The organism is Paraburkholderia sp. 31.1 (genome assembly GCF_014397645.1).
Classification (GTDB): Bacteria; Pseudomonadota; Gammaproteobacteria; order Burkholderiales; family Burkholderiaceae; genus Paraburkholderia; species Paraburkholderia tuberum.
In genome coordinates this window covers 1-56507 of the sequence record NZ_VZQN01000011.1, presented here as the reverse complement: position 1 = coordinate 56507, position 56507 = coordinate 1, and the positions used below count along the sequence as shown (strand labels likewise).

50 protein-coding genes and 5 pseudogenes (1 of these 55 running past the window's edge) are annotated in these 56507 nt (G+C 63.9%); 21 read left to right on the top strand and 34 right to left on the bottom strand.

Annotated elements, in window-relative coordinates; genetic code table 11:
- The 3 genes in view from F6X37_RS10405 to F6X37_RS10395 are tightly spaced (at most 10 nt apart) and all read right to left on the bottom strand, a layout consistent with a single transcriptional unit that may run on beyond the window.
- A protein-coding gene (locus F6X37_RS10405; protein WP_090807091.1) for an OmpA family protein crosses the window boundary here: on the bottom strand, window positions 1-513 show its 5' portion. It extends 141 nt beyond the left edge of the window; 513 of the gene's 654 nt are visible here — the first part of the coding sequence; it begins with the start codon at window positions 511-513; its stop codon lies beyond the left edge, outside the window.
- The gene (locus tag F6X37_RS10400; protein ID WP_187611202.1) at window positions 510-2867 is read right to left on the bottom strand and encodes a DUF802 domain-containing protein; all 2358 of its coding nucleotides are present in this window, start codon (window positions 2865-2867) and stop codon (window positions 510-512) included. Before F6X37_RS10400 ends, F6X37_RS10405 begins: the two co-directional genes overlap by 4 nt.
- Window positions 2868-2877: 10 nt before the next feature.
- A complete protein-coding gene (locus F6X37_RS10395; protein WP_187611201.1) occupies window positions 2878-3780 on the bottom strand; it encodes a DUF3348 domain-containing protein in 903 nt (300 codons plus the stop codon).
- A gap of 252 nt (window positions 3781-4032) precedes the next feature.
- On the opposite strand from F6X37_RS10395, the gene F6X37_RS10390 reads away from it, so the two are divergent.
- Window positions 4033-5265, top strand: coding sequence for an NAD(P)/FAD-dependent oxidoreductase (locus tag F6X37_RS10390; protein ID WP_187611200.1), 1233 nt, complete (start codon window positions 4033-4035; stop codon window positions 5263-5265).
- Window positions 5266-5442: 177 nt separating this feature from the next.
- On the opposite strand, the gene mctP is transcribed toward F6X37_RS10390, so the two are convergent.
- Complete coding sequence (mctP, locus tag F6X37_RS10385; protein ID WP_187611199.1) at window positions 5443-6924, bottom strand: monocarboxylate uptake permease MctP; 1482 nt, start codon at window positions 6922-6924, stop codon at window positions 5443-5445.
- Window positions 6921-7118: a DUF3311 domain-containing protein gene (locus F6X37_RS10380; RefSeq protein ID WP_090807102.1), complete on the bottom strand. Its 198-nt coding sequence runs from the start codon at window positions 7116-7118 to the stop codon at window positions 6921-6923. Before F6X37_RS10380 ends, mctP begins: the two co-directional genes overlap by 4 nt.
- 240 nt (window positions 7119-7358) lie before the next feature.
- On the opposite strand from F6X37_RS10380, the gene F6X37_RS10375 reads away from it, so the two are divergent.
- From F6X37_RS10375 to F6X37_RS10360, 4 genes are all read left to right on the top strand, one after another.
- Complete coding sequence (locus F6X37_RS10375; protein ID WP_187611198.1) at window positions 7359-8774, top strand: cache domain-containing protein; 1416 nt, start codon at window positions 7359-7361, stop codon at window positions 8772-8774.
- Window positions 8771-9424: a response regulator gene (locus F6X37_RS10370; protein WP_184046652.1), complete on the top strand. Its 654-nt coding sequence runs from the start codon at window positions 8771-8773 to the stop codon at window positions 9422-9424. Before F6X37_RS10375 ends, F6X37_RS10370 begins: the two co-directional genes overlap by 4 nt.
- A 50-nt stretch (window positions 9425-9474) precedes the next feature.
- Complete coding sequence (locus F6X37_RS10365; protein WP_187611197.1) at window positions 9475-10017, top strand: hypothetical protein; 543 nt, start codon at window positions 9475-9477, stop codon at window positions 10015-10017.
- A gap of 81 nt (window positions 10018-10098) precedes the next feature.
- Window positions 10099-10404, top strand: a complete 306-nt coding sequence (locus F6X37_RS10360; protein WP_262419852.1) for a hypothetical protein — start codon at window positions 10099-10101, stop codon at window positions 10402-10404.
- A 33-nt stretch (window positions 10405-10437) separates the two neighbouring features.
- Here the strand turns inward: F6X37_RS10360 and cls are convergent, their stop codons facing one another.
- From cls to F6X37_RS10340, 4 genes are all read right to left on the bottom strand, one after another.
- Window positions 10438-11712, bottom strand: a complete 1275-nt coding sequence (cls, locus tag F6X37_RS10355) for a cardiolipin synthase (RefSeq protein WP_187611196.1) — start codon at window positions 11710-11712, stop codon at window positions 10438-10440.
- Between the two features lie 151 nt (window positions 11713-11863).
- Complete coding sequence (locus F6X37_RS10350) at window positions 11864-12370, bottom strand: hypothetical protein (protein ID WP_187611195.1); 507 nt, start codon at window positions 12368-12370, stop codon at window positions 11864-11866.
- A 22-nt stretch (window positions 12371-12392) separates the two neighbouring features.
- A complete protein-coding gene (locus F6X37_RS10345; protein ID WP_187611194.1) occupies window positions 12393-13226 on the bottom strand; it encodes an H-NS family nucleoid-associated regulatory protein in 834 nt (277 codons plus the stop codon).
- Between the two features lie 211 nt (window positions 13227-13437).
- Window positions 13438-13776: a hypothetical protein gene (locus tag F6X37_RS10340; RefSeq protein ID WP_187611310.1), complete on the bottom strand. Its 339-nt coding sequence runs from the start codon at window positions 13774-13776 to the stop codon at window positions 13438-13440.
- Window positions 13777-14188: 412 nt separating this feature from the next.
- Between F6X37_RS10340 and F6X37_RS10335 the strand changes: the two genes are divergently transcribed.
- Window positions 14189-14440, top strand: coding sequence for a hypothetical protein (locus F6X37_RS10335; protein WP_187611193.1), 252 nt, complete (start codon window positions 14189-14191; stop codon window positions 14438-14440).
- A 53-nt stretch (window positions 14441-14493) separates the two neighbouring features.
- On the opposite strand, the gene F6X37_RS10330 is transcribed toward F6X37_RS10335, so the two are convergent.
- The 3 genes from F6X37_RS10330 to F6X37_RS10320 form a co-directional block, all read right to left on the bottom strand.
- Entirely contained in the window at window positions 14494-15567 is a 1074-nt protein-coding gene (locus F6X37_RS10330; RefSeq protein WP_187611192.1) for a DUF6765 family protein, read from the bottom strand.
- A 276-nt stretch (window positions 15568-15843) separates the two neighbouring features.
- Window positions 15844-16305: a DUF488 family protein gene (locus F6X37_RS10325; RefSeq protein WP_184025218.1), complete on the bottom strand. Its 462-nt coding sequence runs from the start codon at window positions 16303-16305 to the stop codon at window positions 15844-15846.
- A gap of 103 nt (window positions 16306-16408) precedes the next feature.
- Window positions 16409-16759: an FKBP-type peptidyl-prolyl cis-trans isomerase gene (locus F6X37_RS10320; protein WP_373685682.1), complete on the bottom strand. Its 351-nt coding sequence runs from the start codon at window positions 16757-16759 to the stop codon at window positions 16409-16411.
- Between the two features lie 251 nt (window positions 16760-17010).
- Here F6X37_RS10320 and F6X37_RS10315 point away from each other — a divergent pair.
- The 6 genes and pseudogenes from F6X37_RS10315 to F6X37_RS10290 form a co-directional block, all read left to right on the top strand.
- Window positions 17011-18890, top strand: a pseudogene (locus tag F6X37_RS10315) (DEAD/DEAH box helicase).
- Window positions 18887-19549, top strand: a complete 663-nt coding sequence (pdeM, locus tag F6X37_RS10310; RefSeq protein ID WP_187611191.1) for a ligase-associated DNA damage response endonuclease PdeM — start codon at window positions 18887-18889, stop codon at window positions 19547-19549. The pseudogene F6X37_RS10315 and the gene pdeM overlap by 4 nt, the downstream one beginning before the upstream one ends.
- 219 nt (window positions 19550-19768) lie before the next feature.
- The gene (locus F6X37_RS10305) at window positions 19769-21865 is read left to right on the top strand and encodes a hypothetical protein (protein ID WP_187611190.1); all 2097 of its coding nucleotides are present in this window, start codon (window positions 19769-19771) and stop codon (window positions 21863-21865) included.
- An 895-nt stretch (window positions 21866-22760) separates the two neighbouring features.
- On the top strand, window positions 22761-24149 hold the full coding sequence (locus F6X37_RS10300; protein WP_187611189.1) for an FAD-binding oxidoreductase: 1389 nt from the start codon (window positions 22761-22763) through the stop codon (window positions 24147-24149).
- A 265-nt stretch (window positions 24150-24414) separates the two neighbouring features.
- A complete protein-coding gene (locus F6X37_RS10295) occupies window positions 24415-25005 on the top strand; it encodes a YSC84-related protein (protein ID WP_187611188.1) in 591 nt (196 codons plus the stop codon).
- Window positions 25006-25154: 149 nt separating this feature from the next.
- Window positions 25155-25430 (top strand): annotated as a pseudogene (locus F6X37_RS10290) (STAS domain-containing protein); the annotation flags it as partial.
- A gap of 68 nt (window positions 25431-25498) precedes the next feature.
- On the opposite strand, the gene F6X37_RS10285 reads toward F6X37_RS10290, so the two are convergent.
- The gene (locus F6X37_RS10285) at window positions 25499-27058 is read right to left on the bottom strand and encodes a methyl-accepting chemotaxis protein (RefSeq protein WP_187611187.1); all 1560 of its coding nucleotides are present in this window, start codon (window positions 27056-27058) and stop codon (window positions 25499-25501) included.
- Window positions 27059-27168: 110 nt separating this feature from the next.
- Entirely contained in the window at window positions 27169-27723 is a 555-nt protein-coding gene (locus F6X37_RS10280) for a YbaK/EbsC family protein (RefSeq protein WP_187611309.1), read from the bottom strand.
- A 193-nt stretch (window positions 27724-27916) separates the two neighbouring features.
- Here F6X37_RS10280 and F6X37_RS10275 point away from each other — a divergent pair, with 193 nt between their 5' ends.
- Window positions 27917-29185, top strand: coding sequence for a YihY/virulence factor BrkB family protein (locus F6X37_RS10275; RefSeq protein WP_090807133.1), 1269 nt, complete (start codon window positions 27917-27919; stop codon window positions 29183-29185).
- Between the two features lie 432 nt (window positions 29186-29617).
- Window positions 29618-30802, top strand: coding sequence for a porin (locus F6X37_RS10270; RefSeq protein WP_187611186.1), 1185 nt, complete (start codon window positions 29618-29620; stop codon window positions 30800-30802).
- A gap of 154 nt (window positions 30803-30956) precedes the next feature.
- Here F6X37_RS10270 and F6X37_RS10265 read toward each other — a convergent pair whose 3' ends face one another.
- The 6 genes from F6X37_RS10265 to F6X37_RS10240 form a co-directional block, all read right to left on the bottom strand.
- Window positions 30957-31829, bottom strand: a complete 873-nt coding sequence (locus tag F6X37_RS10265; protein WP_187611185.1) for a proteasome-type protease — start codon at window positions 31827-31829, stop codon at window positions 30957-30959.
- Window positions 31830-32001: 172 nt separating this feature from the next.
- The gene (locus tag F6X37_RS10260; protein WP_090807138.1) at window positions 32002-32802 is read right to left on the bottom strand and encodes a transglutaminase domain-containing protein; all 801 of its coding nucleotides are present in this window, start codon (window positions 32800-32802) and stop codon (window positions 32002-32004) included.
- 12 nt (window positions 32803-32814) lie between these two features.
- A complete protein-coding gene (locus tag F6X37_RS10255) occupies window positions 32815-33765 on the bottom strand; it encodes an alpha-E domain-containing protein (RefSeq protein WP_090807140.1) in 951 nt (316 codons plus the stop codon).
- A gap of 158 nt (window positions 33766-33923) precedes the next feature.
- Window positions 33924-35333, bottom strand: coding sequence for a circularly permuted type 2 ATP-grasp protein (locus F6X37_RS10250; RefSeq protein WP_090807142.1), 1410 nt, complete (start codon window positions 35331-35333; stop codon window positions 33924-33926).
- A gap of 413 nt (window positions 35334-35746) precedes the next feature.
- Window positions 35747-36199 carry an HU family DNA-binding protein gene (locus F6X37_RS10245; RefSeq protein ID WP_090807144.1) on the bottom strand — a complete coding sequence of 151 codons (453 nt, stop codon included), beginning with the start codon at window positions 36197-36199 and terminating at the stop codon, window positions 35747-35749.
- A 376-nt stretch (window positions 36200-36575) separates the two neighbouring features.
- On the bottom strand, window positions 36576-38063 hold the full coding sequence (locus F6X37_RS10240; RefSeq protein WP_187611184.1) for a PLP-dependent aminotransferase family protein: 1488 nt from the start codon (window positions 38061-38063) through the stop codon (window positions 36576-36578).
- A gap of 85 nt (window positions 38064-38148) precedes the next feature.
- Between F6X37_RS10240 and F6X37_RS10235 the strand changes: the two are divergent.
- Window positions 38149-38337: pseudogene (locus F6X37_RS10235) on the top strand (carboxymuconolactone decarboxylase family protein); the annotation flags it as partial.
- A 24-nt stretch (window positions 38338-38361) separates the two neighbouring features.
- On the opposite strand, the gene F6X37_RS10230 reads toward F6X37_RS10235, so the two are convergent.
- The 7 genes from F6X37_RS10230 to F6X37_RS10200 all read right to left on the bottom strand — a co-directional run bounded on the left by F6X37_RS10230 (window position 38362) and on the right by F6X37_RS10200 (window position 44947).
- Window positions 38362-38661 carry a hypothetical protein gene (locus F6X37_RS10230; protein ID WP_090807148.1) on the bottom strand — a complete coding sequence of 100 codons (300 nt, stop codon included), beginning with the start codon at window positions 38659-38661 and terminating at the stop codon, window positions 38362-38364.
- Between the two features lie 88 nt (window positions 38662-38749).
- Window positions 38750-39685 (bottom strand): 2-dehydropantoate 2-reductase, encoded by a 936-nt coding sequence (gene panE, locus F6X37_RS10225; RefSeq protein WP_187611183.1) that lies wholly within the window; start codon window positions 39683-39685, stop codon window positions 38750-38752.
- Window positions 39686-39826: 141 nt separating this feature from the next.
- Window positions 39827-41248: an efflux transporter outer membrane subunit gene (locus tag F6X37_RS10220; RefSeq protein ID WP_187611182.1), complete on the bottom strand. Its 1422-nt coding sequence runs from the start codon at window positions 41246-41248 to the stop codon at window positions 39827-39829.
- A 9-nt stretch (window positions 41249-41257) separates the two neighbouring features.
- A complete protein-coding gene (locus tag F6X37_RS10215; protein ID WP_187611181.1) occupies window positions 41258-42829 on the bottom strand; it encodes a DHA2 family efflux MFS transporter permease subunit in 1572 nt (523 codons plus the stop codon).
- A gap of 7 nt (window positions 42830-42836) precedes the next feature.
- Window positions 42837-43937, bottom strand: coding sequence for an HlyD family secretion protein (locus tag F6X37_RS10210; protein ID WP_187611180.1), 1101 nt, complete (start codon window positions 43935-43937; stop codon window positions 42837-42839).
- 81 nt (window positions 43938-44018) lie between these two features.
- On the bottom strand, window positions 44019-44441 hold the full coding sequence (locus F6X37_RS10205; RefSeq protein ID WP_184025155.1) for a MarR family winged helix-turn-helix transcriptional regulator: 423 nt from the start codon (window positions 44439-44441) through the stop codon (window positions 44019-44021).
- 83 nt (window positions 44442-44524) lie between these two features.
- Window positions 44525-44947 (bottom strand): MarR family winged helix-turn-helix transcriptional regulator, encoded by a 423-nt coding sequence (locus F6X37_RS10200; protein ID WP_187611179.1) that lies wholly within the window; start codon window positions 44945-44947, stop codon window positions 44525-44527.
- A 417-nt stretch (window positions 44948-45364) separates the two neighbouring features.
- Here F6X37_RS10200 and F6X37_RS10195 point away from each other — a divergent pair, with 417 nt between their 5' ends.
- The 4 genes from F6X37_RS10195 to F6X37_RS10180 are packed head-to-tail and all read left to right on the top strand — an operon-like array spanning window position 45365 to window position 49489.
- Window positions 45365-47710, top strand: a complete 2346-nt coding sequence (locus F6X37_RS10195; protein WP_184063506.1) for a TonB-dependent receptor — start codon at window positions 45365-45367, stop codon at window positions 47708-47710.
- A gap of 21 nt (window positions 47711-47731) precedes the next feature.
- Complete coding sequence (locus F6X37_RS10190; RefSeq protein WP_090807159.1) at window positions 47732-48355, top strand: MotA/TolQ/ExbB proton channel family protein; 624 nt, start codon at window positions 47732-47734, stop codon at window positions 48353-48355.
- Window positions 48355-48753 (top strand): ExbD/TolR family protein, encoded by a 399-nt coding sequence (locus tag F6X37_RS10185; RefSeq protein ID WP_184007118.1) that lies wholly within the window; start codon window positions 48355-48357, stop codon window positions 48751-48753. Before F6X37_RS10190 ends, F6X37_RS10185 begins: the two co-directional genes overlap by 1 nt.
- On the top strand, window positions 48746-49489 hold the full coding sequence (locus F6X37_RS10180; protein ID WP_316251952.1) for a TonB family protein: 744 nt from the start codon (window positions 48746-48748) through the stop codon (window positions 49487-49489). The genes F6X37_RS10185 and F6X37_RS10180 overlap by 8 nt, the downstream gene beginning before the upstream one ends.
- A gap of 7 nt (window positions 49490-49496) precedes the next feature.
- Here F6X37_RS10180 and F6X37_RS10175 read toward each other — a convergent pair.
- A pseudogene (locus F6X37_RS10175) lies at window positions 49497-50909 on the bottom strand (tannase/feruloyl esterase family alpha/beta hydrolase); the annotation flags it as partial.
- Here F6X37_RS10175 and F6X37_RS10170 point away from each other — a divergent pair.
- On the top strand, window positions 50910-51200 hold the full coding sequence (locus tag F6X37_RS10170) for a hypothetical protein (protein ID WP_184025141.1): 291 nt from the start codon (window positions 50910-50912) through the stop codon (window positions 51198-51200). It begins immediately after the preceding pseudogene.
- Window positions 51201-51258: 58 nt separating this feature from the next.
- Here the strand turns inward: F6X37_RS10170 and F6X37_RS10165 are convergent, their stop codons facing one another.
- Both F6X37_RS10165 and F6X37_RS10160 read right to left on the bottom strand, forming a co-directional pair.
- The gene (locus tag F6X37_RS10165) at window positions 51259-52071 is read right to left on the bottom strand and encodes a DUF4377 domain-containing protein (RefSeq protein WP_316251951.1); all 813 of its coding nucleotides are present in this window, start codon (window positions 52069-52071) and stop codon (window positions 51259-51261) included.
- Between the two features lie 273 nt (window positions 52072-52344).
- A complete protein-coding gene (locus tag F6X37_RS10160) occupies window positions 52345-52878 on the bottom strand; it encodes a hypothetical protein (RefSeq protein WP_187611178.1) in 534 nt (177 codons plus the stop codon).
- Window positions 52879-52966: 88 nt separating this feature from the next.
- Between F6X37_RS10160 and F6X37_RS10155 the strand changes: the two genes are divergently transcribed.
- Complete coding sequence (locus F6X37_RS10155) at window positions 52967-53899, top strand: LysR family transcriptional regulator (RefSeq protein ID WP_187611177.1); 933 nt, start codon at window positions 52967-52969, stop codon at window positions 53897-53899.
- Window positions 53900-53929: 30 nt separating this feature from the next.
- Here the strand turns inward: F6X37_RS10155 and F6X37_RS10150 are convergent.
- The 4 genes and pseudogenes from F6X37_RS10150 to F6X37_RS10135 form a co-directional block, all read right to left on the bottom strand.
- A pseudogene (locus tag F6X37_RS10150) lies at window positions 53930-54007 on the bottom strand (transposase); the annotation flags it as partial.
- Between the two features lie 148 nt (window positions 54008-54155).
- The gene (locus tag F6X37_RS10145) at window positions 54156-54623 is read right to left on the bottom strand and encodes a universal stress protein (RefSeq protein WP_018423522.1); all 468 of its coding nucleotides are present in this window, start codon (window positions 54621-54623) and stop codon (window positions 54156-54158) included.
- Between the two features lie 181 nt (window positions 54624-54804).
- Complete coding sequence (locus tag F6X37_RS10140; RefSeq protein ID WP_090807171.1) at window positions 54805-54990, bottom strand: hypothetical protein; 186 nt, start codon at window positions 54988-54990, stop codon at window positions 54805-54807.
- 676 nt (window positions 54991-55666) lie between these two features.
- The gene (locus F6X37_RS10135; protein WP_262419850.1) at window positions 55667-55894 is read right to left on the bottom strand and encodes a hypothetical protein; all 228 of its coding nucleotides are present in this window, start codon (window positions 55892-55894) and stop codon (window positions 55667-55669) included.
- Between the last annotated feature and the right edge of the window lie 613 nt (window positions 55895-56507).

Genomic DNA, 56507 nt, shown 5'->3' with positions numbered 1-56507 from the left:
CGACGACGCCGACACGCCCTCGTCGATCAGCGTGCGCGTGACCGTCAACGCGCGCTGCGCCGACAGCTCCCAGTTATCGGCGAAGCGTCGATTGCCTTCGCGCAGGCGTTGATCGTCGGTGAAGCCGCTGACCATCAGAATCTGATCGCTCGCGCGCAGATATGCGGACAGCGGCCCGGCGAGACTCTTCAGCAGCGCGCGACCCTCAGGCTGCAGCTGGGCGGAGTTCAGCGCGAACAGCACGTTGCCGCTAATGCCGATGCGCCCATTGACGAGCGTCACGCGCCCCGCCGCGAGCGGTCCCGCGAGTGCCTGTTCGAGCGTCTTGCGGCGCTGCGTTTCAGCCTGGCGCTGCTTGACCTCCTGCTCGAGCTTGCTCGACAGTTCGAGCTGCACGCCGATCACGCTGACCAGAATCAGCACGAACGCGCCGACCAGCACCGACATCAGATCGCCGAACGCGGCCCAGATCGGCGCGGAGGTTTCCACGCCGCCGTCGATGTCCTCGCTCATACCGCGTCGGCTCCAGCGGTCGCGCGCTGCGCGGCCAGCAACTGCAGGTCTTCGACGATCTGCTTCTGCGACATCACGCTGAGGTCGACCACGTCACGCGCCTGCGCGACGTAGTAGGCGAGCTGTTCGTCGCTGCGCGCGAGCGATTTGTCGAGCGCTGCTTCGATGCGTTCGAGATGTGCGACGAGCTTGTCGTTCGCTTCGCCGAAGGTGTGCACGGCCGCGCCGAATGCTTCGCCGAGGCTCGCGACTTCGACCGCGCTGCCGGTGACCTGCGCGGCGACCGTGCCGAGCTTGCCGGTCTCGTGCTCGAGGTGTTCGGTGAAGCGATTGCCGACGCGTTCGAGCAGACCCGCCGACGTCGAGACCAAGGCATCGACGGCCGTGCGTTGCTCGGTCGACGCGTGGGTGACTGCGTCGAGCAGCGTCTCCAGCGTGGCGAGCAGACGACTGCGCTCTTCGAGCATCGCGGTGTCGCGGACCATGCTGTCGGAGAGCTTCTGGCGCAGCTCCGCGACGACTTCGGCAGCGGCCTTCGGCGCTTCGGACGCCGCTTGCACGAGGCGCCCGATTTCGGCGATCGTCGCGCTGGCATGCGTTTGCGTCTGCGCGGAGATATCGCGTGCGGTTTGCGCGAGTGCGTCGCAGATTTGCTGCTGACGGGTCGCGGTTTGCGAACCCGTTTGCTGCCATTGTTCGTCGAGCTTTGCGGTCATCGCGGCGAGCGCTTCGGTCCATGCCGCGAAGCGCTGTTCGTCGCGCGCGGCGAGTTCGGCTTGCAGGTTTGTCGCCGCCTTCGGTGCTTCAGCCGCGGCTTGAACCAGTCGATCGATTTCGGCGATCGTCGCGCTGGCATGCGTTTGCGTCTGCATGGAGATATCGCGTGCCGTTTGCGCAAGCGCGTCGCAGATCTGCTGCTGATGGCTGGCGGCTTGCGCACCCCTCTGCTGCCATTGTTCGCTGAGCTTCGCACCCATCGCGTCGAGCGCCTCGGCCCACGCGCCCAAACGCTGCTCGTCGCGCGCGCTCAGTTCGGTCTGCAAGTTCGCATGCGAGCTACCGACCGCGCTCAGCAACGCCGCGGCATGCTGCTCGAACGTCGCGGCGGCGCGCGCCAACGCCTGTTCGTTGTTGGCGGCGAGTTTGTCGCCCGCGCTTTGCTGCTGAGCCAACGCGTCGCCCCAGGCCTGCGACATGCCGCTCGCCGTCGCTTCGAGCCGCGCGGACACGCCGTCGAGCAGCGCGAGCGAGCGCTGTTCGAACGCTTCGGCAACGCGTTCGACCGAAGCGCGCTGTTGCGCAGCCAACTCGTCGCTCGCCTGCCGATGTCCGGCGAGCGCGCTGTGGCAAATTTCGGCGACGTTCGCGCTGGTCGCCGCGAAGCCGCTCGACATGCCGTCGAGCTGGCGCTGCACGGCCTGGGTGACCGCGTCGTGCAACGCGGCGGTTTCGCGCGAGAGGCCGGCCATCGTCGCTTCGACGACCGGCTGCAGGGCCTTGCCGGCGGCCTGCGCGCTGCCGGCCACGCTGTCCTTCAGCGACTGCTCGATCACACCGGCGAGCCGCAGATAGGCGGCTTCGGTGCGGCCGTAAAACGCGTCGAGGCTCGCGATCTGCCGCTCGTTCGACGCGGCGCTCTGCTGTTCGAGCGCGCTCATCATCGTCTGCAGACGTTCGACCAGCAGCGGCGTCGCTTCGGCCTGGCGTTGCAGCAGCCGGAAGCTTTCTTCGCGCTGATGGCTCTGCGAGTAGACGCGCAAAGTCGTCGCGATCTTCGCGTCGAGCTGTTGCGCCGCTTCGAGCCGCTCGCGGCGGGACAGCGCGGACAGCAGCCCGAGCATCGCGGACGTCGCGACACCCGCGATCGACGTGCCGAACGCGAAGCCCAGCCCCTTGACCGGCGCGGCCAGCGATGCGCGGATCGCCTGCAGGTCGCTAGCGCTCTCCAGCGCAAGGCCGGTGCCGCGCAGCGTCATCACCATGCCGAGCAGCGTGCCGAGCATGCCGAGCAGCACCAGCAGACCGACCAGATACGGCGTCAGCGCGGGTCCCGGCAACGCGACGCGCTCGCCTTCGACGCGCAGCCGCACGCTATTGCGCAGACTCGGATGGACAGCTTCGAGAAACGCGGCGAGGCTCGGCGGTGGTCCGGACAACGCGGCGAGCGCGCCTGTCAGCGTGGCGGTCGCCTGACCATAGCGGCGCAATTCGAGCGCGCCTAGCACGTAGAAGACGCCGATCAGCAGCGTGACGACGAACGCGAGCGGATTGGAAACGGCATAACCGACGGCGATCCAGCACGCCGCGGAGAGCCCCGCGAGAAATACAACGAGATCGATACGATATCTGGACATGGGGTCCCAGTTAGCAGGCGCGAAGAGCCGCGAGCAGCCCTTCGACCGGTTGAAAACGAACCTCCAGCTCGGCCAGCAAAACGCTCTGCATGTCCTTGCGGAAGACGTCGAGCCACGCCTCGGACGCGAGCGGCACGGCAGCGTTGCCGCCATCGGTCGACCTGGCGAGCCGCGTGGCTGCGGTGGTTGCTTTGACTTGAGCCAAGGCTGCTTCCGGCTGCATGGCTGCAGCGCCGGCTTCGACTTCGGCCGACTGCTGCCGCGTGGGATCGGCATCGGCGGCAACTTCGGCCGGTGCTTCCGCCTCCGCCAACCTCCGCTTCTCACCCTCGCGCAAGCGCTCGTAGTGCCCGCCGAGCAACCCGGGCACCGCGCCGAGCAAACTCCGCTCGCGCTCGCCGAGCGCACGCTCCATCACCGCATCGACGACCGCGAGCCGCGCGAGCGACGGCGCCTGCGTCGCCAGCAGCGCGCGCAGCCGGCCACGCAACGTGCCGATCGCCGTTTCCATCGACTGCTGAAGCGCGAGATAGCGCTGTCGGAACACCGTGTAGTCGGCCTGCGTGTCGACCGCCACGCGCGGCGCCGACATCCGGGCGGACGACGGCGACGGGCCGCGCCGCCGTGAGCCGGCGAGCACGCTATCGCTCGCGATTGCGCTCACCAGCGAGCGGCGCACGCGCGTGCACTCTTCCTCTTCCGCACGGCCGAACGCGCGCGCGCCACCAGCGACGGACGGCGGCTTGCCATCCAGCGCCGACGACAACGCGATCGCGTCGGTCCAGCCGAGCCACTGGCTCAGCCGATCCGCCAGCGATTGTCGCGATTCGGCGACGTCGGCCTCGGCGAGACGGGCCAGTAAGCGAACGAGCGCAGGCCCAGTGAGGGCGCTGCGCTGAGGGGCTTGCAACATACCACCGGACGCAAAAAAGTCAGCAGTTTACACGCAGACGCCAGCGAGTCCGAAGTCGCCCGCTCGATCGTGCGTCGAAAGACACGGTTTTGCCCGATCGAACCTGGCATTCGGGCGTTTTCCCGAGCGCGGCTTTTTTGCCAATAGCGAAGCGGACCTATCCCTGTATAAGATGAAAGCTGGCGCCTCGCTGCGCACGAACACGGCGGAGCGTCGACAACACACAGAACACACGCAAGGCGGACAGGGAGCATGAAATTCGATACCGTGGTGCTCGGCGCCGGCATTGTCGGGGTGTGCGTCGCCGTGCATCTGCAGAAACGCGGCCGCGCGGTTGCGCTGATCGACCGTAAGCAGGCGGGCAACGAGACCTCGTTCGGCAACGCCGGGCTGATCCAGCGCGAAGGCGTCTATCCGTACGCGTTTCCGCGCGGGCTCGGCACCCTGCTGCGCTACGCGCGCAACCAGTCGCCCGACGTGCGCTATCACGCCGACGCGATGCTGCAGGTTGCGCCGTTCCTGTGGCGCTACTGGCGCAACTCACATCCGGCGAAGCACGCGGAAATCGCGAAATCGTACGCGACGCTGATCGAGCATTGTGTCAGCGAACATCGCGCGCTTGCCGCGGACGCCGGTGCCAGCGCGCTGCTGCGGCCGATCGGCTGGATCAAGGTGTTTCGCCATGCCGCCGCGCGCGACGCCGAAACCACCCTCGCCGAACAGTGGCATCGCGAGTACGGCGTCGAGTTCGAAACGCTCGACGCGCCGCGCCTGCAACAGCTCGAACCCGATCTCGACAAGCGTCTGCAAGGCGGGCTGCGCTATCCGCAATCCGATTCGGTCAGCGATCCGAACGCGCTCGTCACCGCATACGCGCGGTACTTCGAAGCGCTCGGCGGACGGTTCTTCATCGGCGATGCCGATACGCTGCGTGAAGGCTGGCAGGTCGAGACGCGGGACGGGGCGATCACGGCCGAGTCGGCGGTGATCGCGCTCGGACCGTGGTCGGATCGCGCGAGCACGCGGCTCGGGTATCGGCTGCCGCTCGCGGTCAAGCGCGGCTATCACATGCACTACGCGCCGCGTCGGAGCGCGCGGCTCAACCATCCGATTCTCGACGTCGAACACGGCTATGTGCTCGCCCCGATGGCGCGCGGCATCCGTTTGACCACGGGCGCCGAAATCGCGCGCCCCGAGGCGGCCAAGACGCCGGTGCAACTCGACGCGGTCGAGCCGATCGCGCGCACGCTGTTTCCGCTCGGCGAACGTCTGGATGCCGAACCGTGGATGGGACGCCGCCCCTGCACGCCGGACATGATGCCGATCATCGGGCCCGCGACGAAACATCAGGGACTGTGGTTCGCGTTCGGCCATGCGCATCATGGTCTGACGCTCGGACCGGTGACGGGGCGGCTGATCGCCGAGATGATGACCGGCGAGCAGACGCTGGTCGATCCGCGGCCGTTTCGAGTCGAGCGGTTTTAGCCGGATGGTCTGAGGCCTGCTCGAAATCTCCGCCTTCATTGCGCAATTATCGTCATCTCACGCTAAAGCCAACCTCACGGCACGTCTCCGACCAAGCCAGCAGCCGTCGAAGCAATAAAAAAAACGCCGCGGGCCAACAGCCCCGCGGCGTTCTTCATCGAGCCGGACAACCGTCGATCAGGCCGTCACGGCAGCCCGTCGCGGCAACACTGCCGACACCGCGAAGCTCACGACGATATTCGCGACGAGCGCGATCAGGCCGATATACAGCGGATAGTTCTCGTGGCCGAAATGCAGGCCATACACCGGCTTGAGCCCTTGCGAAATCGCGAGGCCCGTGCCGAGCACGATACCGACGAGCCAGCCGACGAACAGACCCGGCGTGTTCAGACGGCGCGTGTACAGCGTGAACACGATGGCCGGGAAAATTTGCAGAATCCACACGCCGCCGAGCAGTTGCAGATCGATCGCATACTGCGTCGGCAGGAACACGATGAACAGCAGCGCCCCGAACTTGACGACCAGCGAAACGATCTTCGCATTGGCTGCCTCCGCCTCGGGCGAGATGTTCGGCGACACCAGCGGACGCCACAGATTACGCGTGAACAGATTCGCCGCGCCGATCGACATGATCGCGGCCGGCACCAGCGCGCTGATCGCAATCGCGGCAGCCGCGAAACCGACGAACCACGACGGGAACAGCGTGCCGAACAGGGTCGGCACCACGTCGCTTGCCGACTTCACGTTCACGCCAGCGGCGATCGCCATATAGCCGAGCAGCGCGATCAGGCCGAGCAGCACCGTGTACGCAGGCAGGAAGATCGCGTTCTTGCGCACCGTCTTTGCCGACGCCGACGACAGCACCGCCGTCATCGTATGCGGATACATGAACGCGGCGAGCGCCGAGCCGAGCGCGAGCGATGCGAACGCCGTGTACTGATTCGGCTTCAGCAGGATACCGGTCGCGCCGCCCTTCGCCTGGAAGTGCGCATCGGCCAGTGCGAACACGTGTCCATAGCCGCCGAGCTTCACCGGAATCAGCCATACCGCCGCGATCACGACGATATAGATCATGATGTCCTTGACGAACGCGATCATCGCCGGCGCGCGCAGGCCGCTTGCATACGTATAGAGCGCGAGGATCACGAACGCGACGATCAACGGCAATTCGCCGCTGACGCCCAGCCCCTTGATCACGACCTGCATGCCCACCAGCTGCAGCGCGATATACGGCATCGTCGCGACGATGCCGGTCAGCGCGATGGCCGCCGGGAACCACTTGCCGCCGTACTCGCCGTGCACGTAGTCGGCCGCGGTGATGTGGTTCTTCGCGTGCGCAACCTTCCACAGCTTCGGCATCACTGCGAACACGAACGGATAAACGATGATCGTGTACGGCAGCGCGAAGAAGCCATACGCGCCCACCGAATAAACGAGCGCGGGCACCGCGATCACCGTATAGGCGGTATAGAAATCGCCGCCGACGAGGAACCACGAAATGACCGTGCCGAACTGCCGTCCGCCGAGACCCCACTCGTGCAGTTGCGTCAGATCGCCGCGTTTCCAGCGCGCCGCGAAAAAGCCGATCACCGTGACGAGCACGAAGAACGCGATGAAGACCGTCATCGCAACCGGGTTCACAGGATTCAGATCGCTCATTTGAGACCTCGATACACGATGTAAATCAGCAGCGAGGTCAACGGCACCCACAGAAACTGATACCAGTAGAAGAACGGAAAGCCCGCGAGCGGCGGATGCGTGTCGTTATAGAACGGCAGCCACAGCAGCGCGATATAAGGGATCAGCAAAATGAGCCAGAGCCATGAACGGCCGGCCGAGGGGGAGGTCTCCACGAACGTCTCCTGAGTATTATCGACAGCGCGCGCGATGGCTCGTGGCCCGACGCGCAAATGCCCGGTTGCCTGAGGTCAGGCGGAAAACCCGGGAACGTCGCACACTCGAGCGCCAGGCCTCGCGCGGCGCGGTATGCGACGGGCATGTAGTATTCGCCTTCGCGCGCTTGCTTTCAAGCGCGCAACTACGTAAGCCGTCTACGTAATATTACGTAGCCCGTTGACTGGCTTTTTTCAACGATGAAACTCAAAGCAAAGATAGTGCTGCTCGCGATCGTGCCCTTTCTGGTGGCGATCGCCAGCATCGAGACGGGCGTGCGCCGCGAAGCGACCGCACTCGCCGAGCGGCAGCACGCGACCACCCAGGCCGCGTACATGGCGAGTAAGGAGATCGAGCTCAAGCACTACGTCGAACTCGCGACGACTGCGATCGCGCCGCTCTACGAGGCCGGCGGCGACAACGCACGCGACGACGCGCTGCTGCGCACGCGTGCGCTCGCGGTGCTCGAAAAGATGAATTTCGGCGAGGACGGCTACTTCTTCGTGTACGACCTGCACGGCCGCACGCTGATGCATCCGCGCGAGCCGGATCTGGTGGGTCGGGATCTGTGGTCGTTGCGCGATAGCCATGGCACGCCGACGATCCAGCAGCTACTCGCCGCAGCCGCGCGCGGCGGCGGCTATGTGCGCTATCTGTGGCATCGGCCGTCGACCGGCAAGGAGGAGTCGAAACTCGGCTACGTGGTGCCGCTCGAACGCTGGGGCTGGATGCTCGGCACCGGCATCTATCTCGACGACGTCGACACGACGCTCGCGCACATCGACGCCCAGGCCGCGGCCAATATCGATCGCACGATGAAGTGGATCGACGCGATCGCGGTGGCCGGCCTCGCGGTCATTGCGCTGTGCGCACTCGTGCTGAACGTGACCGAATATCGCAGTGCCGACGCGAAGCTGAAGCGGCTCGCGCAGCAGGTCGTCGAGTCGCAGGAAAACGAGCGAGCGCGCCTGTCGCGCGAATTGCACGACGGCATCAGCCAGATGATGGTGTCCGTGAAGCTGCTGCTCGAATCGGCGCTCGCGCGGCTCGAACGCGGCGACGCACGCGTGCCCGCCGCCGAGGCCGCCCTGTCCACCGGACTCACGCGGCTCGGCGATACGCTGCGCGAAGTCCGGCGCATTTCTCATGCGCTGCGTCCGTCCATGCTCGACGATCTCGGCGTCGCGGCCGCCCTCGAACAACTGACGCGCGAACTCGGCGAGGAGTCCGGCATCGCGATCGGCTTCACGCAGATCGCGCATACGCATGCCGCCACGTTGCCCGACACGGTCAATACCGTGCTGTTTCGCATCGCCCAGGAAGCGCTGACGAACATCGTGCGACATGCGCAGGCGTCGAGCGCGGCGCTTGCGCTCGAGGTTTCGCGCGATGCGGTCACGCTGACGATCTCCGACAACGGCCGCGGCTTCGACGTGACCGAAGCATTCGTCGGCGGACGTGAAGGTGTCGGCCTGCGCAACATGCGCGAACGGCTCGAAGCGCTCGGCGGCACGCTGTCGCTGAACTCGCAGCCGGGGCACACCGTCGTCGCCGCGCGCGTGCCGCTGCCCGCGACGCATGCAACGGTGCCGTCCCTGCAGGAACTCTCATCATGAACGACACGACCTCTCCTTCCATCGCGCGTCTGCTGCTCGTCGACGATCATCCGCTCGTGCGCGACGGTCTGCGCGCACGGCTCGAAGCAGTGCGCCACTTCGAAGTGGTCGGCGAAGCGGGCGACGCGCAGCAAGCGCTCGCGCTGGCCGAACGACAGGCGCCGCATCTGGCGCTGATGGATGTCGGCATGAAAAGCGGCATGAACGGCATTGCGTTGGCGGGCCTCTTTCACGAGCGCTTTCCGGCGATTCGTGTGCTGATGCTGTCGATGCACGACAACCTCGAATACGTGACGCAGGCGGTGCGCGCGGGCGCGAGCGGCTACGTTCTGAAGGATTCGCCGGCGCTCGAAATCATTCAGGCGATCGGCGCGGTACTCGACGGCAAGACGTTCTTCAGCGCGGAGATCGGTGCTCGACTGATCCAGGCTTCGGCAACGCAATCGCCGGTCGAACGCTTGACGCCGCGCGAGCGCGACATTCTCGATGCGCTTGCCGAGGGACTGTCGAGCAAGCAGATCGCGCAGCGCAACGATCTGTCGGTGCGAACCGTGGAGACGCATCGGCTGAATCTGAAGCGCAAGCTCGATATCGAAGGGCAGGCCGAGTTGATCAAGTTCGCGGTCGAGAACCGGCGCAACAAGCGTTGAGGTTCGCGGGCGCGCGATAATGAGCGGTCCACACCTGGAGCGACCACGGCATGAAGCGCGTGTTCGAACTGAGTCTTGCCGGTCTGATGATTTGCGTGGCCACGGCTCGCGTTGATGGCGAACCGGCGCGCGTCAATCGCGGCCACGATCCATTCCTGCAGATATCCAAAGCGATCGCCGATTGCCCAACTCCGCTTGGCCCATTCGAAACCGAAAAGGAATGGCTCGACGATAGCCATTACAGAATCGAACGCGGCAATAGCTGCTGGATCGAAGGCCGTTGCCGTTTGCCGAACGCGTATCTGTACGACGCGGAAATCGCCGAGAGCGTGCAACGGCGTCTCGCGAATCTGAACGTCGCGACGCACTGGCGCGAGCAATCGACGCTATGGCTCACGCTGCAACGCCGCTTTATCTACGTCGAAGGCTGCGTCGCGCCGGGCTTCGACAAGAAGACTTTCCTCACCGAACTCGCCCAAACGGCGGACGTCGAGCGCGTGATCGACAACACGATCACCGATCCTCACGCCGCGCAGTTGCCTTACCGTACCCAGGCGGACCCGGACAAGCCCGTGCGCGATCCGGGCAATTAGCGCGGTAGATGGCGATGTGTTTGCCTCTGCCGTCTACTGCCTGCTATATCGACAAACATCGATAGCATCGCAATTGGACGCGTGGCGCGCAGGCGGCCCGGCGAACGGCTGCGTGTCGGCCGACATGAAGCCGTGCTCGACGAAGCCGATTGCGCGGGGGCCGAGGCGCTGGCCGATACGCTGCTGTATCGCGCGGGCGACACCTTCAGCATCGTCGCGCAGGGCTTCGACTATCCGTCGCTCGCGCGCTGCCCTGCGCTGGCGGACGACGGGCGCTGCGCGATTCATCTGCAAGGCAAGCCGCTGACGTGCGAAGTGGTACCGCTCGACCCGCTCGTGCCGGACAGTCTGCAACATCTGGCGTATCTGAGCAGCGCCGTTCACTGATCCGTCGGCACTTCGTCTCGTTCGCACCGGCATTCAAAGCTGCGTGTCCAGTAGCCGCACGAATTTTTCGACGAGCTTCTCGGTGAACGAACGCCGCGTCCATGCTTCGAGCGTGACGCGTTTCGACTTCGCGATGTCGTCGTCGAACGCGGTGGTCTGCTGCGTGGCGAAATCGAGGTCGTAGATGTTCAGGTTCGCTTCGTCGTTCAGCTTGAACGAGCGGCTATCGAAGTTCGTCGAGCCGACCGACACCATGTACTCGTCGACTACCAGCAACTTGCAATGGAACATGGTCGGCTGGTACTCGTAGATCTCGACGCCCGCTTTCAGTAGATCGCCCCAACACGCACGCGACGCTTCGCGCACCGTGTGCGTGTCGATGCGTTTGCCCGGCGTGACGATCTGTACTTTCACGCCGCGTTTCGCGGCTTCGACGATCGCGTTGATGGTGAGCTTGTCGGGCACGAAGTACGCGCTCGCAAGCTGCAAACTGCGCGTGGCGGCGGTGACGGCCATCAGATACATCAACTGCATGTCGTCACTGCCGCCCGACGGCGAACTGCTGAACATATGCGCGAGACCCTGGCCCGCTCCTTTCGGCTCGGCATCGATGTGCGGAAAATACTCGGGACCGTGCAATACGCTGCTGGTCGCCTTGATCCAGTTGTCCATGAACACGGCCTGCATATGGCCGACCACTGGACCCGTCACGCGAAAATGCGTATCGCGCCAATGCTTTTCGTCCTGCGCATTGCCAGTCCACTCCGGCGCTATGCCGACCCCGCCGGTAAAACCGATCCGGCCGTCGATCACCAATAGTTTGCGGTGCGTACGGTCGTTCATGCGACCGAGTCCGGTCCAATGCGGCTTGTGATACCTGACCACTTCGGCGCCGGCCTCCCGCAGCAGTTGCAGATAGTGCCGATCCATTTTCGACGAACCGACCCAGTCGAGCAGTACATGCACGGCGACACCTTCGCGCGCCTTATCGGCCAGCGCACGCGCAATCTGTCCGCCGATCTCGCCAGACCAGTAAATGAACGTTTCAAATGTGATGGTTTCGCGCGCCGACCGAATGCCATCGAGCATCGACGGAAAGATCTGGTCGCCGTTGAGCAGCATCTCGAAGCGATTACCCGGCACCACGGGTGGACCGAGCAATAAACCCATCGAACGAAGGAATTGCGGATCTTCGCTCTTATAAAGCCGCTCGATTCTGTGTTCTATTTTCTTCTCGCCGCTCGACAGATTGGCGATCAGGAGAACGATCACGAGCGTGACGAATGCGGTAATAGAAATGGTCAGCATGCGTGGCCTCGATGGCAGGCGGCGGGTCACGGCATACGAGTCCCGCATCCGACGGGGGAATGCCGCACTCGTGCCTGGCTTTCACTATCAGCGCGTCATGCACGGCGCGTGCCCGGATCAGGACCGCGCCTTGCTTTCTGGTTCCAATGCTTTATCTGACCAATGCAAACGCCTCGCGGCTTGCGATTTCGCCCGCGCCGAATACGCCGATGACCGTATAGTCCGACGCCACGCATTCGAACGTCGATGCCTGAAACGTAATGACGAAATGCCGCCGCGCCGGTGCCTCGGGAGCAATGGCGACGGAGTCTGTCGCCACGGCGGCAATCTCGGCGCACAACGACGAATTGACGACTTCATGCACCCCGCAGCCGACGAGACCTTGGGCCGCGAGCGGATGAATGGCGAGATCGTCACCGCCCGGCGGCCCGAGACGGTGAAAGATGGCGTCGGCGAACAGCACCGCGCAAAAAGGATCGTCGTCGGGATCGAATGGCCCGAACCGTTCAAAGTCCGACTCCGCGATCGGATAAGTGAGGATCACGCGGCGATCGCTGGCGACGATGAATGGTTCGGCGGCATCGGCTGCCGGATGAGGAGCGGAGTCCAGCAGGAAGACCTGATCTTCCTGCCGGTGCGCATCGAACGTGCTAACCATCTACTTCACGACTCCACGGCTATTACGCGCTTGCTTGCGTCTCTGGCGTTTGGGGAGCCGCCGCGACGGGTGCGGCCGTACTCTTTGCAGCAGCCTTGCGCGCCGGTGCTTTTCTTGCCGCCTTCACAACGCTTTTGCGGCCGGCGGTCTTCTTCACCGCGGCTTTCCGGCTTGCCGGAGTTGCCTTTCTGGCTGCGGTCTTTTTCACGGCCGTCTTGCGCGTTGCTTTTTTCGCCGCGGTCTTCTTGCCTACCGCACTCGCGGTCGCTTTCGCCTGGCTGCTCTTTGCCGCCGTTTTCGCCGCTTTCGGAGCGGCAGCCATGCTCGCGCCATCGATCAGGAATTTGCTGCGGTCCTTGACGGCCGCGAGCCATGCCGGCGCCGGACCGCGGCCGCTCCAGGTCGCGCCGGTTTTCGGATTCAGGTACTTCGGCGGCTGGGCGCCTTTCGGCTGTCCTTTGCCGCCCTTCGCGGAGGGAGCAGCCGCGGGCTTGCTTGCGCTCGCAGCGTCGATCAGGAACGCCGTGCGGTCCTTCACGCCGGCGATCCAGCCAGGCGCGCGGCCGTGCCCCGTCCAGGTCGCGCCGGTTTTGTGGTCGCGATACTTCGCCGGGGTTGCCGACCTGGCGGCTTTGCTCGCGCCCGCAGGTCTTCCGCGACCCGCCGGATTGCCATTCAGACCTTGCGCGGCACGTCGTGCCTTCGCCTGTGCTTCGATATCGGCAGTCGTGAGACCGTGCTTGAGCATCAATTCGCGAATCTGGTCGACCGCGGCTTGTGCTTTTCTGGCAATGAGAACGTCAGCTTGCTCCTGGAGCTTCTTAAGCTTGGCTTGGATTTGCTCTAACGAAGGCATTTGATTGCTCCTTATGTGGTAATCGTCGAACTATGCCATGAATGACGGAAGAAAGGCAGTGTATTGACCTATCCCGAGCTTCAATACATCGATACGAGCACCGATGCGGCGTTCAAATAACGAAGCTTTCAGGTTTTTTACCGGGTCATCGAAGCTTTCTTCCTTTTCCTTCCCTCCTGATTCTTCTTTTTCATTTCGGTTCCACCACCACTCAGATAGGTGTAAAAACGACGACCTGGCGATCGGCAATGTACCTCACACTCCGTATGAAGCGGTAGTGTTGACCGTCCGCCGTTATCCGGTTCAGGCCCAGGCGGGTCAGTACCAGCATTTCATCTGCCTGGAAAGCGTCGACGACGCCGGAATCCGTTAAATCCTCCAATGCCCCGGATGGATTTCCGACATAAACGCTGCGCGCCTGCTTGCCGATCCGCATCACGACCACGCTTTTTCCCTCGTCGAGCGCCAATTCGAGAAAGCTCGCGAGCGTGCGCAACGACTCCGGCGTGCAAGTCCTGGTCTGATAGATCGCTGCATTCGGTGGCGTCATTTGTGTTTCCCCGTCATCCGCATCGGCGACAGAAAGGGGCGCCGCCGTGCTTTCTGGCATTAGTCGCTTCTACTATAGCCAGGCCTTTGGATATTCAAAGGAGAGTAGTCCACTTTTTATTTGAAAACGGACTTTTTTCGTGGCCCGCTATAGCGAACGGATTCAAGCATGCGCGAAACGCCACTGACGACGCGTGCAAAGACACGGCCCCGGCTCCGGTAACGTGCCGTTACGATCTTGCAGCACCTGTTGCTCCTGTACCGGCCAAGTCCATTTACACTTCGTCTCCGTGCCCAGCGGCGGACGTATGGCCAATAGAGAGTCCTTTGTCAGCCGCCATGCTCGCGGCGGCTATTGAAATGGACGCCGGGCCACCCTAATTCCGATCTACTCAAACACGATGGTACTTGCAATGAAAGCTGGTTTTATTCGGATCGCCCTCGGGACAATGGCAGTCTCGTTGGCAATGGCCGGCACCGCGAACGCCGCCGGTTGCCTGAAAGGAGCGGTAGTGGGCGGCGTCGCCGGGCACTACGCGGGACATCATGCGGTGGTCGGCGCGGTCGGCGGCTGTATCGTCGGACGGCATATGGCCAAAAAGCACGCCGAAGAACAGCAGGCGGCGGCTCAGGCTGCGCCGCATCAGCAAGCCCGAATGCAGTGACTGGAGAATACGGGCGCCGCCGCAAACGTTCGCACGCGCCCTGCTCCGATCACTTAGGCAATGCGCAATCCGCGCGCGGGCAAGATCTCCTGAGTGGTCACGAAACGGTGCTGTTTGACCGCGTCGTGAAAGAGCCGGTAGTCGCTCTTCTCGAAGGCGGTCGTCCACTCCGGTCTGTCCCCGGTGTCGTCATCGCACAACAAACCGGTGGCCTGGTACTTCCACGATCCTTGTCCTTTGGCGATATAGCCGGGCACGGGTTCTTTCAAACCTGGAATACGGCCTGCATTCACCCATTCGCAAACGGTTCTCAGACGCAGGTTGTCGTCGGGTTCGCGGTTCGTATCGAGCAGCCGGGTCAGTGCGTCTTTAACGTCGTCCGGCATGCCTGGATGGTTTTCGAAATCTTCGCGTCCGGCCAGATACGCTCGCACGACACGACAACTCATGTCCGCCGCCTGCACGAAATCCGGCAAATTATGTCGTGAGATGAAGTGATTGCGGCCGTCGATGTAATGCCAGCGCGCCCATGGCTGGTCGGGATAATGCAACGCGGCGCCATGGCCGACCGGCAACGCGATCGTCAGAACGTCCTCCTCGACATGCTCGATCAGATGCGCGACCGCTAGTTCGAGGCTCGCGAGCCAGCCTTTGCGCGTGCAATCCTGTGCCTCGAGAAGATGCACGCGATTCCACGGGCTTTCGATGCCCGCGAATCCCTGGTGCGCCCACGTATCGACATAGGTATGAAGCGTCACGCCGAGCCGGTGCAACGCGGTCTCCGAATCGCGCTGCCGGATCGCGCGCCGCACGACTTCGCGCGCAACTTCACTGTCGGGCCGGCAGACCGCCTTTTCCTCGAGACTTTCACCCTCGCCAGCCGGCAGAAAATGGAACGGCGTCCACACGAGCCGGTTCTGGTCGTTCTCGGTATTGGCGTAATCGAACAACTTGTGCGCGGTCGCGAATCGCTCGAATGTCTCGCCGCCTTTGAACCGCAGTATTCCGCTCGTCGTTGCGTCGTCGACATATTGGCAGGCATGCGCGATGGTTTGCGCATCGCCGGCCGTCATGCCGCCGACGCGCGCGGCAATGTAGACCACGCCGTAATGAAAGTCGATGTTCATGGCAAGCGCTCCTGGCGCGCATAATCACGGCCGGTTCGTGGCCGGCGATAGGGCGAGACGAATAGAGGGAGCTGCGCGTGAGTAGATAGTAGACGAGCGAGCGGCACACGCATTGAAAAAACATGCGTACTGGACGCGCTTTTCCACGTTTCGCGCCACGCAACCATTCGGGCTACTGAAGGAAACGCGGGCGCAGCCGGCGAGATGTAACCTGCCGGCACGGAAAGCCGCCGGCCAATGAGGCGGAAAAACGTAACCTGGCCCGATCGGCGCCGGTCAGGTCAAATGTGTAACGGAAAGACGACTATTCCAGTGCTGGTTCAGATATTCGAGCGCAAACATCCGGTGGCAATGATGTGGTAAATGTTCACTGCAAAGCAGGCAACCCGATTCGAATAGCGCGATATCCAGATTACTTTCCACGCGGCGGCGCGCGATGAGGTCGAAATATTCCTCCCGAAAGTTCTCCCAGCTCAATTGCTTGCCCTGGTAGCGTTTGAGCAGGTCCGGCTCGGGAGCCAGTTCCGGTATTTCCACGTACGCCGCATTGCACAACTGGTCGAGAAAGTAAGGCAGATCTTGTTTTTTCGCAAAACCCGCCAGTTGCGACGTGTTGTTGAGGCGAACGTCGAGCACCGTGCGCACATGGGCGTCCTTCAGCAAACTGAAGAATTTCTGGGCGCTCTTGCCGGTAAAACCAATGCTGGCCACCTGCACGCTACTTTTGTCACGTTTCATGGTGAATCCCCTGGCAGGCCATTCGGCGCCCATAAAAAAGCCTCGCTGCGATTGGCGCAGCGAGGCTCGGGTGTCAGTGCATCTTTAGCGCCGCTCGCGTGCTTTATTTGACGATGTCGACCAGTTCGACTTCAAAGGTCAGATCGGTATTCGGCGGAATCGGGCCGACGCCGCGATCGCCGTATGCGGTCGCCGCCGGGCACGTGAGTCGCGCCTTGCCGCCGACTTTCATCTTCTGCACGCCTTGCGTCCAGCACGGAATCACGCGATTGAGCGGGAACGTGGCCGGCCCGCCATGCTTGGCCGAGCTATCGAATTCGGTGCCGTTGGGCAGCGTGCCGCGATAGTTGACCTTTACCACGTCGGTCGCGGACGGTTGCGGGCCCGTGCCTTGCGTCAGATGTTCGACGATGACGCCGGACGGCAGCTTCTCCGTGGTCGGCGCGGCAGCCATCGCGGTCGAGGACAGAACGGCTGCGGCCAGCAAAGCAACGAGTGATTTCAAAGCGAATCTCCAGTGGGGTAGTCCGTTTGATTGTAACGGATCGGGTGTCGGCCGAGGCTCCCACATATTGCCCGATGCCGCGGGTCGTTGCGCGCCCATCAGGAACCTCACTGAACCGTCGCGCGAGCCCGCGGTCCACATGAACGTCCGGCGCGAGTCGCCGGCAAGCGAATCCGCCACACTTGTTGAGAGCGCTTTCGATGACCGAGCCGGCCCATTCCGACGACCCCGCTTGCGATCCCTGCGCAGCGCCAGCCCCCTCCGACGAGCGCGTTCGCGCGCCAAGGCCGCGCCGGATTCCACGCAGCCGCGCGCAACAGGCGCGGCTCGATGCGCGCGAACCCGCGTTCGAACCGCTACCGTTCCCCTCGTATTCACCTGACGACGCGCGCCGCCTGTTCGCCGACAAACTCGACGCATGGTTCGCCGCGCGTCGTTGGCGCACTGGCGATACCTCGGCCGCCGAACGCGAGCGGCAGAACCGGCGCATGCCCTCCGCACTCGTCACGACGCCCGAGAGTCTGACGTTGATCCTGACGCGCGCCGATGCGCGCGAAGTACTGGCTCGGGTTCGGCTCGTGATCGTCGACGAATGGCATGAATTGCTCGGCAACAAACGCGGCACGCAGACCCAACTCGCGCTCGCGCGCTTGATGCAGCGCGCGGGTCGCTCGGGACATGCGCCCGGTTTGCCGTCTCGCGTGACGATCGTGCCGACGCATGCGCTCGAATTGATCGAAGCGGCGGCCGCGCGTGAAGCCGTCGACAAGCAGCAGATCGAAAGCCGCGATACGCCGCAAAAGCCGTTCGACGTGCTGGTGCAGCACCTCGTCACCGTTGCGATCGGCGGTTGCTTCGACGCGCTCGAGCTGTACGATGAACTTCTGCATACCTATGCATAGCGTGATCTGACGCAGTAGGAGTTCGACTGGACGCTGGGTTTCGTCGAAGGCGGCGGCGCGACGCTGCGCGCATATTCCGACTACCATCGCGTCGCGCGCGATAGCGACGGTCTGTACCGCGTCCCGCGCAACGATCTCGCGCGCCGGCATCGCAACAACATCGGCACGATCGTCGCGAATGGCACGTTGAACGTTGCGTATCTGTCGGGCGGGCGCATTGGTGCAATCGAGGAATCGTTCATTTCGCGGCTCAAGCCCGGCGATGTATTCACGTTCGGCGGCCGCGCGCTCGAACTGATCCGCATTCAGGACAGGACATGACGGCGTGGGTGCGGCGCGCTAGCTCATCGCGTGGCGCAATGCCGCAATGGGCCGGCAGCCGCATGCCGCTATCGTCCTAGCTCGCCGACGCCACATTGACGATGCTCGCGCGCGCCGCCGACGGCATCTCCGACGAACCGGAATTGCGCGCGGTGCGGCCGCTGCTCGAATTGCAGCAGAAGTGGTCGGCGTTGCCCGAGCCGGGCGTACTCGTCGTCGAGCTGCTCAAATCGCGCGAGGGTCACCACTTCTTCTGCTATCCGTTCGCGGGGCGCACCGCGCATATCGGACTTGGCGCTCTGCTCGCGTGGCGAGTCGCGCGCGAGAAGCCCGGCACGTTTTCGATTTCGATCAACGACTACGGTTTCGAATTGCTGTGCGCGCAGGCTTTCGATTGGGCCGCGCAAATAGAGAATGGCCTGCTTTCACCTGACGAACTCGATCACGACATTCTTGCGAGCCTCAATTCGTCCGAACTCTCCTTGCGACGTTTTCGCGAGATTGCACGAGTGTCGGGACTCGTGTTTCAGGCGCATCCGGGACAGCAGAAAAGCGCGCGGCAATGGCAGGCATCGAGCGGGCTTTTCTACCAGATCTTTCGTCAGCACGATCGCGGCAATCTGCTGCTGGGCCAGGCCGATACCGAAGTACTGCTGCAGGAACTCGACGTGCGGCGCATTCGTATTGCGCTCGAACGAATGAACGCGAACCGCGTCGTGCTCACGCGGCCCAAGAAGCCGACCCCGTTCGCGTTTCCGTTGATCGTCGGACGCCTGCGCGAAAAAGTCAGCACCGAGAAGCTCGCCGATCGCGTCGAGCGAATGCTGGCCGAGCTCGAACGGGCGGCGCAACGATGAAGCCGACCTCGCTCGCGATCGACGTCGGCGGACGACCTCTCGTGCTGTCAAGCTTGCGCGCGTGTTTCGATCCGGCGCTGCGCGAGCTTTTTATCGCCGATGCGCATTTCGGTAAGGATGCGGTGTTTCGCGCGCGCGGCATTCCAGTGCCGACTGGTTCGACCGCGGAGAATCTGCTGCGGATCGATCGTCTGATCACCGAGTTCGAGCCGGCGACGCTGGTGTTTCTCGGCGATCTGCTGCATGCGCGCGAGTCGCTGTCGACGCTCACGCTCGATGCGTTGGATGCGTGGCGCGCGCGGCATGCGTCGAGGCGCGTGGTGCTCGTCGAGGGCAATCACGATCGGCATGCCGGTGCGTTGCCGCTTACGTTGGATGTCGAGTCCGTGCGCGAGCCGTGGCATATCGGGGCCTGGGCGCTGTGCCGTCACCCGCATGCGGTCGATCACGCGTATGTGCTCGCGGGGCATGTGCATCCGGTCTTTCGGATCGCGACGCGGACCGATTCAGCGCGCGTGCCGTGCTTTCGCTTTGGGATCGATCGGGGGATGCTGCCGGCATTCGGTAGTTTTACCGGAGGCGCACGTGAGACGGGGCGCGTTCTGGGGGAGAGGGTTTTTCTGGTGGTACAGCAAAGAGTGATCGAGTTGAGGAGTTGAGTGGACGGCGGGGGCCGTCCACTTTGTTGCCTGCTTGGTTTTTTGTTTGCGGATTGGTTTGCCGGTTCGCTGGCTGGGTTTTTTGCTGGCTCTTTCGCTGCAAACTCCCCGCGGCGCGCGAGCGCGGTCGGTGTGGAGGCCGGGCGGCGCCGGCCTCCACCCTCGGGAGCCCCGCAAGCTTCGCGGGACTCCTGCCACTGGTTAGTGGTTGCCGCCGCCGTGGCCACCATTGCCGGAGCCACCGCCGCCGTAGCCGCCACCGTGGCCGCCGCTGCCTTGACCGCCGCCGTTGCCGCCGTTGCCGCCGTTGCCGCCGTTGCCGCCACGGCCACCGTGGCCTCCGTTGCCGGAGCCGCCGTTGCCCTGGCCGCCACCGCCTTCACCGCCATGGCCACCGTTGCCGGAACCGCCGTTGCCCTGGCCACCGCCTTCACCACCATGGCCGCCGTGGCCGTAGCCGCCGTTGCCCTGGCCGCCACCGCCTTCACCGCCATGGCCACCGTTGCCGGAACCGCCGTTGCCCTGGCCGCCGCCTTCACCACCATGGCCGCCGTGTCCGGAGCCGCCGTTGCCTTGGCCGCCACCGCCTTCACCGCCATGGCCGCCGTTGCCGGAACCGCCGTTGCCCTGGCCGCCACCGCCTTCACCGCCATGGCCGCCGTTTCCGGAACCACCGTTACCCTGGCCGCCGCCTTCACCACCATGGCCCCCGTGGCCGTAGCCGCCGTTGCCCTGGCCGCCACCGCCTTCACCGCCATGGCCACCGTTGCCGGAACCGCCTTTGCCTTCGCCACCGCTGCTGCCGTGGCCGCCGTCACCATGACCGCCGTTACCGTGACCGCCGTCACCGTGGCCGCCGGCACCGTGACCGCCGTCACCATGACCGCCGTCACCATGACCGCTGGCGCCGTGGCCGCCATCGCCGCGGCCGCCGTCACCGTGACCGCCGTCACCGTGGCCGCCGTCACCGTGACCGCTGGCGCCGTGGCCGCCATCGCCGCGGCCGCCGTCACCGTGGCCACGACCGCCATCACCATCACCACCTTGGCCATGGCCATGACCGCCATCGCCGTCACCATCACCACCGTGGCCATGACCGTGACCGCCATCGCCGTCACCGTCACCGCCTTGGCCATGGCCGTGGCCATGGCCGCCGTCACCATCACCATCACCGCCGTGGCCATGTCCATGGCCGCCATCGCCGTCACCATCACCGCCGTGGCCATGACCATGGCCGCCATCGCCGTCACCATCGCCGCCGTGCCCATGACCATGGCCGCCATCGCCGTCACCATCGCCGCCGTGGCCATGTCCATGGCCGCCATCGCCGTCACCGTCACCGCCGTGGCCATGACCATGGCCGCCATCGCCGTCACCATCACCGCCGTGGCCATGACCATGGCCGCCATCGCCGTCACCATCGCCGCCGTGGCCATGACCATGGCCGCCATCGCCGTCACCATCACCGCCGTGCCCATGACCATGGCCGCCATCGCCGTCACCATCACCGCCGTGGCCATGACCATGGCCGCCATCGCCATCACCATCACCACCGTGGCCATGTCCATGGCCGCCATCGCCGTCACCATCGCCGCCGTGCCCATGCCCATGCCCATGACCATGCCCATGACCATGACCATGCCCATGCCCATGACCACCATCCCCACCACCGTCCCCGCCGTTATCACCGCCTCCGGTACCGCCGCCATCGCCGCCCGTGCCGCCATTCCCCGAGCCATTCCCGCCACCACCGCTACCCGCGCCGCCGTTACCGTTGTCGCCGGCACCGCCATTGCCGTTGTTGCCGCCGGTATTTCCCGGGCCCACCCCGCCCGGGCCGGAATTAGCCGAGCTATTCCCGCCACCGCTTCCCGCGCCCGTGCCCGTGCCCGTCGAGGACGTCCCGTTGCCCGCCGGCGAGCCGGTGGGCGATGTCGGGCCGAGCCCCGCCGCCGCGACGCCGAAGGCGCCCGCCCCGAGCTGCCCGAATCCCTGCGACGTGCAGCCCGGCCCGCCGCCCGACGGACATCCGCCGTGCACGCTAGCCTCGGCGAGCACCATCACTGCGGGATTCGTTGCCGGCGCGGCGGTGCTCCCCGAATTCGTCTGCGCACCCGCCATCGCCGCATAAAGACTGACCGCGACCGCCAAAGCCGCCCGTCGCGTTCCCAATATCCACGCGTCCCCGCTTTGCTTCTTCATTTCACTCTCCGAATTATTCCACCAAAAAGACCGGTCCAATTAACGAGTGAATCTCCGCTCGTCAACAAAACGAAAAGTCAAAGCCTTTGCGCAGCTTCGCTTTATGCGAATTAAAAATGCGTTCGCACTAAACACTTCTCTCACGGAAAATCCCCGGTCCGATTTGGCGTGCTTCGAGAGAATCGGCTGGCCATGCGCACACGTGATCGTGAGAGCCGCACAGCGAGGCTTGATGGACGTTGAAGTTATTCGCAGCGCAATCGCTCGACCGTGCGCTAGACCACGCAATGCGATATTGCCGATACGGCCCGTCAGGCGGCGTTAAACGACGATCCGCCCGCCAAATCCGCTACTCCACATTCTTCAGACAGGAAGTTAAAAAATCTCGCGCTCAATGCAATCTGATCAGAAAAACGAAAATTAGCCTTTGGTTTTATCGGACAAATACTGACCATTTACACATCATTGGTTTTATTCATGTGGCCATTCGCACATAAAAATAGAAATAGGAAAAACCCAATGAGAGCAACCCAATAGACAACGCAATGAAAATCACCGAAACGCGCGTGCGAAACATTACGCGTCGTCGGGCAATGCGCGTGCGTCGCGAAAATCGCTGTCGCGATGTGCGCTACCTCGCACAGTCGTCGAACGTGTGCCTCGGTCGCACGCGATCACGAGCCACGCCCATATGCAAAGTGTCGTGGCACAACCACCAGCGCGTCGGATAACCAACACATCAGCGCGCACGCTTTTCCCGGAGCATTCCCACCATCTTCTGTGGTACCGCCGCGTATCGTCGTTGCCCTGCCCGCAAAAGCCTGTCCCCGCGAGCCACCGCGCGGAATCGCCCACGAACGCGGGTAAACCTTTGTTTGACTTCGACGCGTCACCCCGTTTACTGCACGCAGCCGAACCTCTCAATCCGCTTTCATTCACCGCCCGCATTTTTGGTTGGTCTGCGGAGCAGTGTTCTGCGAGCGCCTTCCCCTCTTCGACGAGGTACAACATGGTTACTATCTCCAGCAGCGCGGTCGACGAATTCAAATCCGGACTTCGCGGTCAGCTTCTGATGCCCGACACGCCGGGCTTCGACACGGCGCGCAGCATCTGGAACGCAATGATCGACCGTTCTCCCGCGATGATCCTGCGCTGCGCGGGTGTTGCCGACGTGCGCCGCGGCGTCGCCTTCGCGCGTGACAACGGCCTGCCGCTCGCGATTCGCGGCGGCGGCCACAACATCGGCGGTAGCGCTGTGTGCGACGACGGCCTCGTGCTCGATCTGTCCACGATGAAATCGGTGCGCATCGACCCGGAAGCGCGGCGCGCCTATGTCGAACCGGGCGCGACGCTGCACGATCTCGATCACGAAGCGCAGGCATTCGGACTCGCGACGCCGCTCGGTATCAACTCGACGACCGGCGTCGCGGGTCTGACGCTCGGCGGCGGCTTCGGCTGGTTGAGCCGCCGCTACGGCATGACGGTCGACAACCTCGTCGCGGCCGACATCGTCACCGCGGACGGTGAATTGCGCCGCCTGAGCGCCACTTCGCACGACGATCTGTTCTGGGCGATTCGCGGCGGCGGCGGCAATTTCGGCGTCGTTACGCTATTCGAGTTCGCGCTGCATGAGGTCGGCCCGCTCGTGTATGGAGGCCTCGTCGTGTTGCCGCTCGCCGACGCGAAGGAAGCGCTGATCAAATACCGCGATGCCGTGCCCGCGATGCCCGACGAGCTGGCCGTCTGGGCCGTCGCGCGGCTCGCGCCACCGCTGCCGTTCCTGCCGCCCGACGTGCATGGCCAACCCGTGCTCGTGTTGGCGATGTGCTACAACGGGCCGGTCGAAAAAGGCCCAGCCGCGGTGGAAGCCGTGCGCGGCTTCGGCAAGCCGCTCGGCGAACATCTCGGTCCGATGCCTTATGAAGTTTGGCAACAGGCCTTCGATCCGCTGCTCACGCCGGGCGCGCGCAACTACTGGAAGTCGCACAACCTCGCCACCATCGACGATGGACTGATCGACGCGCTGATCCGCGCGATCGACACACTGCCGTCCGCGCAATGCGAAATTTTCTTCGGCTTGATCGGCGCGCAAACGCAGCGCGTGGCGGTCGATGCGACCGCTTACCCAAGTCGCGAGACGCAATACGCGATGAACGTGCACGGCCGCTGGGACGATGCGCGCGACGACGAGCGCTGTGTCAAATGGGCGCGCGACTTTTTCGACGCGTCGCGCCCCTTTGCGCTAGGCAGCGTGTACGTCAACTTCATGACGCAGGAGGAAGGCGGCCGTATCGCGGATGCCTATGGGCCCAACTATGAGCGGCTCGTCGCCGTGAAGGACCGCTACGATCCGCGCAACCTGTTCCGCCATAACCAGAACATTCGCCCAACGGCGTAGCGACGACGCGTGACGGAAAGCGGCGTAAAAACCCGAACTGCAATGGCCGCGCCGCTCTCGCGCAAGGCGGCGCGGCCCTTGGGCACGCTATCTGCTATTTGAGCGGTGAGGTCCGCGATGCGAACGTCGCGGCACGCCGCCGCCTGGCTGCGATGACCGCGCGCACGGAACCTCCAGCGTGCAGATGAGAACAAAGCAAAGCAGGCGACTCGCCGCACTCTTCCAAAACGTACAACACGCGTGAGAAACGCAAAGGAAAACCGTCATGCGCAGACGACAATTCATCATGACCGGCAGCGCTGCATTGGCCGTCGCAGGCCTGAGCCTCACCGGTTGCACGACGACTTCGCCGTCCTCGAACGCATCGGCGTCTGCCAACGCCGGCAAGCGCGACACGATCAACGCCGGCGTCGACTCGACGCTCGCGCGTCTCTACGAAAACGTCGACGGTGCGCGTGAGCTCGTTGCGAAAGCGCGCGGCGTGCTGGTGTTTCCATCGGTGATCTCGGCCGGCTTCTGGGTCGGCGGACAGTATGGTGAAGGGGCGATGCGCATCGGCGGCCGCACGGTCGGCTACTACAGCACGGTCGCGGGCTCGTTCGGGTTGCAGATCGGCGCACAGTCGAAGGCGCTCGTGTTTCTGTTCATGACGCAGGAAGCGCTCGACGAATTCATGCACAGCCAGGGCTGGGCAGTCGGCGCGAACGCGACCGTCGCCGTGCTGAAAGTCGGCGCGAACGGCGCGGTCGATTCGTCGACCGCGACGAGCCCGGTGCAGGCTTTCGTGCTGACCAACGGCGGCTTGATGGCCGGCGTGTCGCTCGAGGGCACGAAGGTGTCGCGGCTGATTATCTGAGTATCTGAGCGGAGCTTTCCCTCTTGCGGATTTGTGGCGCGAGCGCGCCGCGCGATTGCGCGACAGATCCGCGCCGCGCGTTCGGGCCATACCGTTCCCGCCCGCTTCGCCAGCTCCGTTCATCGCGCTACGGTAGAATTCGCGCCACGCATGCCGAGGATCGAGCGGGCCATAAGACCTATGTGCCGCGCGGCACGCTGTTTTTCGCGTCGACGACGCGCTTTCACGAGCTGTTCGATCCGGCGCGCGACCTGGCGAGCGTCACCGTCGATTGCAGTCACCTGCTGCTCGCCGATCATTCGGCGCTCGCCGCGTTGCAGGGTCTGGCCGAGCGCTATCGCAAGGCAGGCAAGCAATTGCGCATGAAGAATCTGTCGGAGCGCAACCGCCAATTGTTGAGCCGCGCGGGGATCGGCCTGGCGTGAGACACGCACCGCGTTGCGAGCCCGCGTGCGGTGAATTCTCGCGCGCGTCGACAACGCGGCCTGGTGCTTTAGCGCTGCTCGGGCAACCGGAACACCGCGATCGCCGCCGACAACTGCCCGGTCTGCGTCTTCAGCACATCGGCCGCCGCGCTCGCCTCCTCGACGAGCGCCGCATTCTGCTGCGTCGTCTGATCCATGCTCGCGACCGCGATGTTGACCTGCTCGATGCCCGAGGTCTGCTCGGCCGACGCCGCGCTGATCTCGCCCATGATGTCGTTGACACGACGTACCGCCTGCACGACTTCCTGCATCGTGTCACCCGCGCGTCCGACGTGCTCCGAACCGCCCGCGATCTGCGCGGCCGATTCCTCGATCAGCGCCTTGATCTCCTTCGCGGCCGCCGCGCTGCGTTGCGCGAGCGTGCGCACTTCGCCCGCGACCACCGCGAAACCGCGGCCCTCCTCGCCCGCGCGCGCCGCCTCGACGGCCGCGTTCAACGCGAGAATATTGGTTTGGAACGCAATCCCTTCGATCACGCCGATGATGTCGCCGATCCGGTGCGACGATTGTGAAATCCCGCGCATCGTGTCGATCACCTGACCGACCACCGCGCCGCCGCGCGCCGCGGTCTCCGACGCGTTGTGCGAGAGCTGGCTCGCCTGCTTCGCGTTGTCGGCGTTCTGACGCACGGTCGCGGTGATCTGCTCCATGCTCGACGCGGTCTCGCCGAGCGCGGCCGCCTGCTGCTCGGTGCGGCGCGACAGGTCCGAATTGCCCGCGGCGATCTCGTTCGACACCGACGAAATCAGCGTCGCGCCGGCGCGAATCTGCTCGATCGCCTGCGCGAGACGCTGCTGCATCCGTTTCATCGCGGCGAGCAGGCTCGTGCTGTCGCCGGCCTTCGCGTCGACGACCACGTCGAGGTCGCCGTCCGCGATACGCGACGCGATCTGCAGCGCGTACGCCGGTTCGCCGCCAAGCTGACGCAGAATGCTGCGCAGAATCACGCCGATCACCAGCGACACGAGCGCGCAAAGCACCACCGCCGCGATCACGTATTGCACGAGGGTGCGGTAGAACACGCCGTCGATGTCGTCCGTGAAGACGCCGGTGACGATGGTCCAGTCCCACGGCTTGTAAAGCCGCATGTAGTTGATCTTCGGCGCAAGCTTGTCGGTGCCGGGCTTCGGGAACTGCAGATGAACGAAGGCCTCGCCTTCGCGCTGCGTTTGCTCGGAACCTTCCTTGAACACGTGGCGGCTGTCCGGATCGGTGACGTTGGTCATGTCCTTGCCGACGAGGTCGGCGCGCGTGGCATGCATCAGCACGTGCGCCTGGCTGTCTTCGAGCACGAGATAGCCGCCGGCACCGTCGTAGCGCATTGCGCGCAGGTCGTCCATCGCGGCGCGCTGCGCATCGGCGAGCGGCATCGTGCCGGCCGCGACGAGCGCGTTGTAGCGATCGAGCACGCTGTACGCGATGCTGACCACGTTTTTCAGCTCGCCCTCGCGATCGGCGATCATCGTATCTCGTGTCTTGAACGCCCCCCATAGGCCGATCGCCAGAATGCCCATGCACATCACCGCGAGCGCGAGCCACAGCCGCACTTTCAGGCGAAACCGTTCCATCTTCCGTATCCCTTGTCGTGGTCGGCGGCTGTCCGCGCGAACGGACGCCGCAAACGTTTCATGTCGTTGTCGGGATTAACGGCGCGACGGAAGAAAACTTCAGTGCGGCTTCAAGGTTGCGGGTTTCCGTCCGCAGGCAGCGTCAGCGCGGCCACCTCGCAGCGCGGCCATTGCCGCAGCATGTCGGGCGACGTCAGCAGCTTGGCCGCGCGCACGCCGGCGCCCATCACGATCTGCGCACGCTCCATCACGGCGGCGTCGACGAGGATGCGCCAGTCGGCCGGCAGACCGAACGCGGTAATTGCGCCGAACTCCATCTGGCTATGCTCGACCGCCGCCTCGCGCTTCGCGAATGACAGCCGCTGTGCGCCGAGCGCGGCCTTCACCGCGCCGTTGATGTCGAGCCGCCGCGAGCCGAGCGACACGAGCGCCGCATAGTGCTCGCCACCCTCTTTCCTGTAGCGGATCACGATAGTGTTCGCGCAGTCTTCGAGACCGAAGCCGTAGCGAGCGCTGAATGCGGCGGTGTCGGAGGCGTCGTCGGTGACGGCGAACACCGTGATCCCGCGCGCCGGCAATTGTTCGATGACGTGCGCGGGCAGATGCGCGCTCCACTGGTCGCGCTCGATGACGTCCAGTTGCTGTACGAGTTCGTGCGAATGCATGATGAGCGGAAAGGGTGACATTAACCCGCTGCATTCTAGCGGTACGCGCGGGCGGCCGCGAAACGGGCCGCAAAACAGGCCATGAACGCAGGCCATGCAGCGCGCCGCTTAACTTGTATAGTGACGGGCACGAGGTTTGCGAAAGGCAATGAAGCAAACACCCTGAAGGCGCCCTCACGATTCAGACACGATCATGGACATCGACACGCTCTCTCGCGAGAACCTCCAGCAGGCCGCGCGTCATCAGGCCAATTGGGCGATGGGCGCACTGCGGCAGTTCGCGGAGAACCGCTGTCCTGCGTTGGCGGCGAGCATCGCGTTCTATGCGGCGTTTTCGCTCGCGCCGACGCTCGTGATGGTGCTCGCGGTGGCCGGCTGGTTCTTCGGCCCGGCGGCCGCGCGCGGCGAGCTGTTCGGCCACATCAACGGCCTGATCGGCGACCAGGCTGCGGCCGGCGTGCAGACGATCGTCGAGAACGCGCATCACGCGGGCGCCAAAGGCGGCATCGCGACGATCATCTCGTTCTCGCTGCTGGCGATCGGCGCGTCGGCGACGTTCTCGTCGCTGAACAGCGCGCTCAATATAGTGTGGCCGTACAGCGGGCCGCGCACTTCCAGCTGGCTCGCGCTGGTGCGGGTGCGACTGATTTCGTTCGGGCTCGTGCTCGGCGTCGCGTTCCTGCTGATCGTGTCGCTGGTGCTCGATACGGTGATCGTCTTTATCGGCAACTGGCTGTGGGGCGACTCGCCGTATGTCGTGATCGGCAATCTGCTGCAGCTCGGCGTCGGGCTGTTCGTGCTGATCTTCGCGTTCGCCGGACTGCTCAAGTTTCTGCCCGACGCTCGGGTGCTGTGGCGCGATGCGGTGGTGGGCGGCATCGTCGCGGCTGTGTTGTTTACGGCTGGCAAGAAGCTGTTCGCGCTGTATCTCGCGCATGCGGGAATGGCCAGCGCGTTCGGCGCGGCCGGCTCGCTCGCGGTGCTGCTGATGTGGCTGTACTTCTCGGCGCTGGTGCTGCTGCTCGGCGCGGAGTTCTCGGCGGCGCGCGGCCGGCTGCACGATCCGCGTGGCGGCTGGGGCATGCAGGGCGAGTCGCCGCCGGGCAGCCGCGCGAAGCTCGCGTCGGTACTGGCGGCATCGACCGTCGCGGCAAATGCCGCGCCGTCTGCTCCCGCTGCTGTGGGTGTTGCCAGCCAAACGGCTACGCCGCTGCCCGCGGGAATCAACGCGGCGGCGCAAAGGCGCTCCGCGCATGAGACCGCGGTGGACGTTACGCGCAAGGTGCTCGACGCCGAAGCGCAAGCCACCCGTTTCGCGGCGTCCGCCCTCGTCGAAGCGCGCCGCCAGGCGACGGCCGCCGACCGCTACGTGCGACGCAACCCGTGGACCTCGGTGCTGCTCGCCGCCGCCGCGGGGCTCACGGCCGCGGCCATGGCGCGCCGTGGCGCCGACCGGCGCTGAAGCGGGCGCTTCACACCACGCTACCGTCCATACCCTGATAGATGCGCGTGTTGCGCCGTCAATCCAGTCGATTGCGCCTGGACACACAACGCGCCCCTTCTGTCCAGCCTGTCTAGTCCTTTCGTCAGCCGTCTCTTTTATGATTTCACTACAAAGACGAGTGGACGTGTACACGACTAGGTTACATTTAGCATACAAATCGATGCTCATCGTGCGTTCGTTCACCCAGTCACTATCAACAAATCAACAATAATGCACATCAGACCAATAAATGTTGCGCAAATGGAAACAATCGTTGAGAGCTTTAAATACAAGGGTTTGCATCGATTGTCAGTTTTTGGCGACACTCTTTTTTTTCCGTTTCTACCCCGCCGAGCCGCTGAGCTATTCTGCTTTCCGCAACAACGAACAATCATCTGCGTGGAGAAATGGATGAAACGAATCGCACTGTCTACCCTCTCGCTGGCGCTCCTCGGCGTCGCCGGTATCGCTCACGCCCAAAGCAGCGTGACCCTGTATGGCGTGCTGGATGAATCGGTCCAGTACGTGAACAACGCTACGCCCAACGGCGGTAGCCTCGTACACATGTTTGGCGGCAACCTGCAAGGTAACCGTTTCGGCCTGAAGGGCACGGAAGACCTCGGCGGCGGCCTGAAGGCAATTTTCCAGTTGGAAAACGGCTTTGACATCAACAACGGCAAGCTCGGTCAAGGCGGCCTGATGTTCGGTCGTCAGGCTTACGTCGGTCTGACGGGCGACTCTTGGGGCACCTTTACAGCTGGTCGTCAATACGACCCGCTGGTCGACATGATCCAGCCGCTGACGGGCGACAACTACTTCGGCAGCACGTTCGCTACGCCGGGTGACGTCGACAACAACGACAACAGCTTCCGCGTGAACAATTCGCTGAAGTATGTGTCGCCGGTGTGGTCGGGCTTCCAGGTCGAAGGCATGTACGCTCTGGGCGGCGTCGCAGGCGCGACGGGTTCGGGTCAAACGTGGGCCGGCGCAGCAACGTACGCAACGGGTCCGTTCAGCGTCGCGGGTGGCTACCTGAGGACTGACAACGCAAGCACCAACCTTCCTGTCCGCACGGGCTGGAACAGCACGACGGTCCCTGGCGCTACGTTCGACACGAACTTCCCGGACAACGCAGGCATCAACCAGGCTTACACCACGGCGAAGTCGATCAGTATCGCTTCGGCAGCTGCTCAGTACGTGACGGGCCCGTTGACGGCTAACCTGTCGTACAGCAACGCGCGCTACAAGCCGGACGCACAATCGGCGTTCACGTCGACGCAGATCTTCAACGTCGGCCGCGTGTACGTCGGCTACCAGATCACGCCGGCAGCCCTGCTGGGTATCGGCTACGCGTACACCCGCGGTACGGGCGACGCGGTGGCAACGTACAACCAGGTTTCGCTGGGCGGCGACTACTCGCTGTCGAAGCGCACCGACCTGTACACGGTCGCCGCATGGCAGCATGCAAGCGGCCAACAGCGTGATCCGGCTACGGGCGCACTCGTTTCGTCCACGGCTTCGATCGGTTCGTATGGCAACCAGTCGAGCACCAACAACCAGGTCATGGTCAGCGTTGGTATCCGTCACAAGTTCTAATCGGACTTCGAATCGGACCTGCTACGCAGCCGACGGGCTGCGTAGCCAGAGACCAGAAACCAGCCAGAGGCGATGCCGATGGCTGGTTTTTTTTCGTCCTGAGGTTTTGGTGCGGGCCCAAGCGAGCCTGAGCCGCGCTCCGAACCCAACGCAGCTAGCGCCGCTGCGCCTTGCCCTTGTCGGCCTGCGCGAGAATCTGCGCGGGCGACACATCGTGCTCATGCTCGACGCCATCGGCGCCGACCGGCGCGCGATATAGCACCAGCGCCCGCTCCGACTGCGGCGACGGCGCATCCAGCGACCGCTGCCAGTCCGGATCGGGAATCTCGGCGAACACCTGGCGCAGACGCTCGCCCCACGTGCGGTGAAGCATGTCGAAGTACGCGTTGTCGCGATCGATCGACACGAACCGCGTGACCCGCAGCGCATCCTTCTCGTACACGAGCAGATCGAGCGGCAAGCCCACTGACAGGTTCGAGCGCAGCGTCGAGTCCATCGAGATCAGCGCGGACTTCGCTGCCTCGTCGAGCGGTGTGGACGGCGTCAGCACCCGGTCGATGATCGGCTTGCCATACTTCGCCTCGCCGATCTGGAAATACGGATTCACGGCCGACGCCTCGATGAAATTGCCCGCCGCGTAGATCATGAAAAGGCGCATCCGGTTGCCCGCGATCTGGCCGCCGAGAATGAAGCTGCAATTGAAGTCGACACCGAACTTCTGCATCGCCTCGGCCTCGCGCTCATGCACGCGACGCACCGCGCTGCCGACCACGCGCGCGGCGTCCGCCATGGTCGGCACGCTCCACAGCGTGGGCTCGCTGGTATCGGCGGGCTCGGACAGCTCGTGCAGCACCGCTTGCGTGATCGACAGATTGCCGGCGCCGAGCAGCACCAGCATGCGTTCGCCGGGTTGCTCGAACACCGACATCTTGCGCGCGGTACTGATGTGATCGACGCCCGCATTGGTACGCGTGTCGGACAAAAATACGAGGCCGTCGTTGACGGCCATCGCTACGCAGTAAGTCATAAGGGATCCGCGGAAGGCAAAGGAACGGGGCTATTGTAATGCGGCGCACAGGCGCCTTTTATCCGTGTTTACGGCCCTTTTTTGCAGCCTTTTTTGCAACCTTTTGGCAGCTGATTCCGAACACGTGGCAGGAATGTTAAATGCGGTCGCGCGCGTTGGCGTTGCAATGCGGCTACTGCGACATCTGCGCGCTGACCGCCACCGCCACGTGAAGCTCCTCTTCGAGTCCGCCGATGCGTCGGCCGCGCACCGGTGCCGCGGCCTCATAGTCACGGGCGACCGCGAGCCGGCAGTAGATCTCGCTGGCAAACCCGGCATGCGTGACGTCGATCGAAATCCACCCTTTGCCTTCGAGCCAAACGTCGACCCACGCGTGACTCGCGCCATGCGGCACGTCGCCGGGTTCGATATATCCGCTCACGTAGCGCGCCGGCACGCCGCGCGCGCGGCAGCACGCGAGCATCAGATGCGCATGGTCCTGACACACGCCGTTGCCGAGCGCGAGCGCCTCGGCGGCCGTGCTCGTAACCTCGGTCACGCCGGGCCGGTACTGCACGCGCTGCACGATCTGCTCGGACAGCGTGAGCAGGCTTGCCGGGCTCGCCAGATTCGCCACCGACTCCGCCAGTTCGCGGATCGCGCCGTCGGCTTCGGTCAGACGCGTCGCGCAGGTGAAATGCTCGAGCGGAATCGGGCCGGGCGGATCACCCAGCACGCCGTCGACGAGCGGCATCGTGTCCACCTCGCCCGACACGCGCAGATGAATCTCGTCGTGCGGCTTGTTCATGACGAGCGTGTGCAGCACGTTGCCGTAGGCGTCGAGCGTCGCGTCGAGCTTGCCCGGCGCGTCGATGTTCCAGCGCCGCACGGTCTGTCCGGCGCCGCTCGCGGGCGTCAGGCGCAACTGCTGGATCGAATAGTGAACCGTCGCTTCGTAGCGGTAGGAGGTGTCGTGGCGGATCGTCAGGTACATGAGAAAACTCCGTCAGGCCACTGGCAGCATCAGATAAGTACGCGCCACCAGATTGCCCAGATCGAACACGCGAGCGAGGAACTGCGTCAGATAGGCGTGCAGACCGCTTTCGAAAATCTGCCGGATGTCGGCATACAACAGCTCGGCGCGCAGCTTGCCGGCGAAGCGCTCGCACTGGTTCGAGCCCGATGTGCGCAGCATTGCGAGATTGCTGCACACGCCGTCGAGCGAGGCGAGCAGCGAGCGCGGCATCTGCTGATTGAGGATCATCAGCTCGACGACGCGCGCGGGCGTCACGACGTCGCGATATACCCTGCGGTAGATCTCGAGCGCCGACACCGAACTCAGGATCGAGGTCCAGTAATAGAAGTCCTCGAGCTGGCGCGCCGCGTCGCGTGAATTCGGCTCGACGTTCGCGAAACGCACATCGAGAATCCGCGCGGTGTTGTCGGCGCGCTCCAGATACGTGCCTAGCTGCGTGAAGAAGAACGCGTCGTCCTGCAGCGCGGTGCCGATCGTCACGCCGCGCGACAGATGCGAGCGGAACTTGACCCACTCGAACAACGAGCCCGGATTGCTCGCGGCCTGCCCGCTCGCGAGCCGCTCGTTGAATTCGAGCCACGTGTCGTTGATGGTTTCCCACCACTCGGTCGTCAGCGTGCCGCGCACCGCGCGAGCGTTTTCACGCGCGGCCTGCAGGCACGAATGAATGCTCGACGAATTACTTGCGTCGGCGATCATGAAATCGAGCATGTGCTCGCGCGTCGGTTCGTCGTAGCGCTGCGCGAAGGCGCTTTCGAGCTCGGAGATGCGCAGCACCGAGCGCTGCGCGCGAGCCTCCTGTTCGGCCGTCTGCGGCAGCAGTTGCGCCTTCAGGTTGATGTCGAGCATGCGGGCGGTGTTCTCCGCACGCTCCATATAGCGGGCCATCCAGAAGAGGTGATCGGCGGTTCGGCTAAGCATGACGACGTTCCATGTCTGTGATCTGAACGCGCGAGCCCTTCGTCAGCGACGAAGGTCCGCGCTGGTTATCCGTTGAGCGCCAGCGCGCATCAGGTTGCGAGTGTCGCGCCCTGCTCTGCTCTGTTGCGAGCGAGGCGAAAAGCGCGGCGGCAACCGCGTCAGTCGACCATCCAGGTGTCCTTGGTCCCGCCTCCCTGCGATGAATTGACGACGAGCGAGCCCTCCTGCAACGCGACCCGCGTGAGGCCGCCCGCCACCATCGTGGTGGTCTTGCCCGACAGCACGAACGGCCGCAGGTCGATATGGCGCGGCGCGATGCCCGATTCGACGAAAGTCGGACACGCGGACAGCGCCAGCGTGGGCTGTGCGATATAACCGGCCGGACGCGCGATCAGCCGCTCGCGGAAGGCCTCGACTTCGGCCTTCGTCGAGGCGGGGCCGACCAGCATCCCGTAGCCGCCCGCGCCGTGCACTTCCTTGACCACCAGCTCCGGCAGATGCGCGAGCGTATAGGCGAGATCCTCGGGCTTACGGCACTGATAGGTCGGTACGTTGTTCAGAATCGGCTTTTCGCCAAGATAAAACGCGATCATGTCCGGCACGTACGGGTAGATCGATTTGTCGTCGGCGATGCCGGTGCCCATCGCGTTCGCGAGCGCGACGCGGCCGGCGCGATAGGCGGTGAGCAGACCCGGTACGCCGAGCGCGGAGTCGGGGCGAAACGCGAGCGGATCGAGAAAATCGTCGTCGACGCGCCGGTAGATCACGTCGACGCGCTTCGGTCCTTGCGTGGTGCGCATGAACACGTAGTTGTCGTCGACGAACAGATCCTTGCCTTCGACGAGCTCGACGCCCATCTGCTGCGCGAGGAACGTATGCTCGAAATACGCGGAGTTGTACATGCCCGGCGTCAGCACGACGACGACCGGATCGTCGACGCCCGCGGGCGCGACCGAGCGCAGCGTATCGAGCAGCAGGTCGGGATAATGCGCGACCGGCGCGATGCGGTTCTGCACGAACAGTTCGGGGAAGAGCCGCATCATCATCTTGCGGTTTTCGAGCATGTACGACACGCCCGACGGCACACGCAGATTGTCTTCGAGTACGTAGAATTCGCCTTCATCGCCGGCGCGCACCACGTCGACGCCCGCGATATGCGCGTAAACACCGAGCGGCACGTCGACGCCCTGCATCTCGGGACGATACTGCGCGTTGGTATAGACCTGGTCGGCCGGCACGATGCCCGCGTGCACGATGTTGCGATCGTGATAGACGTCGTGGATAAACAGATTGAGAGCCTGCACGCGCTGTCGCAAACCCGCTTCGAGCGTCTGCCATTCGCCGCGCGGGATGATGCGCGGAATCAGATCGAAGGGAATCAGCCGCTCGGTGCCTGACAGATCGCCGTTTACTGCGAAGGTGATGCCGACGCGCCGGAACAGCAGGTCCGCTTCCGCGCGCTTGCGTGCGATCGCTTCATCGCCCTGACTGTCCAACCATCGCTCAAAGCGCGCGTAATGCGGCCGTACGCCATCGGCGTGATGGCGCATCTCGTCATAGCATCGCATGTCAGCCCCAGTCTTGTTGTCAAATAGAAGGCGAATGCGCTGCGCATTCGGTATTCGACCTTCGATCAAGCAAGCGTTATGCCATTGAATGTGTCGGGATAGAGCGCGTTGACGTGCCCGCTAATGGCGCATCCGCAGGGCGTCGGATTGCCTTGATCGTACTGTCGTGGCTCATGATGCGCCAGTCAGGTGCGTGTGCGCCATCAGGGAGCACACTATGAGAGGCGCGCTTGCCGTTTCGCCAATGGACTCGACGCGCACTACGAAGCGAGCGCATAAAAAAAGTCCCCGTGAATCTTCATCCACGGGGACTTCGATCACCTGCATGCAGGCGCTTTTTCACGCACTCAAACGTCAGGCATGGTTAAACACAACAGCGCCATGCCGACGCCTGAGTCGTGCGAGCAACGCGTTCAGGCTGCCGCTGCGTCCTTCAGCTTCTTCAGCGCGCGTGTCTTGATGCGCACGCTGGCCGGCTTGGCCGGGAACCAGCGCTCTTCACCCGTGAACGGGTCCTTGCCGAAGCGCTTCTTCTTCGCCGGCACAGCCTGCACGACGATCTTCAGCAGACCCGACAGCGTGAATTCGCCAGCGCCCTTCTTGTGCACCGTGCCGAGGATCGTGTCTTCGAGCGCGGCCAGCACGGCCTTGGCGGTCTTCGGTTCCACTGCAGCGCGTTCAGCGATGTGAGCTGCCAACGAGGCCTTCGTGAAGGTGTCCTTGATCGGCGACGGTGCGCCAGACGCCTTCACGGCGACCTTCTTGGCTGCGACGGCTTTCTTCGCAGGAACTTTCTTTGCAGCAACCTTCTTGGTCGGTACCGGGGCAGCAGCCTTCTTGGCCACCTTTTTTGCGGAAGTCGGCATGTTTCTCCTACCTGTTGTGGTCAGTGAATTGCTCGAAGCGCACACCGTATGTGCACGCTTCAACGCCGGATTCTACAAGCGCTAAAGCGATTTGCGCGACTCTTTTATGTATTGCGATGAAGTTTTTTGCGCGGCGCCGACGGTGCAACATGTTTTAGTCCCTGTTTTAGCGCCTAAAACGTGCGCGGCGAGCTCTTTGACATGCAGGAGTAACGCTCGTTACAGTTCGTTTCGGCCGTGGTTTCGAGGCGGTTGCGTCGGGGCGAGCCGGTGTTTTCGCCCCTTGAAACAGGGCATTTTCTTCGTTTGACGCGTCAAGCAACGCACCCCCCAACGTTTCGACGATGCCTACGCCTCGCTTGCGGCGAGCTCCGTTTCAGCGTGCGATGCGCTGCAGGATGTCGGCGAGCGTCGTCAGCGCCGTGTCGATATGTTCGGCCGCGATGCTGCCATAGCCGAAGATCAACCCAGGCTGCGGTGTCACGCGATGGTGAAATGGCGCGAGTCCATAGAGGCCGATCGACGCTTCACGCGCGGCGGCAACGAGCACCTCTTCGCCGAGCGACGCCAACGGCCCCTTGAGCCGCGCCGCCAGATGGATGCCGGCGGTCGGCACGATCGGCTCGAACCAGCGCGCGAGACCGCCTTGCAGATGCTCGAGCAGCATCGCGCGGCGGGCCGCGTAAGCCTTGTGCATGCGCCGCAGATGGCGCGCGAAGTCGCCATTGAGCATGAACGACGCGAGCGCCGTTTGCGTCAGCGTGCAGCCGTGACAATCGGCGATCTGCCGCGCCTTCAGCAACGGGCCGTGCAACGACGCGGGCGGCACCAGGTAGCCGATCCGCAGCTCGGGGAAGATCGTCTTCGAAAACGTGCCGACGTAGGCGACGAGGCCGGCGCGATCGAGACTCTTCAGCGGCTCCATCGGCCGGCCTTCGAAACGGTACTCGCAGTCGTAGTCGTCCTCGATGATGACCGCGCCGCGCTTTTGCGCCCATTCGAGCAGTTCGACGCGACGCTCGAGGCTCATCGGCATACCGAGCGGAAACTGATGCGAAGGCGTCACGTAGACGAGCCGCGCCTTGTCCGGCAGCTTGCCGACGATCAGGCCTTCGCGATCGACCGGTACCGGCACCACGCGCGCGCCGGTCACCTTGAAGCATGCATGCGCGGGCGGGTAGCCGGGGTCTTCGATGGCCGCGATTTCACCGGGCCGCAGCGTGATGCGCGCCATCAGATCGAGCGCGTGCTGCGCGCCCTGCGTGACGATCACGTCTTCCCAGTTGCTCGACACCGCACGGTTGAAAGCGAGGTAGCGCGAGATCGCGAGCCGCAGCTGCTGCTCCCCCGCGGCGTCGCGATAGGTGCCGGGGCTGCGCGCCTGGCCGCGTAGCGCATGATTCACGCAGCGGCGCCAGACGTCGAAGGGAAACAGCGTCTTGTCGGTCGCGCCGCCGATGAAGTCGAGCGGCGACAGCACCGACGGCCGCGGCAACGGCAGACTGTCGGGCATCTGCTCCCACAGCGGCTGCGCGCGCGCGGCGGCCTTCGCTTGCGCGGCGGCCCGCTCGCGCGAACGAGCCGCCGCGCGCGCGTGCGCGGAACGCTCGGCCGGCAACCGTTCGAGTCCGTCGGCGACGAAGGTGCCCGAACCGGCGCGGGCGCTCAGATAACCTTCTGACAGCAGCCGCTCGAATACGTCGAGCGTGGTCTTGCGCGACACACCGAGCTGCGTCGCGAGATCGCGCGTGGACGGCAGACGCGTGCCGCCGGCAAGGCGCCCTTCGAGAATGCCCGCGCGCAACTGCCGATAAATCTGTCCGGACAGATCGTGATGGCCTTCGACCGCGATGTGAATGTCCATTCGGGTGGTTACCTCAAATAACGGCGAAATGGTTATTTCGACCGACCAGTGGCGAACGCAAGCTTACCGCCACGGGCGCCCGACGCGCGAACGCGCGGCGCTCGAATCGACGGAGGCGGTGACGCTGGTCGCGCAAACGCGCGTGCCGGATACGGTATGGGACGCGGTGAAGCCGCATTTCAGCAAGCAGGAAATCAGCGACCTGACGCTGCTGATCGTTGCGATCAACGGCTGCAACCGCATTGCGGTCTCGTTCAGAAAGATGCCGGAGTAAGCGGCGGCGCGTCTTCGCGGAGCTTCAGAAGATCACGGAGACCGCCACCGCGAGCCAGATTGCGGTCACGCCCGCGAGAAACAGATGCCGCGCGATACGCACGCGTGAGTCGCTGTTCTCCGGCTCGACGGGACTCGTCGCCATCCATGGCACGAGGCCCAGGCACGCGAAGCCGGCCAGCGCGAGCACAAAGACCGCGACGTCGGCCTTGTGCCAGGCAGTCGGCTCATACATACCCCAGTAGCCGAGAAACACGATGCCGATCGAGAACACGGTCGCGGAAGCGGCGCTAAGCGCGGGCACCGATCCAGTTGGAGCCGGCATGCTTGACCTCCGATCGTCAGGTTGCGGCGGCGCTCGCGTGCGTCGCGCCATCCGCCCGATCCGCGTTCGCGTCGGCCGCGGCGAGCCGTCAGGAAGTGCGGGTCTGGCGAGCTTCGTACGTCTTCAGATGACTATAGGCGATGCGCAGCAGCGACACGCCGTGTTCGCCCTTTTGCGCGTCGCCGCCGCGCGAGATCAGGTCGCCGAGGATATGATCCGCCTCGGTGTGCGAGCGGTTTTCGACGTCGCGCAGCATCGACGCGGTCAGCGGCGACGGCGTCAGCAGCACCTGGGTGGCGCGCACGTCGAAGTCCGCGGCCATCGTGAAGCCGTTGTGCTCGGCCGCCGCGCGGCATTCGCCGAGCAGATTCTCAATCACGCGCTTGCCGTCCGGCGCAGCCAGGATATCGCCGACCGAACCGCGCATCAAGCACGTACTCGCGGCCAATGTGGCGAGGAACACCCATTTTTCCCACATGCGCAGCAGGATGTTGTCGCTGATTGCGACGTCGAAGTTCGCGCCGGACATTGCATCGGCAATCGCCTCGGTGCGCTCCGAGGTGCCGCCCACGAGTTCGCCGAACGTGATCGCGTGCATGTCGTTCAGATGCGCGATGTGCTGCTCGGCATCGAGCGTCGCGGCGATCACGCACTGACCGCCGAGCACGCGCTCCTTGCCGAAGCTCGCGGTCAGCACGTCGATATGGCGCATGCCGTTGAGCATCGGTAGGATCAGCGTGTCTTCGCCGACGAACGGCGTGAACGAATCGATCGCGTCGTCGAGACTGTAGGCCTTGCAGCTCAGCAGCACGAGGTCGAACGGCTCGGCGGCGACACCGGCCAGTATCGTCTTCACGTCGGGCAACTGGAGATTGCCGCGCGGGCTGTTGATGACGAGGCCGTCGCTCCGTAGCTTTTCCGCGCGACCGGCGCGTACGAGGAAGGTCACGTCCTGCCCCGCCGCGGCCAGACGTCCGCCGAAATAACCGCCTACCGCGCCCGCTCCTACTACCAGAATTCGCATCTTGAGCCTCTTGAAAGATTTCGATTTGCCGATCATGCGCGTCGCTGGCGGACGCATCTTCATGGTGCCGCGTATTCGGTGCTTGTGCAGGAATGTAGCAAAGATTGGGGGATCGGTTCAGCGTCACGCGCCTCGCTGCCTTCACTGCGCCGCCACCGTTTCCCCCTGCTCCCACCCGCCCCCCAGCGACCGGTACAGCGCGATCGCCGAAAGCGCATGCTCGCGTCGGGCCTGGTTGAGCGACTCCGAGTCGCGCAGATACGCTTCCTGCGCGTCGAGCACATCGAGGAAGCTCGACGCACCGCCCTTATACAGCTCGGTCGACAAACGCAGCGCGTGATTCGACGCATCGAGCGCACCGGCCAGGCGCTGCACCTGCACCGCGCCGCTGACGAGATCGCTGCGATTGTCCTCGACTTCCTTCAGCGCCTGCAACATCGTCTGTTGCAAGCCGAGCTGCGATTCGCGCATGCGGCTCTCGCTCGCGTCGATGTTCGCGGTGATGCGCCCGGCGTTGAAGATCGGGCTCGTCGCATTCAACGCAGCGCTGAACAGATTGTCGGTCAGCGTCGGCAAGCCAAGGTACGACGATGCGAGCAGCCCATCCGTCAGGTTGATCTTGAACTGCGGATAGCGCTGCGCCTTCGATACCCCTACTTCCGCCGCACGCTGTTCGACGAGCGCATAGGCGGTGCGCACGTCGGGTCGATGCAGCAACGCGTCGGACGGCAACACCTGCGGCGCGCTTTGCGCAGGCACCGGAATCTCGCGCGCGTTGGAAAGCAGCAGCGTATCGAGGCTTTCCGGCGTTCGCCCCGAATACACGGCGATCAGACTCAGTTGATGCTGCACCGCCGATTGCATACGCGGAATCTGCGCCTGCAAGTCCTGCAACTGATTCTGCGCGCGGGCGACGTCGAGCTGCGTCGACAGGCCGTAATGCAGACGCTCCTGCGTGAGCTTCAGCGCGCGGCTGCGAATCTGCTCGTTGTCGTCGAGGATCTGCAATTGCGCCTGCGCCCAGCGTAGATCGATATACGCAGCCGCCGTGTTCGCGGCGAGCGCGAGCCGTAACTGGTTCAGCGCCGCAACGCTACCCGACACCTGCGCCTGCGAGGCGAGCACCGCGAGACGTTCGCCGCCGAACACGTCCGGCGTCCAGCTCGCGGCGAGGCCGAAGCCGGCCTGGCGCACATAGCCGAGCGGCGGCGGCGTGTTCTGCCGCTCGGTCGATGCGCCCGCGTTCGCATTCAGCTCCGGCAGCAGCGCCGCGCGATTCTGCGTCACCAGGTCCTGCGACTGCTTCACGCGTTCGGCCGCGGCCCGCACGTCGAGGTTGCCGGTCAACACCGATTCGATCAGCTGATGCATGACCGGGTCGCCGAATTGCGCCCACCAGGCATCGGTGTTCACGCTGTCTTGCGGCGCGTCGACGCTCCACGCGGCCGGCGCGAGCGTCTGCACCGTATGCGGCAAATCCGCGTGCGTCGCGGGTTGCACCGCGCAGGCCGCGAGCGTCAGGAACGCCGCGCTCGCCAGTAACTTCATCACGATTCGTTTCATGTTGGTCTCCTAATGGGCATCGGGCGGGGGCGCGCCGTTGCCGAACGGGCGCGAAAACAGCACGCTCAGCAAGCCGACCACGAAGCACAGCGCCACCGCCAAAAAGGCGTCCGAGAATGCGAGCACCAGCGCTTCGCGCATCAATGCCGCGTGCAATTCGGCGAGCCCCGCACTCGCGGCGTTCAAGACATCACCACCAACGGCCGACAGATACTCGGCCTGCTTCTGCAAGATCGATTCGACGACCGGACGGCCCGCATTCAGATGTTCGTCGAGCCGTTCGTAGTGCAGGTTCAGACGGTCGTTCAACATCGTGCTGCTGACCGCGATGCCGATCGCACCGCCGAGATTGCGCATCAGATTGAACAGCCCGCTCGCGGAGCGCAGCCGCGACGGCGGCAACGCACCGAGCGCCATCGTCACGATCGGCGGAATACAGAATTGCTGGCCAATTCCGCGCAACGCTTGCGGAATCAGCAACTGCTGCCAGCCCCATTGGTTTGTCAACGGCACGTACAGATAGCAGCCGATGCCAAACAGCGCGAGTCCGAACACCATCAGCATGCGCATATCGACGAAGCGCGCGAGCGTCGAGTAGGCGGCCAGCGCGAGCAACTGAAAACAGCCAACGGACAGCAACGCGAGACCAATCTGCAACGAATCGAAGCCGCGCACGCGCGCAAGAAACACCGGCGTCAGAAACACGGTGCAGAAGATTCCGATCCCGGTAATGAACGACAGCAGACTGCCGATACCGAAATTGCGCAACGCCAGTGCGCGCAGATCGACGATCGGTTCCTTCGCGGTGAACGCATGCACGAGGAACAGAAACCCGCAGATGGCCGCGACCCACGCGCACAGCACGATCACGTCGTCGCCGAACCAGTTTTTGCGCGGTCCCTCTTCGAGCACGTATTCGAGGCAACCGAGAAAACCCGACATCAGCAAGATGCCGAAGTAGTCGCCCTTTTTCAGCAAGGACAGATCGACCTTGTCGATATGCACGTACTTCGGCACCAACAGCGTGACGGCGACGCCCGGTACCAGGTTCAGATAGAACAGCCAGTGCCACGACCATTGCGACGTGATCCAGCCGCCGATCACCGGGCCGATCGTCGGCGCAAGCGACGCAAGCGCGCCGATCGTCGTCGACGCGATCAAACGCTGCTTGCCGGGAAACAGTACGAACGCGGTCGTGAACACGGTCGGGATCATTGCGGCACCGAGCGCGCCTTGCAGACCGCGAAACAGGATCATCGAGTTGATGTCCCACGCGAGACCGCACAGCATGCTGGTGACCGTGAAGCCGAACGCGGAGAAGGTGAAGACCCAGCGCGTCGAGAACACGCGCGTGAGCCACCCCGACATCGGAATCACGATGATCTCCGCGATCAGATACGAGGTCTGCACCCAGGAGAGTTCATCCTGACTGGCGGACAGTCCGCCGCCGATATCGCGCAGCGACGATGCGACGATCTGGATATCGAGCGTCGCCATGAAAAAGCCGACGCACATCAGCGCGAATGCGAAGACCTTGGTGCGGGTCGGCTGGTCGGCGGGGTTGTCAAAAGCGTGAGTCATGATCGGTTCATCCCTGCGCGGCCGGATGGCCCGCATCGAGGTGCACTTTCACGGTCGCGGACAGGCCCGGACGCAGCACGCCCTGCATGTCCTTCGGCACGTCGAGGCGCACGCGCACCGGCACGCGCTGCACGATCTTCGTGAAGTTGCCGGTCGCGTTTTCCGCGGGCAAGACGCTGAAGGTCGCACCGGTCGCCGGTGCAAGACTGTCGACCACGCCGTGCAGCGTCGTGCTCGACGCATCGAGTTCGACGTCGACGCTGTCGCCCGAATGCATTTTGCGCAGTTGATCTTCCTTGAAGTTCGCGTCGATCCATAAACCGCTCGCCGGCACGACGGTCAGCAGCGACACGCCCATGTTGGCGAGCAGCCCAACGCGAGCCGTGCGATTGCCGACATAGCCATCGATCGGCGAGCGGATCGTCGTGTACTCGACGTTCAACGCGGCGACGCGCTGCGCGGCCTGCGCGGTCGCGATGTGCGCTTTCGCGTCGCCGATCTGAGCGTCGAGCACCGCGATCTGGCGTTGCGCCGCGAGCAGCGCCGCGCTGCTGCGATCGACCGCGGCGCGCGCTTTGGCCAGATCGGCGTCGGCCTTCTCGACGACCTGGTTCGACACCGCGTCGTCTTTCACGAGCTCGCGGTAGCGCGTCTCATCGGCGGCGCTGCGTGTGAGCTCGGCGCCCGACGCGCGGACCTCGGCGGCCTGCTCGTTGATCGCCGCGAGTTGCAGTGATTTCTTCGCTTCGAGTTCGGTGACGGCGGCCTGCGCGCTCTCCACTTCAGCGCTGGCCTGGGCGAGGCGCGCGTCGTAGTCGCGGGCATCGAGACGCACGAGCACCTGGTTGGCGTGCACGAACTCGTTGTCGTGCACGAGCACGTCGGTGACGAAGCCGTTGACCTTCGGCGCCATCACCGTGACGTCGCCGCCGACGTACGCATCGTCGGTGCTCTCGACGAAGCGGCCGACGAAGAACCAGTACGAAGTGGCAAGCGCCAACACGACGAGAACGGAGAGGATCGCGAGCAGCATCCACGGGATACGCCGCGCCTGTCTGGCGGGTTGTACCGCGCTTGGCGGCGCGACGGTCGAAGGAGTTATGGACATGGTGTCGATATGTGCGTATGCACTCTTCAGATTGAAAAAAACGGCGCAGTGCGCCGGCCTCCGCTATCTTCAGCGTTTATGTCAAAGCGTATCCCGGGTGATCGCAAACAGCTCGGTGCGCAGTGCAGCCGCGCGCTCCTCGCCGAAGCGGTGCTCGAACTCGGCCTGTGCGGCATACCAATGAGCGCGGCCTGCGTCTTGCCGCTCTTCGCCCGCGGCGGTCAGCGAGATCAGCAGCGCGCGCGCATCCGCGCCCATCGCCTCGCTCGACACCAGCCCGTCGCGTCGCAGCGGTTGAATCGTACGGACCAGCGTGGTGCGCTGCATGCGCATGGCCTCGGCAATCTGCTTCATCGTCATCGGACCGGTGCGCTTCAGGCGCCCCAGCAGCGAAAACTGCGTGATGGTCAGCCCGACATTCGACAGGTGCCGGTCGTAGATCTGCGATACGTGACGCGCGGCCTGGCGGATCGCAAAGCAGTCGTCGTCGAAAAGCGCTTCCATTCGCTTCACTTCCTTTGCTCGTTAGTGCATATGCACATTAGGCGGCGTCATAAAACCCGCCGAAGCGGGTTCCTACGCGCGATCTAACCGGTGATGCTGAATAGCTCGGTACGCAGCGTCTTTGCGCGGGCGCGGCCGAACTTCTTTTCGAATTCGTCCTGTGCGGCGCGCCATGCGACGGAGGCCTGATCGAACGTCGTCTCGCCTTTTTCCGTCAGGCTGAACAGCAACGTGCGGTTGTCGTGGTCCGCCGCCTCGGCCAGCACGAGGCCGTCGCGCTGCAGGGGCTTCATCGCGCGGACCAGCGTGGTGCGCTCCATCACCATCGCGTCAGCGAGCTCCGCCATAGGCAGGTTCGGTGTGCGCGCGAGCTTCGCGAGGATCGTGAACTGCGCAGCGGTCAGCCCGACGCCGCCGAGATGGCGCTCGTACATCTGCGTGACGTGCCGCGCCGCCTGGCGCAGCGCGAAGCAGTTGCATTCGTCGTAGGAGAGAGGACGGTTCATGGAGCGAAGTTTATGTGTGCATATGCACTGTGTCAAGTTTTTCGAATGGCAACGGGCAAATGCCTCAGCCGTTGCGCTACGGCGGCCTTCATCTTGCGACTTGCCAGCTGTAATTGTTATGTTATAACATGACCAAAAATTGGCGCTCCAGCCCTGCCGTTTTTCACACCGGCCCACTGCGACGTCCAACAAAATCCGTCCGACCTATGAGCGGACAGTCCATGCTCAACGACCACTTATGACCGTCATCGCCATTACCGTTCTCATCGAAAAGTAGGCCTGATCGACGGGCCTGCTATCGCGCGTCGTCAACCTCCAGTTCGCCTGTCCTTCCCCTGCCGGCCAGGGGCGAGGTGGGCGAGCTTTTGCCGAACGCTTCTGTTCATCAACGCATCGTCCTTAGCGCGAGCAACAACAATGAAAAACCGCACACTGACCGCACAGGCGGCGATCGTGTTCTGTACCGCCATCTCGAACGCATGGGGTGCGCCCGGCAACGCCATGTTGACGGGCACGGTCTCCGATCCCGCGGGCCATCCCGTCGCTCACGCGAAAGTGGAGGTACAGGACGCGAGCGGCGCCTCCATCGGCGCGTCGAACACGGACACGTCGGGCCACTTCTCGATCGACGGCGTGGCGCCCGGCACGTATGCGGTCGTCGTCACCGCGGCCGGTTTTGCAAGCGGCAGCAGCATCGCGACCGCCCAGTCCGGCGCCCCGGCAAGCGTCAGCGTACAACTGCAAAAGAGCGATACACTCGACGTGCAGGTCAACGCACAACGTCTGAACGCTGCCCGCAACGGCTTGCTGCCCGAAACGGGCAGCAGCGTCTATCGCTTCACGCAGGCGGACATCGACACGATGCCGGCGGGCGCGAACACGCCGCTCAATCAGGTGCTGCTGCAAGCGCCCGGCGTCGCCAACGACTCGTACGGCCAGCTGCACGTGCGCGGCGAGCACGCCAATTTGCAATACCGGATCAACGGCATCATCATTCCGGAGCCGATCAGCGGCTTCGGCCAGTCGCTCGACACGCGCATCATCGATCAAATGAACCTGCTCACTGGCGCCCTGCCCGCGCAGTACGGCTACCGCACGGCCGGTATCGTCGACATCCGCACCAAATCGGGCGACATGGGCAGCGGCGGCTCGATCGACGTATTCGGCGGCAGCCATCAGACCGTCAAAACGAGCGCCGACGTGTTCGGCAGCGAGGGACCGTTCAGCTACTACCTGAGCGGCTCGCTCGGCATGAACAATCTCGGCATCGAGAATCCGACGGCGAGCGCCAGTGCGATTCACGATCACACGCGCCAGGGCAATGCATTCGGCTATCTGTCGTATCTGCTCAATCCGCTCACTCGTGTGAGTCTGTTGTTCGGCGCGACCAGCAACCAGTTCGAGATTCCGAACACGCCGGGGCTCACGCCGAACTTCGCGCTCAACGGCCACAGCACGTTCGATTCGTCGCAACTGAACGAAACGCAATCGGAGCTGAACAATTTCGCGGCGCTCGCGCTTCAAGGCACCAACGGCGGCGCGCTCGATTACCAGGTCGCCTTCTTTACGCGCTATACGCGCACGAAGTTCAACCCCGATCCGATCGGCGACCTCATGTTCAACGGGGTAGCATCGGAGGACTTCCATAGCAACACAGCCAACGGCGTGCAGGTCGATACGACCTGGCGCATCAACGACAGTCACACGGTTCGCGCGGGCGTCTTCTTCCAGCAGGAACACGCGATATTCGACAATAACGTGTCTGTGTTCCCCGCCGACGCGGACGGCAACCAGCTCTCCGACGTGCCCTTCAACATCCAGGACAGCAGCAGCAAGACCGGCTATCTGTACAGCCTGTACGCGCAGGACGAATGGAAGCTGACCGACCGGCTCACGCTGAACTATGGCTTGCGCTACGACCGCATGGACGAGTACACGAGCGCGAGCCAGTTGAGCCCACGCGTCGGCCTCGTCTACACGCTCACGTCGTCCACGACGCTGCACGCCGGCTACGCGCGCTACTTCACGCCGCCGCCGTTCGAACTCGTGTCCGGCTCGACGATATCGAAGTTCGACGGCACGACGAATCAGAGTTCGGTAACGCAGAACGATCCCGTACAGCCGGAACGCAGCCACTATTTCGATCTCGGCATCACGCAGAAACTCGGCCCTGCGGTCACGCTCGGACTCGACGCGTACTACAAGAAATCGACCGACCTGCTCGACGAAGGACAGTTCGGCTCCGCGCTGATCTACACGCCGTTCAACTACCAGTACGGCAGAACGTATGGCGTCGAATTCACCGCCAACTACAAACAGGACAATCTCTCCGCGTATCTGAACCTCGCGTATAGCCGCGCGCAAGGCAAGAACATCAACTCCGCGCAGTTCAATTTCGGTGCGGACGAACTGGCGTACATCTCGAACAACTGGGTGTACCTCGATCACGACCAGCGCGTGACCGCATCGTTCGGCGCGGCATACGACTTCCACCAAACCACCTTCACGTTCGACGGAATCGTCGGCTCCGGCCTGCGCAGCGGCTTTGCGAACACCGACCGCCTGCCCGTCTATGCGCAGTTCAACCTCGGCGTAATCCAGCACTTCAACGAGCCGATGATCGGCAAGTTCGACGCGCGTCTGGTGGTGATCAACGCATTCAACCGCGTGTACGAGTTGCGTGACGGCTCGGGCATCGGCGTCGGCGCGCCGCAGTACGGTCCGCATTTCGCGGTTTATGCGGGCGTGACCAAGTACTTCTGATCGACGGCAGGGAGAATCATCATGCAGGAATGGACAGGCTTTATCGCGGCGATGCGCACCGGCGGATGGATCATGTATCCGCTCAGCGTGCTCGGCGTGCTCGCATTGACCATCATCATCGAGCGGGCGTATGTGTTTGCCCGCTTCGCAAGCGCACCGGCGCGTGTTTTGCAACCCACGTCGTCAGCCGATGACAACCGTCTCGACCGCCTCGCGCCGCACCACGCGTTTCGGCGCATGGCCGCACCGTGGCTGTCGGAATCAGACTCGCCGCTGTGGCTGCGCGAGGCGTCGGCGCAATCGATCGCGTCACAGATCGAGCGCGACATGGGCCGCGGTCTGTGGCTACTGGAGACGATCGTCACGGCGGCGCCGCTGCTCGGCTTGCTCGGCACGATCGTCGGGATGATGAAGTCATTCCAGCTGTTCGGCGGCAATGGGCTCGTCGATCCGGGCGGCGTCACGGGCGGGGTGGCGCAGTCGCTGGTGGCGACCGCGATCGGACTCATCGTCGCGGTCTTCGCACTGTTCGCGTTCAACTATTTTTCACGGCGGCTCGAGCGTCTGATGGATGAACTCGAACTGTTCGCCAACGCGCGACTCAGCGCGCTGCGCCTGCAACAAGAGGCGCGAGGCGAGCGCTGATGAAACTCAAACGCTCGCGCGCCTCGCGGCGCGGCCGCATCGAAATCATTCCGATGATCGACGTGATGTTCTTTCTGCTCGCGACCTTCATGCTCGCCTCGCTGGCGATGCAACGTCTCGACGCGGTGCGGATCAACCTGCCTTCGGGACGCGCGCAGCCGATCAGCACGAGCGAGCCGCTGACGATATCGGTGAACGGCAACGACGAGGTCTCGGTCAATCGCCACGTCGTTCGCGCGGATCAGATCGAGCCTGAAGTGAAGCGCCTGCTGCGCGCGGACGGCAACGTCGTCATCGCGGCCGACGATCACGCGGGTCACGGCGCGGTCGTGCAGGCCATGCTCGCGGCGCGACGCGCGGGCGCCGAACACTTTCTGATCGCCGTGCATCGTGATTAAAGCTTGCCGCGAGCTGTTCGGGGGGCACGTTGTGGGACCGCTGCGTACCGCCGTCGCTTGTCTGATCTCGCTGGGTATCTGGCTTCTGGTGCTGGCTGCGCTGTCGTCCGGGTTGCTGAAGTCGAGTCAGCCAGCCCCACCGCCTGCTCCACTGGATATGCGCGTGGTCGTGCTCGACGAGCCTGCGCCGCCTGAATCCCGTCCGTCGCAAACTCCGGTTGCGGTTCCAGCGGAACAGGCGCCACGGCACGCGCAGACGCAATCGCGTACCTCAGCGCATCGCGCGGTGTCGCCTGTGCCAACCAGGCCGCAGACGCTGACGACGCCCGCTGCCGCAGCGCCGTCGGCACCGGTTGCTAGTCAGGCACAACGCCCGTCGCAAGACGAGCAGCCGGAACAAACGGCCGCCGCGGGATCGCAGCAATCATCCGCACAGCGCGACGCCGCTCCAGCCGCCTCGGCAAGCTCCAACACCGCCGCCCGCTCCATATCGCAACCGCTACCGACGCTGCCCGACGACTTGCGCGAGCAGGCCTATCAGACGATCGCGACAGCCCGCTTCACGATCCACGCCGACGGCTCGGTCGATGTCGAGCTCATTCACGCGACGCCGAACCCCCGTCTCAATCAGCTGCTGCTCGAGACGTTGCGGCGCTGGCGCTTTTTTCCCGCGCTGCGCGATGGCCGGCCCGTCGAAAGCACGCAAAACATCCGCGTGCATTTCAACGTCAGTTGAACAGCGCCTACTGGCTTGCGCAGGTGAAATTCGCCGCGACGTTCACGTCGCCCGAGCCGTTATAGCGGGGAAAGGTCGGATATTGGCACAGCGGCCGTGTGCGTCCGGGCACGCCCGCCGTATCGGCGACGATCTGCGCGGGCGGCACCACGCCGTTTTCGACCCAGTTTTCGAGCGTCGTCAGCGAATCCCACGAGGCGTTGAACACGGTGCTGAGCGCATGGCCATAGCCGGGAATCTCGTAGAAGCGCACGAAGTTCGCCACGGTGGACACGCCCATCGTCGCTTGCAGACGCTGATAGTACTGCTCGGTCGAACGCGTGCTGACGAGCGCGTCGGCCATGCCGTGCGCCATCAGGATCTTGCCGCCCTTCGCATTGAAGGCCGACAGATCCGTCTTGTTGACGTCCTGCAGGCCCGTCAGCTGACTGATGCGCGCCTGCAGACTGCCCGGATTCTGCGGATCGACGGCGAGCGAGTTGTAGTTCGGGTCGCGCGTGACGAAGTAGCGGATCCACTGGTCCCAGAACACGCTCAGATACGGCGCGGTCGTGGGCATCGGCGATGCGGGCTGTGACATGCCGAGCGCGAGCGTGGTCACTGTCGGCTGCAACGCCGAAGAATTCGCGATGCCGAGATCGGCGCCGTACACGTTGAAGCCCGGATACTGCGTCTCGCCGCTCGCGAGCGTGTAGCCGAACGTGATCGGCGTGTTGTACACGTTCAGCGCCGCGATCTGCGCGTCGGACAGACAGGTGTTGCCGGTATCCGCGCCGCCCGCGCAACGCAGCGGCGCGCCGTTCAGCGTCGCCGTCGCGGGATTGAAGGTCGCGTTGCACGCGGCGACGTTGCTGATCAGACCGTCGGCAACGCCGTCGAGCGCGTCGCAACTCGCGAGCACCGTGTCGAGCAGCACCTTGCGCTTCGCCTGGTCGAGATAGGCACCCGGCGCCGCCAGTGCGCGCGTGATGCGGCCGAACTGCAGATCGAGGCTCGCGGCCGCCCATGCCGGATACAGCACGATCGAGCCGTCCCAATCCTGCGGCCAGCGTTGCACCACCGCCAGCGCCTCGCGTCCGCCCGACGAGCCGCCCGCGAAATACGCCCGCTTCGGCGCCTTCACCGCGTAGCGCGCGTCGATCAGATAGACGGCCGCGTCGCGGGTTTTCTTCAGTGCGTCGCCGTTGAAGTTCTGCATCGCTTCGTCGTTCACGCCGAACGACGCGTCCTCGCTGCCGAGCGCATTGGCCTCGTGTCCCGAGTCACTCGCGAACACCGCGTAGCCGCGGCCAAGCGGAGTCAGTTGCGCGGTCGGGCCGGCCGGCACGTTGCCTGTCGGCGCGGGAATCGTGCCGTCGTAGCCGCCGCCGAACATCATGATCTTGCTGTTCCAGTTGGTCGGCATCGCGATCTGGAACTGATGAAAGTTTTCGCCATCGCAACCGCACAACCGACCCTCACCCCGGACAAGCTCCAGCAGCACATGCCCCACGAGGTGCCGGCCACGCTCCAGCTTTATCTCGACGGCAAGGTCGAGCAGTTCTGGTTCCGCGACAAGGCCGGACCGATTTTCCTGATGAACGTCGGGTCGGTCGACGAGGCCAAGGCAATACTCAACGCGTTGCCGCTCGTGGCTGACGGGCTGATGAAGTATGAATACCTGCCGGTGGGACCGCTCGCGCCGCTGGGGCGGCTGATTCAGAAGGGGTGAAGTCACGCTGATGGGGAGCCGTGCCGCCAATGTGCCTGGCGGCACGTTTGAAGAAGCATTACTGCCCGACCTTCTCCGATTCGACGACCAGGTCCAGCACATAAGCGACCGACGGCCCATCGGCAGGCGGGTTCCTGACTGTGAAACGCTTCACGCGCACGACGTTACGGATGCCCGGCGTGTGCGTATAGCCTTCGATATCCTGATTCAACGGGTGCCACGGACCAGGCGTGCCGGTCGCCAGGCCCTGCTCGTCGAAGAAGCGATCGCGCACGAGCAGACATTGCGCGTTCGGCATCAACGGATGGTTGCACGGCACGGACTGCGCCGCCACTTCAAGGAACGCTATTTGACCGGGGCCGCCGTAGCGCATCTCGGCCGTGGGCACACCGCTAAAGCTCAGCGTGTCGCCGCTATCGGTGACCAGTTGCAGGCTCGGCGCGTTGTCCCGCGCGAGCAGGGTCACGTTGACGCTGCCGCGCACACGCTGCGAGATCGCATCGTCGAGTGCGGCAAGCGCGGCATCGTGGCAGGCCATCATCGTGCTGACCATCGGGCCGATCTGCAAATACCCTTTCCTGACGGTGTAACCCGCTCCCATGCTGTTGCAGCTATTGACGACGGTGATCCGGTACGGACTGAAGTCGAGCTGCACTGGCCTGTCTGGGCGGACGAACAGGGCATCGATGCGCGTGCCATTGCGATCGATCGCGTTGTTCAGTTGCCAGTGGTATCGGGTCAACAGATCGGTGCCGGTCGGCGACGCCGGGTTGGCGGCGGCCGTGGTTGCCGATGGCGCCGGCGCTGTCACTTCCGGTGCCTGTGCGCAGGCGGCGAGAAAGAGCGGCAGCAATAGCATGCAGTATTTCACGTCGGCACCTCGCTGAGTTCAGTGGTCGTTCCGGGCGTTTGCTCGCGTCGTCGGGCCAAGGGACGCGAGAATCAGGTCGCATGCACGAAAGCCGGAAGTGCCAGTGAAGGGTACCACCCGGCCGCATCAGGCCGGGTTTGCGCACCTGCTTGGTTCAGGCCGCGAGCATCGACTCGACGACCGACAGCATAACGCAGGTGGAAGGCGTAAAAACGTCGCTCGATGCTGATCGGATTCCTCGTTACGTGGCCGAACTGCGGCCAGTGCAGCAGGCTACGCCTGGGAAATGTCACGGCCGACGGAAGGACGGACGTGACGCCGCTTCAGCCGAGGGCGCAACATCAGATAGAAGGCGGCAACATGCGTGATCGCCAGCGTCGGCACATAGATGATCGGAATCGCGTACAAGGCGCCCAGCTCGCCTGCATGCGCGGGCAGATCGGCCGCGGTTGCGTGGTAGTAGTCGATGATCAGGTCGGCCATACCAACAAGATTGAAAGCGACGACGAACGACCAGAAAAGCGGACGTATCCGGGCCGTCAGCAACGCCAGCATCGCCAGCACCCCCGTGGCGAAATCCCCATAGGCGGCGAACACGGCGAAGCTCGCGGACAGTTGCGGACTGACGACACCAGGCAACAGAAAGGCGAGCCCGAAGAAGCGGAAGCTGTGCAACGTGGCGATCGCGCGTTGCGCGTCGAACGGAGCCATCGACTTGAGCTTCGGCCACACGTAGGTGCCGAAGCACAGCAGCCAGGCGAGATAGCCCAAAACGAGGTGCAACTGGAACAGAAGCCGCGATGACATGGTGCCTCCTTGTCAAGTGTTGGACGCGCAGGTGTTAGGTGTACCATCGTCTCGCGCGGGTGACTATTCCTCACAATGTTGACAGGCTATGAAGCAGAACTTCACAGTCAGGCAGGGCGCGCTCGACGGCGTCGAAGTCTTCCTCAGCGTTGCCGAGCATCGCAGTTTTCGCGCGGCCGCCGCGCAACTGGGCGTGACGCCGTCGGCCGTCAGTCAGGCGGTGCGTGTGCTCGAAGCCCGCCTCGGTGCGACGCTCTTCATCCGCACCACGCGCAGCGTCGGCTTGACCGAAGCCGGCGAGCGCTTTCTCGCTCGGGCCAAGCCCGCCTTCGAGGAACTCGTCGCCGCCAGCGAGGTGGCGCGCGGACTCGGCGAGCGACCGTCCGGCCTGTTGCGTCTTTCCGTGCCGCGTGCAGTCGTGCCGATCCTGCTGGAGCCGCTGATCGCGTCATTCTGCAAGGCCAATCCCGAGGTCGAGGTGGAGATAGCGGCCAGCAAGGAGCTGATCGATCTCGCGACGGAAGGCTTCGACGCCGGCATCCGGCTCGGTCAGTTCGTCGCCGCCGACATGGTCGCGGTGCCGCTCACGGCACCGTTCCGTTTTGTCGTCGTGGGAAGTCCCGCCTATTTCGCGGCGCGCGGCCGCCCCGAGCAAATGGACGATCTGCGCGAGCATGCATGCATTCGCTGGCGGCGCTCCAGCGGCGCGCTCGCGTTGTGGTCGTTCAACGACAACGGCCAGCCGATCGAGATCGCCGTCTCCGGTCCTTTCATCGCCAGCGATTTTCCGAGCGTGCTGGGCGCGGCGATCGAAGGCATTGGCCTTGCCCAGCTACCCGAGCCGATGGCCGCCGAGGGGTTGCGAACGGGAAAGCTGGTGGACGTTCTGGAGGCGTACGCGCCGATGGTCCCGGGTGTGTTTCTCTACTATCCGAGCCGCCGCCAGATCATGCCGAAGCTGCGTGCGTTCATCGATCATGTGAAGAGCCGCGCGACGCGCTCGATGCCTGGCGATAGTTGACGAAGTTGATGATGTCGTCGAGGAAGCTCAAAGGTCTTCGCATAGCCGTCGCTCGGACCGGACACCGAAGCAGTAACCCACGATCAGCATGCGAATCATGAGCTCCGGCGTTTCGGCAGCGAGCTGATAGGCGCGGCCATGCGAGCTTTTGTTCGTCAACGCAAGCGTTCTCAGCGTCTCTACGCTCAAGCCGCTTCCAGCTTGCGAGATCGGTCGCGTTTGTCCTGAGCCCATCATCTGCAGCAGTTTGCGGATTTTATGCCGATGGTGCTTCGCTCTCATGCCGCGATTTTTTCATCGTCGCCGGATCGCGCACGATGGTGACCGCGCACGGCGCGTAGGCGAGCACCTGGCGGGCGACCGAACCGATCAGCCAGCGATCGAACGGCGTATGTCCACGATGCCCCACCACGAGATGGTCGATAGCATGCCGCTCCGCGTACAGCACGATCTCCTTTGCCGGCGGGCCGACCACCAGATCGAACTCCACGGCCCCGATCGAAGCGGCGAGCTTCGCCTTGATGTCGTCGAGGATCGCGGTGGCATGGCGCACTTCCAGATCGATCAGACTTTTTCGCTCAACTTCTATCGCACCCCAGTCCGGCGTGCGCGCGACGACGAGCACATGCAAGCGCGCGTCGAAACGCTTCGCGAGATCGACCGCGAAAGCAACGGCATATTGCGCGGACGCCGACCCGTCATAACCTACCAGCACGTTCTGCATGATTTGCTCCTGTGCGGTTCAAACTGGGCCGTGACTTTGTTGGACGAAATGCATCGAGCCATTTGCGTGAACCGCGAGCGCTCCCCGACTTCACGGCGTCGGCGCGAAAGCATGCGCGATCCACTCGCGAACCTGCCGCGTGGATTGTCATGCGGACGACGTCGGCACCGGCGGTGTTGAATCAGTTGTCGTCGCTTCTGGACGGGAGGTGCTCGTGAGGCTCGGGCTCTGCCGCGTCGGCGTTAGGAAGGTCGTCTGGGGCCGGATTTTTCAGGCCCTTCGGATCGGGCTGGCGAGTCTTGCCGGCGGAAGTTTTCGCGGGGTCGAGAGAGGTGCCGGTCGGCTCAGCGGATGGATTGGAGGTCATGATGTGCTCCTGCGCTGATGAATACAGCTTCTACCATGATAGTTCACCTGGCCGATTTGAGGCATACGCGCTGTCACGCCAGCACTGCCGTCACGCCCGCCCGCTGTTTCTAGCCACGCTAACCACAGGATCGCCCCGCGCGCCTTTTGTTGCCGCTGGCGGTGCACGCAAGCGGGCATACCAAGGAAAATTCCGCGTTTCGAATCACACCGAAAAAGCACAGGAAGAAACGCCCGACGGCCTTCGTGAGGACGCGGGCGGGAATCGTAGGTTGATGGAATCATTGCACATAGCCTTACTGCGGGCCGGCGCCCTGCTTGAAAGCACCGCACGGCAACTGCCAGTCAATGGGCAACGTCGGGATCGACTCGGGGTAGTCCGATGACAGCGCCAAATGGGCCACCGTCTCGTCGTACTCGTAAGCCTTACCCTCGTTGGCCAACTGATGTACGGACTTCGTTCGGTGAATCGTTAGCCCGAAGTCACTTTCCAGTCGTGCGATGCGAACCGGATCGGCATGAGCTTTCGCTCCGTTGCCCGTTGGATAACGCTTCGAGCGAAAATCCCCCTTCTCGCCGTTCGGTCGTTGCGTTGACCGCCTCGCGACGCGAAGGAACGCTGAATATGATCTCGTCACCCGAGGGACTGTTTGATGGTTTGCCCCGCGCGCACCAGACTAGCGATAGTTCACGAAGTCGATCAGGTCATTGAGGAACCAGGGCAGAATAAGTTGCGTGTCGGAATAGCTGGTGCCGACAGTGAGTCTCGGTGGTCTTGACGTGGAGTCAGCGGACGGTGCGCCGTCTGGAACGTGCAGGATGTAGGCGTTCGTATCGACCGCCGGCTGATTGTTCGCCGGAGTCGATGTGCAGCCGGTAGCGAGAACGACGAGAACTGCTGCCAAGCAACGAGACTTCATGAGCGGGTGAACTCCGGCGACGTTTTCTACATTATGGCTGAACTGACTTGAATACCGGCAACGAACTGAACCCCATCACAAAGTCAACACCGTTACGCCCAATGCCGTCCGACGTGCGCCCGCCGCCGACGATCGTCCCAGGGCTGGTGGCCGAACAGATGTACCCGGACGAGCTACGCAATGGACCGAACCGCCTGAGTGCGCGACTAGGGCTTGCGCAGGTGGTCGGAAGGAAACAGAAGCACTGGCGCCGCCACCTACCGGCGCTCTCGCGCGCTTGGAATCTTTGAGAGTCCGTGCTGCGCCGCTGTGCCACGCACTTGAACAGCGTTATGGTTTTCGCCGCCTTGATGTAATGACCCGGTGGGAGCAGCAATCGCAGGGCTTATCTGGACCGCAGAGCCACGGCGAAGGAACGTGATGGCCGGATTGCCGGCGCGAATTCGCTAGACTGACGCGGATGTCGCCGGCCGGTAGAGTCGAGATGTGGCGCGGTGGCAGTAGGTTCGGTTTGTCTGTTCTCCGCCCCTTTCGTCTGGCGGTGCCCGAGTAACCTCACCCTAACTCCGTTTCCACACCCCGCTCATCGAACCGGACA

What these genes read in the sequence shown, in the direction of transcription:
- F6X37_RS10320 (WP_373685682.1), bottom strand. Translation starts at nt 16,759, where the DNA reads ATGGCTGCCGCGCCGACCACGGAGAAGCTGCCGTCCGGCGTCATCGTC.
- F6X37_RS10325 (WP_184025218.1), bottom strand. Translation starts at nt 16,305, where the DNA reads ATGAAACGTGACAAAAGTAGCGTGCAGGTGGCCAGCATTGGTTTTACC.
- F6X37_RS10365 (WP_187611197.1), top strand. Translation starts at nt 9,475, where the DNA reads ATGAAGCGCGTGTTCGAACTGAGTCTTGCCGGTCTGATGATTTGCGTG.
- F6X37_RS10285 (WP_187611187.1), bottom strand. Translation starts at nt 27,058, where the DNA reads ATGGAACGGTTTCGCCTGAAAGTGCGGCTGTGGCTCGCGCTCGCGGTG.
- F6X37_RS10255 (WP_090807140.1), bottom strand. Translation starts at nt 33,765, where the DNA reads ATGCTTAGCCGAACCGCCGATCACCTCTTCTGGATGGCCCGCTATATG.
- panE (WP_187611183.1), bottom strand. Translation starts at nt 39,685, where the DNA reads ATGCGAATTCTGGTAGTAGGAGCGGGCGCGGTAGGCGGTTATTTCGGC.
- F6X37_RS10245 (WP_090807144.1), bottom strand. Translation starts at nt 36,199, where the DNA reads ATGCCGACTTCCGCAAAAAAGGTGGCCAAGAAGGCTGCTGCCCCGGTA.
- F6X37_RS10370 (WP_184046652.1), top strand. Translation starts at nt 8,771, where the DNA reads ATGAACGACACGACCTCTCCTTCCATCGCGCGTCTGCTGCTCGTCGAC.
- F6X37_RS10250 (WP_090807142.1), bottom strand. Translation starts at nt 35,333, where the DNA reads ATGCGATGCTATGACGAGATGCGCCATCACGCCGATGGCGTACGGCCG.
- F6X37_RS10170 (WP_184025141.1), top strand. Translation starts at nt 50,910, where the DNA reads ATGAAAGTTTTCGCCATCGCAACCGCACAACCGACCCTCACCCCGGAC.
- F6X37_RS10260 (WP_090807138.1), bottom strand. Translation starts at nt 32,802, where the DNA reads ATGTACCTGACGATCCGCCACGACACCTCCTACCGCTACGAAGCGACG.
- F6X37_RS10350 (WP_187611195.1), bottom strand. Translation starts at nt 12,370, where the DNA reads ATGGTTAGCACGTTCGATGCGCACCGGCAGGAAGATCAGGTCTTCCTG.
- F6X37_RS10265 (WP_187611185.1), bottom strand. Translation starts at nt 31,829, where the DNA reads ATGACTTACTGCGTAGCGATGGCCGTCAACGACGGCCTCGTATTTTTG.
- pdeM (WP_187611191.1), top strand. Translation starts at nt 18,887, where the DNA reads ATGAAGCCGACCTCGCTCGCGATCGACGTCGGCGGACGACCTCTCGTG.
- F6X37_RS10330 (WP_187611192.1), bottom strand. Translation starts at nt 15,567, where the DNA reads ATGAACATCGACTTTCATTACGGCGTGGTCTACATTGCCGCGCGCGTC.
- mctP (WP_187611199.1), bottom strand. Translation starts at nt 6,924, where the DNA reads ATGAGCGATCTGAATCCTGTGAACCCGGTTGCGATGACGGTCTTCATC.
- F6X37_RS10200 (WP_187611179.1), bottom strand. Translation starts at nt 44,947, where the DNA reads ATGAACCGTCCTCTCTCCTACGACGAATGCAACTGCTTCGCGCTGCGC.
- F6X37_RS10195 (WP_184063506.1), top strand. Translation starts at nt 45,365, where the DNA reads ATGAAAAACCGCACACTGACCGCACAGGCGGCGATCGTGTTCTGTACC.
- F6X37_RS10220 (WP_187611182.1), bottom strand. Translation starts at nt 41,248, where the DNA reads ATGAAACGAATCGTGATGAAGTTACTGGCGAGCGCGGCGTTCCTGACG.
- F6X37_RS10375 (WP_187611198.1), top strand. Translation starts at nt 7,359, where the DNA reads ATGAAACTCAAAGCAAAGATAGTGCTGCTCGCGATCGTGCCCTTTCTG.
- F6X37_RS10160 (WP_187611178.1), bottom strand. Translation starts at nt 52,878, where the DNA reads ATGTCATCGCGGCTTCTGTTCCAGTTGCACCTCGTTTTGGGCTATCTC.
- F6X37_RS10140 (WP_090807171.1), bottom strand. Translation starts at nt 54,990, where the DNA reads ATGACCTCCAATCCATCCGCTGAGCCGACCGGCACCTCTCTCGACCCC.
- F6X37_RS10185 (WP_184007118.1), top strand. Translation starts at nt 48,355, where the DNA reads ATGAAACTCAAACGCTCGCGCGCCTCGCGGCGCGGCCGCATCGAAATC.
- F6X37_RS10145 (WP_018423522.1), bottom strand. Translation starts at nt 54,623, where the DNA reads ATGCAGAACGTGCTGGTAGGTTATGACGGGTCGGCGTCCGCGCAATAT.
- F6X37_RS10155 (WP_187611177.1), top strand. Translation starts at nt 52,967, where the DNA reads ATGAAGCAGAACTTCACAGTCAGGCAGGGCGCGCTCGACGGCGTCGAA.
- F6X37_RS10205 (WP_184025155.1), bottom strand. Translation starts at nt 44,441, where the DNA reads ATGGAAGCGCTTTTCGACGACGACTGCTTTGCGATCCGCCAGGCCGCG.
- F6X37_RS10345 (WP_187611194.1), bottom strand. Translation starts at nt 13,226, where the DNA reads ATGCCTTCGTTAGAGCAAATCCAAGCCAAGCTTAAGAAGCTCCAGGAG.
- F6X37_RS10300 (WP_187611189.1), top strand. Translation starts at nt 22,761, where the DNA reads ATGGTTACTATCTCCAGCAGCGCGGTCGACGAATTCAAATCCGGACTT.
- F6X37_RS10270 (WP_187611186.1), top strand. Translation starts at nt 29,618, where the DNA reads ATGAAACGAATCGCACTGTCTACCCTCTCGCTGGCGCTCCTCGGCGTC.
- F6X37_RS10210 (WP_187611180.1), bottom strand. Translation starts at nt 43,937, where the DNA reads ATGTCCATAACTCCTTCGACCGTCGCGCCGCCAAGCGCGGTACAACCC.
- F6X37_RS10190 (WP_090807159.1), top strand. Translation starts at nt 47,732, where the DNA reads ATGCAGGAATGGACAGGCTTTATCGCGGCGATGCGCACCGGCGGATGG.
- F6X37_RS10340 (WP_187611310.1), bottom strand. Translation starts at nt 13,776, where the DNA reads ATGACGCCACCGAATGCAGCGATCTATCAGACCAGGACTTGCACGCCG.
- F6X37_RS10295 (WP_187611188.1), top strand. Translation starts at nt 24,415, where the DNA reads ATGCGCAGACGACAATTCATCATGACCGGCAGCGCTGCATTGGCCGTC.
- F6X37_RS10230 (WP_090807148.1), bottom strand. Translation starts at nt 38,661, where the DNA reads ATGCCGGCTCCAACTGGATCGGTGCCCGCGCTTAGCGCCGCTTCCGCG.
- F6X37_RS10275 (WP_090807133.1), top strand. Translation starts at nt 27,917, where the DNA reads ATGGACATCGACACGCTCTCTCGCGAGAACCTCCAGCAGGCCGCGCGT.
- F6X37_RS10215 (WP_187611181.1), bottom strand. Translation starts at nt 42,829, where the DNA reads ATGACTCACGCTTTTGACAACCCCGCCGACCAGCCGACCCGCACCAAG.
- F6X37_RS10390 (WP_187611200.1), top strand. Translation starts at nt 4,033, where the DNA reads ATGAAATTCGATACCGTGGTGCTCGGCGCCGGCATTGTCGGGGTGTGC.
- F6X37_RS10280 (WP_187611309.1), bottom strand. Translation starts at nt 27,723, where the DNA reads ATGCATTCGCACGAACTCGTACAGCAACTGGACGTCATCGAGCGCGAC.
- F6X37_RS10335 (WP_187611193.1), top strand. Translation starts at nt 14,189, where the DNA reads ATGAAAGCTGGTTTTATTCGGATCGCCCTCGGGACAATGGCAGTCTCG.
- F6X37_RS10240 (WP_187611184.1), bottom strand. Translation starts at nt 38,063, where the DNA reads ATGGACATTCACATCGCGGTCGAAGGCCATCACGATCTGTCCGGACAG.
- F6X37_RS10400 (WP_187611202.1), bottom strand. Translation starts at nt 2,867, where the DNA reads ATGTCCAGATATCGTATCGATCTCGTTGTATTTCTCGCGGGGCTCTCC.
- F6X37_RS10395 (WP_187611201.1), bottom strand. Translation starts at nt 3,780, where the DNA reads ATGTTGCAAGCCCCTCAGCGCAGCGCCCTCACTGGGCCTGCGCTCGTT.
- cls (WP_187611196.1), bottom strand. Translation starts at nt 11,712, where the DNA reads ATGCTGACCATTTCTATTACCGCATTCGTCACGCTCGTGATCGTTCTC.